Origin of the sequence: Paenibacillus dendritiformis (genome assembly GCF_015845845.1) — a bacterium.
GTDB classification, from domain to species: Bacteria; Bacillota; Bacilli; order Paenibacillales; family Paenibacillaceae; genus Paenibacillus_B; species Paenibacillus_B dendritiformis_C.
The window spans coordinates 57,672-104,648 of record NZ_LDIG01000050.1; the positions used below are offsets into that span (position 1 = coordinate 57,672).

Below are 46,977 nucleotides of genomic sequence, written 5' to 3' on the forward strand. Positions count from 1 at the left end.
ATGCCGGCAAGCAGGATCTCGATGTGGAGGCGATCCTGGCCCGCCATCCGGACGTGCTGCTCATTGACGGCCTGGCCCATCGCAACCGCCCGGAAGCGCGCCGCCGAACGAGGCTTGACGATATCCGCTGCCTGCTGGCCCGCGGCATCAGCGTCATTACGACGGTGAACGTCTATGAGCTGGACGGGGCGAATGAAGAAGCCCGCGCCTTGCCGTGCCTCGGGGGCGAAGCCGCGGTCAGCGCCGACGTGCTGGCGCTGGCCGATGAAGTGAGGCTCATCGACGTCACTCCCGAGACGATGATGGCCCGATTGTCCGCGGCTGCGAGCGCTGGTGAGGAAGGGGCGAAGGTTAGGGATGCCCCCGCGTTCCGGCGCGATCATGTGGCGCTGCTGCGGGAGCTTGCGCTCCGGCTGGTCGCCAAGGACGCGCACGCTTCGCTCGCGCAGCGCCGGGAAGCGAAGGGGATGGACGGCCCGGCCGGTTCGGCGGAGCGCATCCTCGTCGCCGTGCAGTATCACTGGAACGGCTCCCTTTATATTCGCCGCGGCCAGCAGATCGCCAAGCGGCTTAATGGCGATATGCTGGTCGCCGCGTTCATTCAGGCAGGAAAAAAGCTGTCCCGGGAGGAGATCGCCTTCCGGCGTTCGATGCGGAAGCTGACGGAGAAAGTAGGCGGACGCTTCGAGGAGCGTCCGCTGTCCTCGCGCCGTTCCTTCCCAGACGCGATTATCCGCTATGCGGCCGAGCGGCAGGCGACCCGGCTCGTCTTGGGCCATTCGAAGCGGACCCGGCTCCAGGAGCTCTGGCACGGCTCCGCGGTCAATGGCTTGCTGCGGAAAATGGATCGCATCGATCTGTTCTTCATGGCGGATCGTTCCCATTATGAAGGGGAACGCATGCTGTCGGCCAAAATGAGGGAGCCCTCCGCCGCCGGGAGCCGGGGACGGACGGATTCGCCGCGAGGAGAGGCCGCGGGCGCCGCGCCGAAGCGAGGCATCTTCAAAGTCTATGTCGGGGCCGCTCCGGGCGTGGGCAAGACGTACGCGATGCTGCGCGAGGGCAATGAACTGCAGCGCAAAGGGCTGCATGTCGCGATTGGACTGCTGGAGACGCACGGCCGCAGCGATACGCAGGCCCAAGTGGGGAGCCTCCCCACCGTGCCGCGCCGGATTGTCACATACCGGGGAGCGCGCCTCGAGGAGATGGATACGGAGGCGGTGCTGCGAACCCGGCCCGATGTCGTGCTCGTGGACGAACTGGCTCATACCAATGTCCCGGGAAGCGCGCGGAAGAAGCGGTATATGGACGTGCTTGAGCTGCTGAACGCAGGAATTTCCGTCATCTCGACCGTCAACGTGCAGCATCTGGAGAGCCTGAATGATGCCGTAGCGCAGTTGACCGGCATTCGCGTGCGCGAGACGGTGCCGGATCGCATGCTTCATGCGGCGGATGAAGTCCAGCTTATTGACTTGACTCCGCAGATGCTGCGGCAGCGGATGAGGGAGGGGAAAATCTATGCGAAGGAGAAGATAGAACAGGCATTAAGCCATTTTTTCAAGACGGTAAACCTGATCGCCCTGCGGGAATTGGCTCTGCGGGAGATCGCGGACGATGTCGACGATCGGCTGGAATCGTGGGAGCGGACCTCTTCCCTGCGCGGACCATGGCGCCGGCACGAGGCCATTATCGTCTGCGTCCCGAATGCCCGGCATGCGGAAACCTTGATTCGCCGCGGATTCCGCATCTCCTGGCGCCTCAAGGCCGAATGGCATGTGATCCATGTGCGGCCCGAAGGAAGGGAAGCCGCGGAGGAAGAGCTAAGCCGGATCGCCCGGCTGGAGGAGATGACCGTTCGCTTGGGCGGGACGTTCCAGGTTCATGGCGCGGCGAAGTCGGAGCGGATACACCAAGTCATTCTGCGCCAAGCGGCCGCATGCCGGGCGACGCAGCTCATTGTCGGGCAGCCCAGGAAGCGGACGCTCGCGGCAGAGCTTGTCCGCGGATCGACGGTCCGGTCGCTGCTGCGCCATGCCCGCGATATGGATGTGCTGGTCGTATCTTGCCATCGACATGGCGGCTGACGAATAAGAATACGATAGTTATAGCGAAATCTAAGCTTCATGTGTCGGACGCTGCTGGCGAAATGCCGATGAAACGCCGTCTGCCGCTGTCGCTTTGACTTAAGCGCAGGAAGCTTGTAAGGAAAGGAAGAGATCGAATGTTGACTATCGAAGCGTTGGATCATCTCGTTTTGACCGTAAAAGATATCGAAAAGACGATTCATTTCTATCATCATGTGCTGAACATGGAAGTCGTTACTTTCGGCGACAACCGGAAGGCGCTGCGGTTCGGCAGGCAGAAATTCAATCTGCATGAAGCAGGGCAGGACATCGAGCCGAGAGCGAGGAAGCCGGTTCCGGGCTCTGCCGACGTATGCCTCATTACGAAAACCTCAATCGAACAAATCATTGAGCATCTGGAATCTTGCGGCGTTCCGATAGAAGAGGGACCGGTGGTCCGCACCGGCGCCGTCGGCCGCATCATCTCGGTCTATGTGCGGGATCCGGATGAAAATCTGATCGAGATTTCCGTCTATGTGGATAAATGATAAATGATGCGTGATAACGGCCACGCCACGGGAGTATTCCATGTGTGTCTCTCCAATTTCCGGGTATAATCACTGCCGCCGCCTCATATGGTTTACTTTGTGCGGGGAAATAACCTACAGCTCCTCAATGGTTCATCCAGGAAGATGCCAGGCTACAACAAATTGAGGCGGAGGTGGTTAACGGGTGCAACACAATCCGAAGCAAGCGCAGCCGGAGTGCATCCCGCATCCGATTCGGAAAAGCGACGGCGCCGGTGCAACCGACTTTGGCCCGCGCGACGTGATGCGCGATCGGGAGAACCCGGATATGTTCGTGCCGCCGGTTACGGACGAGGGACTGGTGCCGAACTTGAAATTCTCGTTCTCCGACGCGCATATGCAGTTGAATCAGGGAGGCTGGTCCCGCGAGGTTACGGTGCGGGAGCTGCCGGTCGCGAAGACGCTGGCCGGGGTCAACATGCGTCTTACGCCGGGAGGGGTAAGAGAGCTTCATTGGCATCAGCAGGCCGAATGGGCCTTCATGATATTGGGCCGGGCGAGGATTACGGCGGTCGATCAGAATGGCCGCAATTTTATCGCCGATGTCGGTCCGGGCGATTTGTGGTACTTCCCGCCGGGCATTCCTCATTCCATTCAAGGGCTGGAGGAAGGCTGCGTGTTCCTGCTTGTCTTCGATGACGGCAATTTTTCCGATCTGAACACTCTGTCGATCTCCGATTGGTTCGCGCACACCCCGAAGGAAGTGCTGTCGGCCAATTTCGGAGTGCCGATCAGCGCATTTAAGCATGTGCCGGCCGAGCAATTGTATATTTTCCAGGACGAGGTTCCGGGTCCGATCTCGGAGGAGCAAGTGCCGGACCCGAACGGCACCGTCGAGCGGAGCTTCGTCCACCGTCTGCTCGCCCAGCCTCCGCTGACGACGCCGGGAGGCTCCGTCCGCATCGTCGATTCCTCCAACTTTCCCGTATCCGTTACGGTGGCCGCCGCCCTGGTGGAGATTAAGCCCGGCGCGATGAGGGAGTTGCACTGGCATCCGAATAATGACGAATGGCAGTACTATCTTAGCGGTCAAGGAAGAATGACGGTCTTCGCGGGCAACGGCTCGGCAAGGACGTTCAATTACCGGGCGGGCGACGTCGGATACGTTCCGTTCGCATTCGGCCACTACATTCAGAACACGGGGACGGACAGCTTGTGGTTCCTGGAAATGTTCAAGAGCGACCGCTTCGCCGACGTGTCTCTCAACCAATGGATGGCGCTGACTCCGCATGAACTGGTGAGAGACAATGTCTATGGCTCGCCGGAGCTGATGAAGGCGCTCCGCAAGACGAAATGGCCTGTCGTCAAGTATCCGGGAATTCCGCCCGTGATTGAGCAGGATTAGGCGGACGGGGGGTTCCTTGGGCCAGGGCCGGAGTGACGTGAAGGGAATCAGGCAGGGAACGCCGGAGCATGCGGGGTCCTCGCGGGCTAAGGCATATGGATGGCGCTCAAGACCGCGCGGACCCGGCACTTGCCGCGAACGGCGCCGCAGGCTTGCGGGCGTCTCCGCGCCGATGCGGCGGAGAGCCGCGGCCGGGATGTTACTCCTGCCGGGAGGGCGCTGCCGCCGCTCCGGTCACGGTCAGCTTCGGATCGAACTCCACCTCGGGATACGGAGACGACGGCCCGTCCAGCAGCGGCGCTTCCTTGCCGAGCAAGTAGCGGTCGGCAGCGCTTTTCTCGAAGACGGACTGCAGATCGGGAATATATTCCTCGTAGAACAGCTTCTCCCGCGTACCCTGGCCGATTCCGCCGTCTTCGGCGGCTTGCTTCCCTTCAAGCTGCTCCCGGATCATGTCCGCCGTATCGGATGTCAGCATATACATGAACGGCTGCTTCAGGCCCGTGTGCGCCACGCTGCCCCAGAAGCCGCCTTCCAGGCTTACCCCGGCCTTGAAGCGGCTGTCCTTGGCCATTGTCTCGGCCGTCGTCGCCCCGCCATAGGAATGTCCGAAAATGCCGGCCCGATCAAGGTCGATCTTGCCGCGCAGCAGATGGTCCGCATCGCCCGTGCCGGTGTTCCATCCGGTCAGCGTGTCCAGCACGAAGCGGGCATCCTCGGAACGAATGTCAATCCCGGTCACGTTCGCTTCATACTTCGCCGCGGAAGTAGGGTACTCCGGATCGGGGCGGTACAGCACGCTCCTCCCATCGGGATAATTCACCTCCGAGGACGTGTACGGGTGATCGATGCCGACGACGATATATCCGTTGCTGGCCAGCTCTTCGACGATCGTCATGTCGCGGCTCGGATCGGCCAGGTGATAGGATGCGGTGCCGATCGCATAGGAGCCTGTCGGTTCCGGCAGGGCGAAGACCGGGAACAGATACGTCAAATAGGCGGAAGCCCCGGACAAGGCCAGCACGAGCAGCGACAGCGCCGCGATCGTGATGCGGGCCGGGCGGAGCCGGCCATTCCCGCAGCGAATGAGTCGGGTGAGCAGCATCAGGCCTAGAAGCAAGGCCAGGATGTAGGCGGGAAGCATCTGCAGGCGAAGCGGGCCGATGCCGGCATGCAGCAGACAAGCGGCGGCCACAACGGACAGCGCCGCCGCATCCCGCCGCTTGTCCTTCCTGCCGAAGCAGATCCATGCGGCCGCCAGCAGGTTGGCGGCGATGACGGCAAGTTCCAATCCTGTCATGATACATACCTCCAGTGCAACGAACTCGCTCCCGGATTGAGGGAACGGGTTCTTCTGTTGTTGTCACCCGTAGTATAAAGTCTGTAGCATGCTACAATGTCAAGTCCTGTTCCCATCGTGCGGACGGAATGTCTGCAAATACTGCTCAATGTCCTCCTCCGCGGTCGCCAGCAGTTCGGTCAGCAGCCCCTTCATCTTCTGCAGCGCTTCGATTCTGGATTCAAGCTGGCCGATTTTGTCCCGCACCACCTCTCTCAGGTCATCGGCCTTCATTCGGGTTGACAGCAGCTGCAATGCTTCTTTGATTTCATTCAGCGAATAACCGAGCGACTTGGCGTCCCTGATGAATTTTAACCGGACCCGATCCTCGTCCGTGTAGACTCGGTAGCCGTTGGGCGCCCGTTCGGGGGCAGGCAGCACGCCTTGGAGTTCATAGTAGCGGATCGTCTCCTTATGGACTCCGGCAAGCTTGGCGAGCTGGCTTCTTGTCAACTTCATCGTTCCGATCCCTCCGTCGCAAGCAGATATAATGATTGAAATTGTACAAAGAAACGCTCTGGTTTGTCCATTGCCGGCCGGGAGCGGGCGGGATACAATGGCAAGCGAGTGAATGAGAATCAATATCAGCAGGCCGGATCATACATACGGGAGGAATGGAACGTGGAGGAAGCAATGGAACTGTATGACGTGACCATTATCGGCGGAGGCCCGGCAGGGATGTACGCCGCTTTTTACAGCGGAATGCGCGATCTGAAGACGAAGCCGGTTGAAGCGAAGCAGGAATTGGGGGCCGCATGCGGGGGTTCGAGCCGGATATGATCATCTTCGTTATCGTATCCGTTGCGGATGCGGGCCGCGCTTCCAGGCGCCAGCAAGCAGCATTTGTCAGCGACGAGATGGAAGGGACGGCCATCCACGGCGAAGCTTCCCGAGCCGCTTGTAAAAATAAGCAGAGAATGGCTGTTCTCCGTATGTATGTCGCCGGTCCATCCGACAGGACGTTCGATCAGCTCGATCTTCGATAGATGAAAGAGCAAAGAGCGGAGTTAGCGGAAGCCTTCTTCTCATCCACCATCAACATGCTGCTCCTCTCTAATTGATAATGATTATCACTGGTTATTGCAGTAGAAAAATGCAGGCTTTTCAATGGCGGGCGAAAAGAGGCGCATTTTATTTTGTGCAAAAGAAAAAGGGAAGAACGAAGGGGGGCGGGAAGCCGTTTGCATGGCCGATAGGCCGCGGTTGAGGGAGTTAGGCGGCAACCCCATCCACCGATGGGGCATGGAAAGCCTTTGATTTTGTGCAAAAAATCGCTTTCGTTTGTCCATTGTCACCACTGTGCGAACGACCTAGAATGATATTGATGAAAATGAGAATCAATATCACAACTATCATAAGGGTGACATGCATGAATCAAGCAGCAAACGCGTTGCGCAAGGAAACCGTCCCGGAGAAAGTCGAATTCCGGTCGCGTCCGCGGGCGGGCGTCATCATTATTATAGGCGGCCTGATTGCGTTGGCATTCGGCTTCGTCTTATCGGTATCGTTCGGCGCGGCGGATATCAAGTTCGCGACCGTATGGGAAGCGATCTTCCGCTTCAATCCCGATGTGACGCAGCATCAGATTATTCTAGAGCTCCGATTGCCGCGCGTCTTGGGCGGGGCGATGGTCGGAGCTTGCTTCGCTGTGGTCGGAGCCATCATGCAAGGCATGACCCGGAACCCGTTGGCGGATTCCGGACTGCTGGGGCTTAATGCCGGGGCCGGATTTATGCTGGCCATTTGCTTCGCTTTTTTCCCGGGCTTGCCGTTCATGTATTTGATTATGTACGGCTTCCTGGGCGCCGGACTCGGGGCCGGGCTCGTCTATGGCATCGGATCGCTGGCCAAGGGCGGACTGACGCCGGTGCGCCTTGTGCTGGCCGGAGCGGCGCTGAGCGCGCTGCTGTCGGCGCTGAGCGAAGGAATCGCGCTCTACTTCAAGATCGGGCAGGATCTGGCCTTCTGGTATGCGGGCGGCGTGGCCGGGACGAAGTGGTTCCAGCTCAAAATTATGTTCCCCTGGATAGCGGCCGCGCTGATCGGCGCGATCGCCATCTCGCGCTCGATTACGATGCTCAGTCTGGGCGACGAGATCGCGAAAGGGCTGGGGCAGCGCACCGGACTGGTGAAGCTGGCGGGGACGGCCATTGTCCTGATTCTGGCCGGGGCGGCCGTGTCCGTTGTCGGAGCGGTCGGCTTCGTCGGACTCATTATCCCTCATCTGGCGCGTTATCTGGTCGGCGTCGACTATCGCTGGATTATTCCTTGCTCGGCGGTATTCGGCAGCCTGCTCGTCGTATTCGCCGATCTGGCCGCGAGGATGATCAATCCGCCGTTCGAGACGCCTGTCGGCGCGCTGATTGCGCTTATCGGCGTTCCGTTCTTCCTCTTCCTGGCGCGTAAAGAAAGAAGGGAGCTGTAAGCAAAATGGCACAGATTACATCATTGACGCCCGAGCGCCGCAAGCGAAACCGGAGCCTTGCGATTATGGCCATATTGGGAGTATTGATTGTTGCGATGTTCATTGTCAGCATGAATACCGGATTCATCCGGCTGTCTCCGCTGGATCTGGCGCGCACCTTGTTCGGAGCGGGAACCGATAAGCAGCAGTTGATTCTATTTGAATTCCGCCTACCGCGCATCGTGCTTTCCCTGCTTATCGGAGCAGGCCTGGCCGTATCGGGCTGCGTCATGCAAGGCATCTCCCGCAATGCGCTGGCCGACCCGGGCATTCTCGGCATCAACGCCGGCGCCGGACTCATCGTGATGCTGTTCATCTCGTTCTATCCGACGACGGCTGCCGCTCCGGTGTTCCTGCTGCCGCTGCTGGCCTGGATTGGAGCGGGACTGACGGCCGCCCTCATCTGCGCGCTTGCCTATAAGCGCCATGAAGGGATGCGGCCGACGCGCCTGCTGCTGACGGGCGTAGCGGTGGCGGCGGGCATCAGCGCCGCCATGATCGTGCTGACGTTGCGGCTGAGTCCGGAGAAGTATCAATTCGTGGCAACTTGGCTGGCGGGCAGCATCTGGGGAACGAACTGGAAGTTCGTGCTGGCGCTGCTGCCGTTCATCGTCGTGCTGCTGCCTTACGTATTCTGCAAGGCGCGCATCATGAATGTGCTGAATCTGGGGGAGCAGATGGCGACCGGACTCGGCGCGAATGTGTCGCGCGAGCAGCTGAAGCTGCTCGGGGCGGCGGTCGGCCTTGCCGGCTCCAGCGTTGCCGTGAGCGGAGGCATCGGCTTCGTCGGTCTGATCGGCCCGCATCTGGCCCGGCGCCTTGTCGGACCGAAGCATCAACTCCTGCTGCCGGCATCCGCGCTGACCGGCGCGCTGCTTGTGCTGGCGGCAGATACGATCGGCCGCTGGATTTTGCAGCCGTCCGAGGTGCCGACAGGCATCGTCGTCGCCGTTATCGGCGCCCCTTATTTTCTCTATCTGCTTGCTCGCTCCAAAGCGTAAGCAAGCGGCGGACAGAGGTCCCGATCATGAAGGAAAAGAGAGGTTATCACTGTGCTGCGACGATTTTTTGCTTACTATCAGCCCTATAAATGGCTGTTCATTCTTGATTTCTCCTGCGCCATCCTGGCCGCTTTGCTGGAGCTGGCCTTTCCGGTCGCCGTCAACGGCGTCGTCGATCAACTGCTCCCGAGCGGCAACTGGCGCTGGATTCTATATGCCTGCCTCGGGCTGCTGGCCATTTATGTCGTCAGTGCCGGGCTGCACTTCGTCGTTACATACTGGGGGCACAAGCTGGGCATCAACATTGAGACGGACATGCGCAAAAAGCTGTTCGATCATGCGCAGAAGCTGTCCTTCCGCTTCTTCGACAACAATAAGACGGGCCATCTCGTGTCCCGCATGACGAACGATCTGATGGACATCGGCGAGATTGCGCATCACGGACCGGAGGATCTCTTCATCGCCGTCATGACGCTGGCGGGCGCCTTCGGCATTATGCTGAGCATCAACTGGGAGCTGGCCGTGCTGACATTCATCATCGTGCCGCTCATGATTTACCTGTCGCTCTACTTCAGCCGCAAAATGTCGCAAGCCTTCAAGCGAATGTTCGCCGATATCGCCGACTATAACGCGAGGGTAGAGAATAATGTGAGCGGCATCCGGGTCGTTCAGGCGTTCGCCAACGAAAAGCATGAAATTCGCCGCTTCGCCGAGAACAACGCCCGCTTCCGGTTGACGAAGCTCATCACGTACAAGATTATGGCCTGGAACTCCTCGATCAGCTTCATTCTGATGAAGCTCATCTCGCTGTTCGTGCTCGTATGCGGCACATGGTATGTCATTAACGAGCAGATGACGTACGGGGAATTCATTGCCTTCGTTATGCTGTCTAACGTATTTCTCGGCCCGACCAAGCAGATCAACGCGGTCATCGAAATGTATCCGAAGGGGATCGCCGGCTTCAAGCGTTACCTCGAGCTATTGGAGACGGCTCCCGATGCCCGGCCGATTGGCAAGCCGAAGGGGGATATTCGCTACAGCGGCGTCAGCTTCGGCTATGAGAACAAGGAGAAAATTCTGAACGGCATCGACTTGACCATTCGGGCGGGCGAAACCGTCGCGCTCGTCGGCCCTTCCGGCGCAGGCAAGACGACGCTGTGCAGCCTGCTGCCGCGCTTCTATGAGATCGACGCGGGCTCGATATCGATTGACGGGACAGATATTCGGGACATAACGCTCGAATCGCTTCGTTCCCATATCGGGATCGTGCAGCAGGACGTATTCCTGTTCGACGGCACGATTCGGGAAAACATCGCGTACGGCAAGCTCGGCGCGAGCGAGGAAGAAATTTGGAAAGCCGCGCGTCAGGCGCAACTGGAGGAGCTGATCCTGTCGCTGGAGCAAGGGATGGATACGCTTATCGGGGAGCGCGGCGTCAAGCTGTCGGGCGGTCAGAAGCAGCGCTTGTCGATTGCCCGCATGTTCCTGAAGAATCCGGCCATCCTCATTCTGGACGAAGCGACGTCGGCGCTGGATACGGAGACCGAGGCCGCGATTCAGGAGGCGCTGTCCGCGCTGTCGCAGGGAAGGACGACGCTCGTCATCGCGCATCGGCTGGCCACGATCAAGAATGCGGATCGGATCGTCGTCGTCACCGAGCAGGGCATTACGGAGCAAGGGAAGCATGAGGAGCTGTTCGCCGCCCGGGGCATCTACTACCGGCTGCATCAGGCTCAGTTCGGCGCTGGCATGCTGATTTCATAGATTATAGAGGTGCGAAAACCTGCCTTCTTAAACGCGTATTTCACGAATTGTATAATATAAAATACCGGAGCGAAGGGAGCAGAACGAAGATGAAGGGACGGCTTGAAACACAGAAGCTCGACATTGGTTACAGCGAGAGGGCGATTGTGCACAACTTGAATCTGTCCATTCCGCACGGCAAAATAACGGCCCTCGTCGGAGCGAACGGCTCCGGGAAATCCACGATTCTGAAAGCGATGGCCCGCATTATGGGGCCCAGCTCGGGGGGCGTGCTGCTGGACGGCCGCTCCATTCACTCGATGTCGACGAAGGAGGTGGCGAAGCAGCTTGCCATCCTGCCGCAGAATCCGTCGGCCCCGGACGGATTGACGGTCGCCGAGCTGGTCGGATACGGCCGCTTCCCGCATCAGAAGGGATTCGGCACGATGTCGGCGGAGGATCGGGATACCGTCGCTTGGGCTGTCGCGATGACGGGCATGAACGCCTTCCGCGAGCGTCCCGTCGATCAATTGTCCGGAGGCCAGCGGCAGCGCGCCTGGATTGCGATGGCGCTGGCCCAGCAGACGGACATTCTGTTCCTTGACGAGCCTACGACGTTTCTTGATATGGCCCATCAGCTTGAGGTGCTCCAACTGCTGCATAAGCTGAATCGGGAGGAAGGGCGGACGATCGTCATGGTCGTCCACGATTTGAATCATGCCTCCCGTTATGCCCAGCATATGGTCGCGATCAGAGCGGGGGCGGTCGTTAGCGAGGGAACGCCGGCAGAAGTGATGACACCGCAGGTGCTGCGGGAGGTATTCGGCATCGAGGCGGATATCGTGCCCGATCCAAGGACCGGCGTTCCGCTTTGCTTGCCTTATGAACTGGCGGGCTGCGCGGCTGCCGAGACCGATGCCGTGGAGCGAAGCCTCGACACCGCATGAATACAGAGGACGGCATGAATAAGAAGGGAAGACAAGCAAGGGGCTGTCCCATCAGCAGTTTTTTAGCTTCGACGAGACAGCCCCGCCTTGGTTCTGCCAGCTCGACTTGCCGGAAAACTGCATAAATACAGCTTTCCATTCTCACGTCGAGCGTAAATTCCTGCACAAATGCAGGATTGGCTGCCTCAACCATCTTTCACTGCCTGTCCCGATGGTCGTCCTGCTAGTCGCAGTGCTGGTCGCAGTCGTCCTGCTGAACGTCCCGCCGCCGCCATTTCCACGTCTACCTTCTCTGTTGTACAACTTTCCCTGCGTCACGATTCAAGGCCAATGAGACAGTCCCTAATCTATTGAGTTTTCAAATCCGCCGGCCGTATGTGCGCAAATAATCCTCCACGTCATTGTACGCTCCTGTCTGATTGGCGTATTTGACGTAGTTCTTCGCTTTGCGCAGCCATTCCAGCGCAGACGGGCGCGCGGTCTCCAGCAGCGCTTCGAAATCGGACATTCGAATCGGGCGCTCGCGGCCGGATTCGAGAATTTCGCCGAGCACCCGCTCGGCCGCGCTCTCGCATAAATGTTCAATGTCCGCCCCGGAGAAAAATTCGGTCCGGCTCGCCAGCCGCCTGGTATCGATGTTCTCGATATAACGGCCTTCCAGCTTCAAGCGGAACATATGCTCCCGCGCTTCCTCGTCCGGAGGCGCGACAAAGACGAGCCGATCGAAGCGGCCGGGACGCTTGAGCGCGTCATCGACGTCCCAAGGCATATTCGTCGCGCCGATGACGAGCAATTGATGCGTGCTCGTATCGATGCCCTCCATCTCGGCCAGGAACGTATCGATCATGCCGCGCATGCTGGACGAAGACTTCGAGCGGCTGAACCCGACCGTATCGATCTCGTCGAAAAACAGAATGCTCGGCTTGCGCGCGCGCTTTATCGAACAAATCCCGGAGATTTTGCTCGCTGACGCCGATGTATTTGTCCAAAATGTCCGCAATATGGACAGGGAAGAACGCGGCCCGGCATTCGCCCGCGGTCGCCTTGGCCATGAACGTTTTGCCGCAGCCCGGCGGACCGTACAAAAGCACGCCTCCGCCCGCCTTTTTGCGGAATTTGGAGAACAGCCCCTGATTCTGGAACGGGCTGATAATGCGCAGTTGTATCGTCTTCTTCAGATCCTGCAATCCGGCGACATCCGCAAACGTCACTTTGTGCGACGCATCCGCTGGCTGAGACGCCGCGGCTTTCCCGCCATCCAGCACCTGCAGGCCGATGCCCGAACGGGTGAAGACGGCCGCATGGCCGGCCTGAGCGGCTTCCCATTCCTCGTCCGCGGCATCCTCATCCTCGATTGTCTCGTCATCATCTTCTTCCGCTTCCGCGGGTTCCGGCGCATTCCTTCCCATGCCAGTCCGGGACTCAGCGCCAGATTCGCTGCTTGCCGCGCCGGCTTCCCTGCTTGCGCCGGCTGTCGCAGCGGGCGGTTCCGCCGGAACATCGCCTTGCCGCAGCCGGGCGGCCGCTTCCGTCAGACCCGCCAGCAATGCGGCGCGAAGCGGATCGCCGGCGCAGACGGCAAGCCCGGCGCTGTATTGCCCGATCGCGTCCACCCATTGTCCGCGGGCCGCGTATTCCGCCGCCAGCCAGTAGAGCGCTTCGGCATCGTCCGGATGCTGCCGTGCCATGCGCTGCAAAAATGATAGCCTGTCCATCCTCTTCATCTCCTTGCTTATGTTCGCTCTTTGTCCGGTTCGAACGATGCAACCCTTCGCGATCAGACAAAGCCGGCGGCTTCCGCTCCAATCCAGGCCGGCAACCCTTTTTTCCAGCAGCGGGTGCGTGCCCGATCCAGTTGGCCCGTGTCTGCGGCCCATTTCAGCTCCGAGTCGCCATACACGCCGCGCAGCATTCCGCCTTCCGCCACAATCCAGCGCTCCTCATCCGTATTCCGCACCGGAAGATTCCAGCGCGGCGCGTAAGAGGCGTCATAAGGAAAGCGAACCGGGTTGTCCGCCGCCGTCAGCGATTCGGCAAAATATGCGGGGATACCTGCTTCCCGAATAAATTATGGGATATCATATCGTTGACAAGCGGCGATCTGAACTTTTTAACGACGGCAGCGGCCATTTGGATCGCAAGATTTCGGTCTATGATTTTTCCATAAGGGATGGTAGACTTGATGTACTTTTGCAATGGGCAGGTTGAAAATTTTCCCGGAGGTGTTCGTATGTATCCGAAGCTGGAGGATCCAAGGAATCACCAGGAATGGGTTACGCCTCATTCCTTCGCTTGGTATGCTCAAATCGCGGAGTTATCCGGCGCATATGCGTATTCATGGAATTCGACGATAACGGAGCCGAATGCCGAGGTGCGGTTCGAGCAGGAAGTGAGGGACATGGTCCGCGATCGCATCGTGCTCGACATAGGCTGCGGTCACGGGGAATTCACGGCGCAAATGGTCACCGTTCGTGAAGCGAATCACCGGCTTGGATGTGACGAGCGGATTTATCGCGCCCGGAAGGAAGCAGCCTCCGCCCAATGTCTCCTTCGTCACCGCTAATACAAAGGAACGGCTTCCCTTCGTGGACGGGGAGTTCGACTGCGCCTACAATCGCAAGGGTCCGACCTCATGCTACCGACAGATTTGCCGGTCGTGAAGCCCGGCGGGCGCATTCTCGGGCTCCATCCGGGCGATCGGCTGTCGCGGGAGCTGCCACGTTGGTTTCCCGGATTTTTCGAGCCTGCTCCGGACGGAACCCCTATATTGGATCGCCTCGCGCATCGACTGGCGCAGGGAGGGCTGAAGCAGGTTGAGATCGAGACCGTCGCCAGCGTTCAATATTTGCATGATCCGCTGGATGTAATCCGCCTCCGCTGCTTCGGACAATCGCCTGTGCTCATCGCGAAAATAATCGATGAGTCTTTGCCCGGCATCGAGGCGATCTTCCGCCGCCATGCCACGGCTCAGGGCTTGCCGGCGACGTATGAACATTATCTGGTACGGGCCGTCAGCTAACGGCGGAAGGGGATGAAGATGAGCAGAGATACAATGGTCAGGTTCGCGTCTTATCCGGAAGCGGTGCAGGCGTATTGCAGGGGAGCGGCGGTCACGGTCGTCAAGGACAAGCCCCGCTCCGCCGTGTATCGCTTGGATCGCGCGGACGATTCATTTTATGTGAAGGTGACCGCTCTGGGGCAGATGGAGAAGGAAGCGCGGATGACGGCCTACCTGGCGAAGCTGGGCGCGTGCCCGAACGTCAGAATGTATGTCACCGATGCTTCCCGGCACGGACTGCCCGTTCATGAACGGATTGGAGGAGATGGTCAGCCGGGCGGAGGAGAATTACCGGAGCGGCAGGGCGGAGTGGAGCCTGCTCCGTTACGCGGGATATGCGAGCGCCGATGCCGCTTATCAGGATATGTTGGCTCTATACAGTGCCGTATCCGGCAGCGGGGAACGGACGCTCATTCATGGCGATTATTGCCTGCCGAATCTGATGCTGCATCAATTCGAGCGGAGCGGCTACATCGATGTGGGCTATGGCGGATTGGGCGATCCGCACTATGATCTGTTCTGGGCGCTGTGGTCGCTGCAATTCAATCTGGGGAGCGACCGCTATGCGGGGCGCTTCATCGATGCCTATGGAAGAGAACGGGTGGACGAAGAGCGGCTGCGGCTGTGCGGACTCGTATCCGCGTTCAACGGCTTCCGCGGGCAAGACTATTACGAACGGCAGGATCACCAGCCGAATGGAGGAGAGGAGCGGAATGGGGACCGTCGCGACGAAGTATTTTGACTATGGAGACCGGGAAATCAATTACTTGCGAAGCGCCGATGCGGCTCTGAGGCGGCAATGACCAGGCTCGGACGGGTGGAGCGGGTCATTATGCCCGATCCGTTCGCCGCGCTCGTCCATGCCATCGTGGGGCAGCTTGTCTCCGTGAAGGCGGCCAACACCGTATGGGAGCGGATGCAGGAGCGATTGGGGGAGATCTCTCCCCGGAATCTCGCAGCGCAGCCGGCTGAACGGATTCAAGGCTGCGGCATGCCGATGACGAAGGCGGAGCGCATCCGGGAGATTGCCCGGCTCGTCGCGAATGGCGAGTTCGTCCTGGAGGAGCTGCAGCGCTTTTCCGATGCGGAGGCCACCGCCCGCTTAATGACGCTGCCCGGAGTCGGGAAGTGGACGGCCGAGATGCTGCTTATCCACGCTTTGGAGCGTCCGGACATCGTGAGTTGGGGCGATATCGCCATTCGCCGCGGCATGATGGCTCTCTATGGGCTTGACGCGATGACGAAAGCGCAGTTCGACAGGTATCGGCAGGCGTATTCGCCGTATGGCTCGGTCGCTTCCATTTACTTGTGGGCTTTGGCTTATGAATAAGCGGTTGGCTCATGACCGGGCGGCGGTCAGGAAGATACGGACGGAATGAAAAGCAAGCGGGAGGAGATTCGACATGGAGACCACGATTCGGGCACAGATTATGGCGCTGGCGGAGGAGAAGTACCGGCAATTTTCCGCTTCCTTGATTCCGAATATCAATAATGTCGTCGGCGTGCGGCTGCCGGAGCTGCGCAAGCTAGCCCGGACTATTGCGAAGGGCGACTGGCGGACTTATTTGGCGCAGGCGGACAGCGATTATTTCGAGGAAGTGATGCTGCAGGGCATGGTCATTGGCTGCGCCAAGGCGGATGTGGAGGAGATTCTGCGCCACGTCGCCGCGTTCGTGCCCAAGATCGACAACTGGTCCGTATGCGACAGCTTTTGCTCGGGGTTAAAAATCGCTTCTTCGCATAAAGAGCGGACCTGGGAATTCATCCAGCCTTACCTCGCATCGGACAAGGAATACGAAATTCGCTTCGGCGTCGTGATGCTCCTGAATTATTATGCCGATGAGGATTATATACACCAGGTGCTGGAGAGGCTGGATCGGATCAAGCACGAGGGCTACTACGTCAAGATGGCGGTGGCCTGGGCCGTGTCTATCTGTTTCGTGAAGCTCCCAGACATTACAATGGGCTATTTGCGGGGCAATTCGCTCGATGATTTCACATACAACAAAGCGCTGCAAAAGATTACGGAGTCCTATCGCGTCGATCCGGGGACGAAAGCGCTGATTCGAAGCATGAAGCGGAAATAAGATGCTTACCTGCGCTGCCCTCCGCTCTACGCCGATAACTTGCAAAGGCAATGCGGCTCAATCCATCGGCGCGACATGCAAAGAAGCAGAGTCATTCCGGCACATTGCCGAAACGGCTCTGCTTCTTTTTAACTCCGGTCATGGCTCCCGCGCACAGATCGTCAAGGCTCGAATCCCGCCTGGCTGATGAACAGCTCTTCCTCGGTGAAATGACGCCGCAGCCGATCGTAGACGATGCGGTAGGCGGAGGGATGATACCATTCCTCCAGTCCGAGCTTCCGGTACAATGCCTGCATGTTCAACTGGCGGGTTCTCTTACCGCCGCTGCCGTCGCCCATAAAATAATCGTCGATGCAAACCCGGTTCACAAGCGGGCGAAGGACGGCCCCGAACGCCTCGCTGCTCGGCAGCACCGGCGCGATCGTGGCCTGAGCCGGCACCCTGGCTTCCGCCAGCAGCTCGAGTGTCTTAAGCCGTGCCGGAATGGGAGGAGCTTGGGGCGAAAAGTGCTTGCGTATCTCTTCGAGATCCGTCTCCACCGTCATGCTGACGCGTACGGCATCGCCAAGCCGGACGAGCAGATCGATATCTCTGCGCACGAGCGGGCTTCGCGTCTGCACGAGCAGGAAGTCGGGCGGACACTCGGCCATAATCTCCAGCAGCGAACGGGTAATGCGCTCCTTATGCTCGATCGGCTGATACGGATCGGTGCTGGACGACATGAAGATAGTCACAGGCCCTTTCTCCTTCGCCTTCCGGTATTCCTTCCGGAACAGCTCCGCCGCGTTCTGCTTGACATCGATCCAGCTTCCCCATTCCTCTTCGCGGAAAATCGACACCGGCATGCGCCGCACATAGCAGTAGGAGCAGCCGAACGCGCACCCTGTGTATGGATTAAGGGAGTGGCTGTAGCCCGACAGGAATCCGGTGCCTTTATTGAGAATGGTCTTCGGTGATTTGTAAGTGCAGCCCGGCCTCATGTCCGTCCTCCTTTACTTCGCATCATGGAAGATGATGCCTAAAGTGTATCTCGTGCCTTCCATAACGGTGCTGACGCCATGCCGAACCGCGGTCCGGTAATACCCGCGCACGCCTTGCACCGGGCGATGATTCGTCGGGAAGACGAGTCCTTCTCCTTGCGCCAGCGACAGGGCATGCCCCCGGCTCTGCGCCCGCGGCCGCTGCTCCACCAGCAGGAATTCGCCTCCCTTGTAATCTTCCCCCACGCGGTTGAGCGCGAATACTACCTGGAAGGGGAAGAACACATCGCCGTACATATCCTGGTGGAGGCAATTGTAGCCCTCCGCTTCGTATTTCAGGATGAGCGGGGTAGGGCGGGTCTGGCCGGCTTCGCGGCAGCGCTCCAGGAATTCGGCCAGCCGTTCCGGATATGCCGCGCCGCCGCGCCCGAGCCGCTGCAGCCAGTCATTGGCTATGCGGGCCAGCTCCGGATACAGCGTGTCTCTGAGCTGCTGCAGCAGCGGCGGAAGCGGCGCATCATAATATTTGTATTCTCCGATTCCGAAGCGGTATCTCCCCATGGAAATCGTCTTGCGGAAGTTCGCTTCCTCCGTATAGGTCCCGATAATATACTCGCAGGCGGCTGCATCGAGCAGCGGGGGAAGCTTCGCATAGCCGTGCTCGTCCAGCGAGCGCCGGACGTCGCTCCAGTCAAGCTGTGACATCCGTTGTGCCAGGCGGTTAAGCATGCATCCGCTCTCCTTCTGCCAACAGGACGTCCCGTTCCAGCCGCAGCAGCTTCGCTTTCATATCCAGGCCGCCGCGGTAGCCCGTCAGCGCTCCGTCCTTGCCTATGACGCGATGGCAAGGGACGGTGATGAGCACGGGATTGGCCCCGATGGCTGTTCCGACGGCACGTACAGCCGACGGACGCTGAAGCTGCTCGGCAAGCTCCGAATAGGACAGCGTCTGTCCATAGGGGATGCCGCAGAGCGCGCGCCAGACCGCCAACTGAAAAGGCGTGCCCTGCAAATCCAGCGGCATGGCGAAGCTGCGCTGCTTACCCTGCAAATAGCCGGCAAGCTCCTCCGCATATGGCTGCAGCTTCCCGTCATCCCGCTGCAGCAGTCTGCCCGGCCAGCATCGTCCTGCCCATTCGGCGATGGCATCGAGCGGCTGGCCCGGAGAGCCGACATAACAGAGTCCGGCTTCTATCGCCGCAATGATAAGATTCCACTCCTCGCATTCGACGACGGACCAATAGATAGACGCATCAGCTTTCTTTTCCATAGTCGATATCCTCCTCCGCATTCGCCTGCTGCCGCTTCCGGTATTCGGACGGAGTGCACCCGGCGGTCTGCTTGAACAATGCAATGAAGTAGGGGGGATGGGACAACCCGACGGACTGCCCGACCTCGGCGATGGCCAGCTTCGATGATCGAAGCAGTTCCTTGGCATGCCCAATCCGCCGCCGCTGGATATATTCGACCGGGGTCATGCCCATAATTTTTTTGAAAATCCGGTGCAAATGATAGGGACTTCCGTGGCTGATCTCGGCCAGGCGGCGGAGCGTCAGCTTCTCCGCATAATTCCGGTCGATATACGCGGTCACGATCGCAATCCATTCGTCATCCGGCAGCCTCTGTCCGGTCGGCTTGCAGCGCTTGCATGGGCGGTAGCGGGCGGACAGCGCCGCTTCCGGACTGCGGAAGAAGCCGACATTCTCGCGCTTGGGCGGCCTGGATTTGCAGGAAGGGCGGCAAAATATGCCCGTCGACTTCACGGCGTACCAGAATTGTCCGTCATAAGCGCTGTTATTGCTGACAATGGCCTGCCACATTTCATCGGTTACAGGTTCCGGCATGGGCGCTCACCTCCACCCCTAGTATATCCTTCGCCATAGTCGTTTGTACGGAAATAAGAATAGAATAGCAAGATAACGAAATTGTATATATCACATTATACTTCAGACCATGACCGGTACGGCAACGCCAGATGCTTCCGATTTCAAGAACGGTAGCGGTCAGGGAATATCCTGTGCTGCCATGTGACTAGATTGGGGTGGGATGATGAACAAGACCATTCGGAAAAAAGTCCCAAGATGAAATAAGTATATTTTCCGGAACCTACTTCGAAACAGGGTATCACGATGCCCTTATAACCAAACTCCCCATGGTTCAGGAAATCGCATATGCCAGTATCTCCTTTCAGCCAATCTCCCAATAGGTCATGGAATCGTATATATTCGGAGCTCCTTTTAACCCATCTCCCCATAGGTCAGGAAACTCGTATATGCTGGTATTCTTTTACAGAAACTCTCCCCAAGGTCAGGCAGAGAATATGCTCGGATCTATATAAGAAGGCCTCCTGACTTTCGGAGAAGAGCGAACTCAAAGAGATGAGATGGAGATGCCACCCCTGACTTGATGGGAGAGTGAAGAAAAATGAGCTGAAAGGGAAGACTGTTCTGACTTGATGGGAGAGTGAAGCAAAGAGCTGAAGCCCAAAATCGGCCTGACTCGACGGGAGAGTAGCGGGAGTAGGCGGAGGGCAGTCCGCCCCAGACCTGAAAGGTGGGGAAGGCGCCAATTATTTATTCGCGGCTTGTCTGTCGTTTATTTCCATGTTGAGCCTGCCTTAATGCTGACACATTCCCCCTGTATTGTATGGATTGCAGCCGCCGCAACGTATGACAAAGGGTTCTCGTGCAGATGCGGCAGGAAAAACAGGATTGCAGCAGCAATCACAATCAGGAGGAGATTCAATATGAAAAAGAGATTGACAGCAGGTATCGCATCGTTAGCTGTTCTGGCAATGGCCGGTTCGGCCTATGCGGCGGAAGTGCCGAGCGGCAGCATCGCCAGCAAAACCGTCAAGGTCTCGGCGGCAGAAGCGAATGGAAAGGCTGCCAATCACGGATTGCAGTCGCAGCTTCAGGTAATGCCCGCATCGTCTGCGCTCCGAGCAGAAGGCGTGTCCGGCGGCAAACTCAAGCGGCAGGTGATGAGCAAGAATATGGACCGTGGCGGCGCCGAGATCGCAGTTAGCGTCAAAAGCCTGGAAGGGGTGGCGAAGGCAAAGGGCATAACCGTAGAGGAACGGATTGCTCAGTTGAACCGGGAAGCGAAGACAAGCAAGAGTGAACAAGCGACGATGACGATATTGAAGAAGTAAGACTGATAAGCCTCTGGCCTTGATTGTGCCGGGGGCTTTTTTTCATAGGTGGCATAGAATTGTCTGATTTATTAGATATATGTTAAATAATTGCCTGTAGGAAACTATACTGCTATAATGATAGCAGATAACATCAATGAAATGGGGTAATGTCATGCAGCCTGAACAACCGGGATCGCTGGAAAACGCGCTGTCGCATCTGCAATGCGTATTGGTTGCGAGACGTGCGCGCATCAATCCGGAACAGCTTACATGGGCGCAGTACGATATCCTGGAGCTGCTCCGCATCATCGGACCGTTGATGCCTTCGGAGATCAGCGAGAGGCTGGGCATGTCGCGTTCGGCCATCTCCAAAGCTCTGCGAGTGTTGAAGGACAAGCAATTCATCGAACAGACGGCAGGCAAGCAGGATCGCCGCGAACAGACGACATCATTGACGGACGAGGGCAGAACGTTCCTGTCTATCGCCGCGAACAGCCGGCGCGAAGCCGCGGAGATCGCCGCTTCCGTTCTTACCCCCGGGGAACAGGGCATATTCGCGGAGCTGTGCCGAAAGGTAGCGGAGGCTTTGGATGACACCGCTTCGGAACAAGCGGATAGTTGCATATAGGAAATTAATTCTCGTATTTTATGCAAAAGGCAGGAGATAACATGACGGCCGAAAGTCAAAGCCCCGACCATCGGCACAATTGGATTCAGGTGGCAGGCGCCAGGGAGAATAATCTGAAAAATGTAACGTTGAGCATTCCGAAGAAGAAGATTACCGTTTTTACGGGCGTGTCCGGTTCCGGCAAGTCTTCGCTCGTCTTCGACACGATCGCGGCGGAATCGCAGCGGCAGCTCAATGATACGTTCACCAGCTTCGTGCGTCACAGACTTCCGCATTACGGGCAGCCGGATGTCGATTCGCTCGACAACCTCTCGGTCGCTATCGTCGTCGATCAGAAGCGCATCGGCGGCAACGCCCGATCGACGGTCGGAACCGCGACCGATATCTATTCGCTGCTGCGGCTGCTGTATTCCCGCACAGGGAAGCCGTTCGTCGGCTATTCCGACGTCTTCTCCTTCCACAACCCGCAAGGGATGTGCCCGAAATGCGAGGGCTTGGGAACCGTAGCCGCCATCCACATCGACCGTCTGCTCGACCGGAGCAAATCTTTGAATGAAGGCGCGATCCAATTCCCGACCTTCCGGCCCGGGGAGTGGCGCTGGAAACGTTATGTCTGCTCCGGTCTGTTCGACAATGACAAGAAACTTCGGGATTATACGGAGGAAGAGTGTTGACCGGTGTCGCCGGCTCCGGGAAAAGCTCGCTTGTGAACGGGGTGCTGCCTGAATTTTATCCCGAAGCGGTCTTCATCGACCAAGGCGCGCTTCGCGGCTCGAAGCGATCCAACCCGGCGACGTATACCGGAATCATGGATCCGATTCGCAGCCTTTTCGCCAAGGCGAACCGGGTGAGCGCCTCGCTGTTCAGCTTCAATTCGGAGGGGGCCTGCCCGGAATGCAAAGGCCTTGGGAAAACCTATACCGATCTGGCCTTCCTGGATCCGATAGTCAGCGTCTGCGAAGTATGCCAAGGGCGCAGATTTACCGACGACGTTTTGAGGCATACGCTGCGCGGCAAGCATATCGGCGACGTGTTGGAGATGAGCGTTGCGGAGGCCAAGGTATTTTTCATGGATGATGCGATTCGTCCTGTCCTGGAGCGGTTGAGTGATGTCGGGCTGGACTACATTGCGCTCGGGCAGCCGCTGAGCACGTTATCCGGAGGCGAAAGACAGCGAATCAAGCTTGCCGCCGAGATGGAGAGCGGCGGTCAAATCTATGTATTCGATGAGCCGACGACCGGATTGCATATGTCTGATGTCGCGCGGTTAATCGGGCTGATGAACCGGCGACAATGGCAGCACGGTGATTGTCATCGAGCATAACCTGGATGTCATCAGCCAGGCCGATTGGATTATCGATATGGGGCCAGGGGCCGGCCAGGAAGGCGGACGGGTTATTTTTGAAGGCACGCCGGAGCTCCTAATTGACTGTCCGCATTCTGTCACGGGGCAGTACGTTCGGAAGCATGTGCGAATGTAGCCGCGTTTCATGGAATAACAGCCAGACCTGCGAAGGAACTGGCTGTTATTTTTTGTTATCCGGTGCGAAGCTTTTTGCGAAGCTGCTTCAAGGATTGGTTTCTTCTTCCGTTCATGCGCATGCGCTGCTGCGTCAATCCGACGGCTGCCGCGCCGACGCCAATCGCCAATAAAGACCAGAGCGTTTTCCGATTATTCCAATTTTTCAAAAAACCAAACATTCCGTTCATCCCGATCCCACCCCCTTAATGACACTTGAATAATGGCATTCGCACACCGGTTTTATTGTGCTCCGGCATCGGCGGCGGCATGCAAGGAATGCTTTCCGTCTGCAGCGGCTTGTGGAATCAATGCATTGGGGGCAAGGATCGGCTGTCATAATTTTGGCATCTCGGGGAACGATAAATTGTACAGGATAATCGGATTCGGCAGGAGGAATTCCCATGAAAAATCGCTTGATCGCCCTTATCGTTTTCGCTTTATTATGCTCGTGCTTGCCGGCGATGAGCCGGGCAGAGCCCGATGCGGAACGGAAAGCGGCAGCCGCCTTTATCCGCGGCAATGATCTGTGGATGGCGATCGGCTCCGAGGAGAAGCGGCTGACCCGCGGAGAATATATCCGAAATCCGCACTGGTCCCATGACGGGAGCTGGCTTGCCTTCTCGAAGGGGAAAGAGGAAAAGGAAATATGGCTGTATCATGCCGCAACGGGCGAGATGCGTCAAGCCGGGCAGGGGGATAACGTACAGTGGTCGCCATCGCGCAACGTCTTGGCATTTCAATCGCAAGATGCTCGCCGCACCCTGTACGTCACAGATGCGGAAGGCAAGCGGGAGCCGGAGCGCATCGCGGACCATGTCGGCAACTTTTCCTGGAAGCCGGATGGCGCAAGTCTGCTATACTCTGTGGAAGCCCGCCTGCTGCCGGATGGAATATGGTCGGATATCGATTTATATACAGTTCGTCTGGACAAGGAGGCTCGCAGCCAGTTATTTTTTACCATCAAAAGCCAATCCCAGGACTTCTTCGCGGTCACGACAAGCCGCTTCAAATGGTCGGCGGACGGAAAATGGATCGCGTTCATCGCCGTTCCAACGGCGTCGCTGTCAGCAGACGGCAATACGTTATGCTTGTTGTCCGCGGACGCGGGGACCTTCTTGAAGGCGGGGCAAATGCTGAACTATGATGAGTGGTTCCAGTGGGGGCCGCAAGGCAGCACGCTCGCCTTTATCGAAGGATATGGACGGGAAGCGACCAGCAACAAGCGGCTGACCGTATTGACCGGCATGCCGTCGCTTCTGCAAAAATCCTATACGCCCGCGGGTTATGCCGATCGGGATCTCGCCTGGTTGGACCATGATACTCTGGTCGCCGCCCGGTCGAAAGAAGCCGCCTGGTCCGGCGAACCAAGCGAGCGCCCGCTTCCTTCTCTGGTGCTCGTGAATCTCGGAGGAGGGCGGCAGCCAGAGCTGACTCGTCCGCCTCGGAACGTGGGAGATTTTTTCCCGGTGCTGCTGAAGGATGCAGGATGCCTTGCCTGGATTCGTACCGACCGAAGCAAGGCGCACGTGATGCTGGCTCAGCCGGATGGAAAACGGGCGGTGCAGTGGATTCGCGACCTGACGGTGCCTGACGGTTATTACGAGCATTGGAGTTGGGGAGAGGTCATTGACTTTCCGAGATGAATAATTGCCTAAGCATTGTTGACTTGGTAACCAAGTCATCCGCTTACATAGCAAGGGGAATGAAAAAGCCGCAGATCTTATCTGACGGCTTTTTACTGCATGGAGGGGTAGTAATGCATATCATAATTGTTATATAATGGGCGGAAAAACTTATCTTTCGATGGGGGGAAAATCAAAAACGGCTCTTTTGAAGATCTGGTTTTTTATGGGATTGTGAATCCGATATGTGGTATTTTTATTCAAATAGGGGGTGTCCCATATCGCTGCAATGAGACAGGCCCCCTGATTCTCGAAGCTTGATTTTTCCGCAAAAATGCAAAAACCTCCATGAATGCAGTTTTCCCTGCCTCAACCATTATCCGCCGCTCTTCCCGCCGCCTAAATGAAAAAAGGGAGGAGAAACACATCCACGAAGCTGAAGAAAGGAATTCGGCGATGAAAGAAGCGCCGTCTCGGGAAAAAGCCCGGGTGAAAGCCGAATTGTCTGTAGTAGGAAGGCTGAGCCGGCATTCCGCTCATCTCCGTCATCATCTGTTCGGTCGGAATCGCCAGCGTGACGCCTTCCGGATCGACATGGGCGATAAATCCGTCATAACAGTGACCATCCTTCGTACGGATTCCGACATACTTGTTCATACAGCACCAGCTGAGCTGTTGGAAATCATGTGGGCTCATGGGTGACCTCCTGTTCGCATGTTCATCACAACATAAGTCTATCCGCTCCTCCCCATTTCGCTCACGGCATTTGCCCAGAGACGCATAATATCGGTATGATAGAAGGAGTCATACTTGATTCCTCAATAACGGGGCTCATATAAGGAGGATATGATCCTGTGCCGAATATCCACGATATCGCGAAGAAAGCCGGAGTATCGGTCTCCACCGTATCCAGAGTGATCAACAATTACAAATATGTGTCCGAAGAAAAGAGAAAAGCCGTGCAGCAGGTTATCGATGAATGGAACTTCGCTCCCAACCGCAATGCCATAGGCTTGATTCGAGGTGAGACCCGAATGATCGGGGTCATCATGCCGTACAATAACAATCAGCCCTTCGATCAGTTGCTGCACGGGGCATTGAACCGTTCGCGGGAACTGGATTACTCCGTGGCCGTGCTGCCGACGAAATATGATAAGAATAAAGAACTGGAATATCTCTATATGCTGAAAAATAAATGGCTGGACGGTGTGATTATTACCTCCCGCGCGAATGATTGGGAGCAGATATTGCCTTATGTCGAGTACGGATCGGTGATTGCTTGCGAATTCACCGAGCATCCCGAGATTGGCTGCGCTTATATCGATCGGTATGCCTCTTATGTAGACGCCTTTCAGTATTTGAAGGAGAAGGGACATACCGCAACGGCCTTCACGATCGCGAGGGGAGGGGAGAGCAGGAGCACGCAGCAGACGTTCGCGGCGTATGAAAACGTATTCGGCAGCGTGCCGGACGATTACGTCATCTCGAATTGCTATTCGTTCGAGGATGGGTACCGAGCGGCCGAGAAGCTGCTCAGCCTGGAGGACAGACCGACGGCCATATTCGCCAACGGGGACGAGGTGGCCGGCGGGATATACCGGTATGCGGTCTCGAACGGGCTGGCCATTCCGCATGATCTGGCGATTATGGGGCAGGAGAACCAGCCGGTCGGAGTAGCCCTCGACCTGTGCTCCATCGACCATCGGCTCGTGCAGGTCGGCGAGCAGGCCTTCGACCTGGCGGTGCGGCGTTCACGCGACAAGGTGAACATTCCTTACCGTATCCTTGCCAGATCTTCGGTATAAATTTTATTTTGAGGCTTGACTTGAAATCCATTTCATCCTGTACCATTGGTTGCGAATAAGGATAGGGGAGGATGAATGGGATGTATCAAGCTTTTCTCTTTGATCTGGATGGCACCATTATCGATTCGGAGCTTATCGGGCTTCATGCGCTGCAAGAGACGCTGGCCGAGCTCGGTCTCACGTATCATCTGGACGAGCTTCGCTTCTCGCTGGGGATTCCAAGCTACAAAACGATGGAAATGTTAAACGTGAAAGATATTCCAGCCGCCATAAAAAGATGTGCAGAGATAGAAAAACCGTATATGAGCAACGTTCCCATTTTCGAGGGGATGAAGGACGTCATTGCGAAGCTTCCGGCTTGCGGGATCGTAACGTCCAAGACGGCGGAAGAAATGAAGGACAGCTTCTATTTGCTCGGCATTGATCATTATTTTCAATCGGTTGTGTGCGCCAGTGATACGAGCAAGCACAAGCCCGATCCGGAACCGCTCGAATTGGGGCTGCGGCTTATGGATTGCCCGGCGGATAAAGCGATTTATATCGGGGACTCCCCCTATGATATGAAGTGCGCGATGGCGGCGGGAGTCGATTTCGGACTTGCGCTGTGGGGGGCGAAATCGGCATCCGGATTCGAGGAGGCCCGGTATATTTTCGAGACGCCGCTCGATATTTTGAAGCTGCTGCACCGGTAAACGGATGAAGCTTTCCACCGAAGCGGAATCCCGAAGCGACTCATCAATAACGAGGAAGACCAAGCAGGCATGATGCGCATGCATGATATTTCCGATCGGCGGAGGCCATCCTTAAGCGGGATGGCCTCGTACACGGGCGACGTCATCAAGAGCTGACATCCGGTCAAAATAAACGCTCCAAAAAAGGCTTTTCCAAGCTTGCTTTCACTGCTTGCCGGTGGCGGCCGATTTGCTCGATAATCGGACGCTTGTGGGCCAGCGCATAGGCGGCCGTGTCGCGTATCCGCTCGGCGAGCCGCGCCGCGTCCGTGGAGATAGCCAATTGAGGAAGACCGATGGAATGGGCGAAATCGAACGATCACACTCCCGTCATTGGGTTCGGGCTTGAACAGCCGTATAGATTTCATCCATCCGCGCCACGATTTTATGAATATCAAAGTGCCTCAAGGTCCATCTGCGGCCTTGCGCTCCAATTTCCTTGAGAGCGTCCCGATCGGCCAATGCTTTTATCAATGATTCGGCGACTGCGTCTTCCGTCGCCTTGCATTCGGAATCATGGTCGCCGAAATAACAGTCCCACGCTTGTCCGTATACCGCCGGCTCGACAAGACCGAAGAAGCCGTGGTTGCCTACGGCCAGCACGGGCTTCCCGCAAGCCATCGCTTCAAGAGCAACCCGGCCGGTGCCCACCACGATATCCCCAAGCGCGTAATATTCACGAATTTTCGTCTGATTCCCGGCCATATGAATAAAGGTGTGTCCGGTATGATCATGGATGGCATCGACTATCTCGCAAATTTCGGAAAATTGGATGCCGTCGCCGACCACGACCAGATGCAAATTAGGCACCTCTGTGCCGCGCAGCCGTTCCGCCGCCTTAATCAACATCGTGCAGACGATGGCTTTGTCCCAGGCGAGCCGGCTTGCATAGACGATAACGGTCGCATCATCCGGAATCTGGAGCGACTTCCGCAGTTCATGAGAGGGCGCCGGGTAGAACGCCTCCGGGTCGATCCCGTTCGGCACCAGCAGGGAAGTGAGCCCCATGTCTTGCAAATAGCGCTGCACTGGCTTGCTGACACAGATGACCGCGTCGCTGTATTGGGCCGTGTTGATAAGCTGTTCCTCGGGATAATAAGCTCCGTGAACCGTAAAGACGACAGGGATGCCCAATTCTTGGGCAGCCATGGCCGCATACATTCCCGACGGGGTTTGATGCACATGGACGACATCGATTTTGCGGTATCGCATGATCTGCTTCAAGGTGCGGATCGTTTGCTGAAGCGAGCTATCCAGCATAAAGGCGCCGGCTGTTAAATCGACGGCATGAATCGGGCATCCCGCCTGCGTGAAGGAATTGTACAATAAGCCGTTCGCTCCGCAGTATACCGGCTTCACTCCTAATTCTTGCAGCCCCTTGACCAGACTTAGCACATGGGTTTCCGTGCCGCCGACGGCCAAGCTGTCCAACACCATCAGCACACGGTAGCCTTTATTTCTCATTGCGCTTCATCCGATTTTTTCCAAAGTATTTCCGGGACCGCTGATTCGGATGGCTGCGGTAATAATACAGAACATCCGGTATATTGGCGATATTCAGGGGCTTTGCCTTCAGCGCCTTGGCAATAAACTCATAATCTTCCGCGCCTTCTATTCTCCTTGTATGCCCGCCGATCCGATCGAACAGCTTCCCTCGAAGCATGGTGGTCCCATGGCATACGCAGTGGCCGCCGTTGGCATACACTTTGCGTATTTGTTCCCCGTACCGGATCCAACCCGCTCTTGATCTCGGCTCCCAAAGATTGTGATGAAACACTTCATAGTTGGTTCCCACCACCTCGATTTCCGGACGGCCCAACAAAAAGGACACTTGCCGCTCCAGGCGTTCATGATGCGAAATATCATCCGAATCCTGGGCAGCGATATATTCCCCCGCAGCCAAAAATAAGCCGGTTGTCACCGCTCCGGCATACCCGATATTGCGGGGCAGAGGCACCGTAATAAACGTGCGGTCGGCCAATTGCTCCCGGTTGACTTGCAGCCATTTCTCCACTTGCAGCAAAGAATCGTCTGTCGAGGCATCATCGACGAGAATGATTTCCCAATTCGGGTAAGTTTGCCGTAAGATGCCATCCAAGCAATCAAGCAAAAAAGCTGATTTGTTATAGTTTGTTATCACAATGCTTACAAGACCGGGCACTCTTGGGTAGGTCATCATGTTCACCACCTTATTTCAGCTTGTTATGAAGTCACGCGGACATAGGACACCATATGGAGTTGAAAGATCGCATACTGTCCATTTTGATATCCCGTCAACCGGGAATTGCGGACAGTCAGCTTCATATCGTCGACGGGTACGAGAATGCCTGTTATCAAATCCAATGCGCTTGCCACCTGGACTTGTTTTCCAATCAATGATCGGAGCTTTTCTTTCATTTCATTCACCTTCCTTTTATTGAATTTGGAACGAGATGACTTGGTTCAAGTGCACAATCACGATCGATCCATCCGACTCTCTAATTTCTGCATAGTCCTCTCCGACCTCGGTGATAATGCCTTGAATCGTTCCCCCGAACGAGGTCAACTCAACCTGGCGATGAACATATCTTTCGAGCGATGGCTTGAGCGGCGAATCCGAGCCGCGATTCCCTCCGCCCCCCATCTCCTCCCGAATCGCTGTCCGAAACGCTTGAACGAGCTTGTCTCCTTGGAGCTCGTCCCCCGTAATAGACTCCTTCACGACTTGCTTCATGAGTTGAGCCATTCCCTCAAAATAACTTTGCAACTCCTTTTCGTTTGCTTTCAATTTCACAATATTTCACCCGCCTTTCATTTCCGTATTAATAGAGTATAAAAAAAGGAGAAGGCTTGACTAAACTTCTCTCTAACTTTTGGCAATTTTGTTCGTTTGAACAATCGCATGAAATGGGGAACGTGGCCGATCACCGGGGGAAACCGTCGCGGAAGGCGCATGTCGCCCAAGCGCTTGGCCGTGGTTCGCAAGGGAGCCGCCGCTTGCGGAACTGACGGGAAAGGCAGGGCCTGGCTCATTGAGCGGGAGGCTGCGTTCGAGAGTTGAGCCATACGTCTCTACTCTCTAGCAGGGTTAAAGGATAATAGAAAAAAAGAACATCCATCACAGATGTTCTTCGGTAAGGCCGGATCGCGCTCAGGCGCGCGTCCGCCCGAGCCACTGCTTCGCCGCGAGCGTGAGCAGCGCCAGGGCGACCAGCAGCGAGGCCAAGGCGAATGCGGCGGAGAATTGATACTCGTTATATAGGATTTCCACATGCAGGGGGAGCGTGTTCGTCTCGCCGCGGATATGGCCGGAGACGACCGATACGGCCCCGAATTCGCCCATGGCGCGGGCGTTGCAAATAATAATGCCGTAGAGGAGCCCCCATTTGATATTCGGAAGCGTAATGCGGCGGAACATCGTCCACCCCTTCGCGCCAAGCGTGGCGGCCGCTTCTTCTTCCAGCGTGCCCTGAGCTTGCATGATCGGGATGAGCTCCCGCGCCACGAACGGAAAGGTAACGAACAGCGTGGCGAGCACGATCCCCGGGAGCGCGAATACGATCTGCACATCATGCGCCGCCAGCCAAGAGCCGAACCAGCCGTGGGCGCCGAACAGCAGAATGAAGAGGAAGCCCGCAATGACCGGCGAAACGGAAAAGGGCAGGTCGATGAGGGTGATGAGCCATTGCTTGCCGCGAAAAGCGAACTTGGTCAGGCACCATGCGGCGGCGATGCCGAATATCGTATTCAGCGGCACGACGATGAGGGCCGTGATCAGCGTCAGCCGGATGGCCGACAGCGCGTCCGGCTCGGTCAATGCCGCGAAGTAGACCTCCGCGCCGCGCTTGAACGCCTGCGCGAAGACGGCCGCGAGCGGGAGCAGCAGGACGAGACCGATGAAGCCGAGCGCGACGGCGATGAGCAGCCGGCGGACGATCGTGGATTCGGTCGTGCAGCCGGCGCGGGGCTTGCGGGACGCTGGAGGCGGGGCAGGGGAGACGGCAGCGGACGGAGAAGCGTCCATTCGTGTAGTCCTCCTTCGGGATGAAGTAACGGAAATAAGCAGAGCGGTTGACCCCTTGAATGAACTCGGCAGGCGTTCATGCCTTCATAGCGAGCTCATGCGGCGCGCCGCCTTCCATTGCAGCGTATTGATAAGGAGCTGCATCAGAAAGGACAGGATAAGCATGACGAGCGCGACGGCGGTGGCGCCTGCGTAATCATACTGCTCGAGCTTGGTCATGATGAGCAGCGGCGCGATCTCGGTCTTGTACGGCATATTGCCGGAGATGAAGACGACCGAACCGTATTCCCCTATGCCGCGGGCGAAGGCAAGCGCGAATCCCGTCAGGAGCGACGGAAGGAGCTGCGGCACGATGATGCGGCGGAAGACGGTCAGCCGCTTCGCTCCGAGCGTCGCGGCCGCTTCTTCGACCTCGGTCTCCCATGACTCCAGCACCGGCTGAACGGTGCGGACGACAAAGGGGAGACCGATGAAGACGAGGGCGATCGCGATGCCGATCGCGGAGTAGGCGCTCGGGATGCCGATCGCGTACAGCCAGCGGCCAATCCAGCCATTCTCGGCGTAGATCGCCGTGAGCGCGATGCCCGCCACCGCGGTCGGGAGCGCGAACGGCAGATCGATCATGCCGTCGATCAGCCGCTTGCCTGGGAACGTGTAGCGCACGAGCACCCAGGCGACGATCAAGCCGAACACGACATTGACCAGTCCGGCCGCGAACGCTGTCGCGAAGCTGATGCGATAGGCCGCCAGCACGCGTTCATCGAAGACGGCGGCCCAGAAGCCGCTCCAGCTCAGCTCAAGCGACTTCAGCACGACGGCGGACAGCGGGATGAGCACGAGCAGCGACAAATAGCCGACGGTAAACCCGACCGTGATGCGAAATCCGGGCAGGACCGCATACGGTTTGCCCTTTTGCGGGGGCCGTTTTGGGGGTGGTGTGGCAGTCATGGGGCATTGCCGCCTCCTTTTGCAAAAGATTGAAATTTACCGTTTATAGATTTCGTCGAACAGCGCTCCGTCGGCGAAATGCTTCTTGTGGGCCTCGGCCCAGCCGCCGAACTGCTCCTGGATAGTCAGCAGCTTCACTTGCGGAAAGCGCTCCTCGTACTTGGCGGCAACGGATTCCAGCCTCGGCCGGTAGTAATGCTTGGCGGCGATTTCTTGCCCTTCCTCGCTATACAAATAGTCGAGGTAAGCTTCCGCCGCTTTGCGCGTTCCCCGCTTATCCACGATTTCGTCCACGACCGCGACCGGCGGCTCCGCCAGAATGCTTAGGCTCGGCACCACGATTTCGAATTTATCCTTGCCCAGCTCATTGGTGGCCAGGAACGCCTCGTTCTCCCACGAGATCAGCACGTCGCCGATGCCGCGCTCGACGAAGGTGGTCGTCGCTCCGCGTGCGCCGGAGTCGAGCACGGGCACGTTGCGGTAGAGGCTCCGCAGCCACTCCTTCGCCTGTTCCTCATGATTGCCGCTAGCCGCGAGCGCGTAGCCCCAGGCGGCAAGGTAGTTCCAGCGCGCGCCGCCCGAGGTCTTCGGATTCGGCGTGATGATCTGGACATCCGGCTTCACGAGATCGTTCCAATCGCGGATGCCTTTCGGGTTGCCCTTCCGCACGAGGAAGACGATGGTAGAATAATAGGGGGCGCTGTTGTCCTTCAACCGCTTCTCCCAGCCGTCCTTGATCAGGCCGGCCTGTTGGATGGCATCGATATCGTATGCCAGGGCGAGGGTGACGACATCGGCCTGCAGCCCGTCGATAACGGATCGCGCCTGCTTGCCGCTGCCGCCATGGGATTGCTTGACGGTAATGGATTGTCCCGTCTTCTTCTGCCAATAAGCCGCAAAAGCTTGGTTGTAGTCCGCGTACAGCTCGCGCGTCGGATCATAGGATACGTTCTGAAGCACGATTGGCTCCGTGCCGCTGCCGTCCGTTCCGCTTTGGTCGCCCGTCTTCGCGCCTCCGGATCCGTTTCCGCAGGCGGCCGTCAGGCCCAAGGCCGCGATAAGCGCCCATAGCATCGCTTTTTTTCGGTATGGTCTGCCCTTCATCTTGCATGCTCCTCTCTCGCGGCCGTTTCAGCTTCGCTGGGCCGCCTGCAGCCCGCACCGTATGAATTGTGCCGGCTCTTTTTCAATAACTCCGATGGGACAACTTGGTTATTTCGGTATATGCAAGTATGGTATCAGCCCTCTCGCGTGATAGTCAATAAAGATTTGCAGGAATGCAACTTATTCCCATATTCGTCGAAAGACCGTTCCTTCGCTTCGCGAAAACGTTTTATATTGATGCGGTTCCGGCAAATGGAGGTCCGGTTTTATCCAAATTGCGCATTAGGGAACAGGGGGGTAACCTCTCGGATTCGATGGAAGCAAATCTATGTTGGCGCAAGCAATTGAGAGATTGGCGGCATGAAGCAACCCGTAAGCAGGACAAATTGATTTCTTCCGTCGAAGTAGATAGGGGATGCAGTTCAAGCTCCGCGCCCTTCGAGGCGCTCATCGCCGATCTGGCGTCGCGACGGCCGAAGAGCGTTTTAACGGGCCGATAGGGTCATTCGCTTCCTGCCCAAGCTGTGGGTTACGTTGGAGGCGATGTGGGCGAGAACCCGGACATCGTGGAGAAACAGCACTCTGCTGCCGGCATGAAAGAGGATCTAGCCGCCATGAAAGGGAAGCTAACGGCAGGATCTTGCGGACAGAGAAGGTAAACAACTGTATATGAAAGTCATAAAAAATCTCTTTCCTGCGGGGCGAACGGTCAATTATTGTTATATTGAAGGCGCTTACATAAACGGCTTCGAAGGCTTCTTGACCTGTGCATCTCCGAGAAGGGAGGGAATTGATAGGTGTCGGGCGCGAGGCAGTCGCGCCTAGAGAAGCGGCATGGGGGATCGTAAACCACACTCAGGAGGGAAAATGATGCTATCTTTGAAAAAGAGAATATCCCTGGCCTTATGCATGATGATGCTGTTCACCTTCATCCCGGTTCCGAATGCGCATGCGGCCGAGAGCGAGGCGGAGCTTCGCAATCTGGCCAAGGACTCCACCTATGTATGGTCGGAGGCGCCGGATTACCGCTACCCGGATACCGGTAACAAGCTGACGGACGGCAAAACCGGCGGCACAAACGTGCTGGATCCGGCCTGGACCGGACATTTGCAGAAGCAAACGCGGGAGATCGTATTCGATCTGGGCGAGGCGAAGTCCATCTCCAGCATCAAGTCGCATTTCCTTCAGGATTGGCCCGGATCGGCCATCCTGTTCCCATTGACGGTATCGATATACGTCTCGAACGATAACGTGAATTGGGGTGAGGTATCCCACAAGGCGACCGAGCTGCTGTGGGTCGACGGTCCGCCAAAGGATCAATATTATGTGTGGGACGGAAGCAAGGACGGCATTCCTTCGGCGGGAGCAGACGCCAAAATGGCGTATGCCCGGTACGTCAAAGTGATGTTCTCGATGCATCCGAAAGCCTGGACCTTCCTCGACGAGATCGAGATTATCGGAGCGGACGGCAAGCTGGAGGGCGCCAGGGAGGTGCCAACCAAGTCGTTCGAATATTTGCGCCCGGGCGCGAATACGGCGGGAATCCGCAATCTGTCGCTCGTCTATAACGGGTACTACAGCGATATGCCGGAATGGACGAAGGAGAATCTGATTCCCGAGATTGGTTATGTCAACAAAAACGGGGAACTAACGGACTGGTTCTTCGACGGCGTGCTGATGCTCGGCTTGAAGTCGCCTGAAGGACGCGATTTGGGGTACGATTCGCTCTTGCCGGACTGGAAATGGTACCTCGACAAAACCTTCAAGCCGGAAGGCGATATGAGCCAGTTGAATGAAGCGGTGAAAGAAGTCGGGCAGAAGTTGAATCAGCCGGACTACAAAATGAAGGTGGTGGCGATGATCCCGCTTCCGGCCGAGCATGTGACGGACTTCGGCGATGTGGACGGGGACGGCGTGTCCGAGAACTTCAGTGAGGGAAGCGTCGGCCGGGAGCAGGCGTTGGCCAATCGGCAGAAGGCGGTCCGCTGGTGGATCCAGGAAGTCCTCAAGCGTTGGGAAGAGAACAAGTACTCCAACCTGGAGCTTGTCGGCCTGTATTGGCTGGATGAGTCGATCAGCACCAGCGAATCGGGTCCGGAGTTCGTCCGCAGGGTCAATGCCGATGTGCATGCGCAGGGCCTGACATCGTTCTGGATTCCGCACTCTATGGCATATAAAGCCTTTATGTGGAAAGATGTCGGATTCGATGCGGCAGCATACCAGCCGAACTACTTCTTCGAGCCGCTGCCGATCGATCGTCTGATTGACGGAGCCAAAACGGCGAAGCGGTTCGGCATGGGCGTAGAACTCGAGTTCGACAACCGCATGCTGACGGACGAGGCATTCCGCAAGCGGTTCCATGAATATCTCGATGCCGGCTATGAGTATGGCTTTGCCAGCCCGGACACGTTCAAGGCATACTACAAAGGAAGCGGTCCGGTGCTGCGCGACGCGGCGTACAACCAGGATCCGCAAATTCGCGAGCTGTACGACAGACTGTATCAATTCGCGAACGGCAAAAGCACGGGCGGCAATACGCCGCCCGCAGCGTCGGACGCCTCGTTCCGCACGGCGGCCAATACCCCGGTAACCGGCACGCTCACGGCTGCCGACAGCGACGGGGATGCGCTGACGTACAGCATTGTCGACAACGGCACAAAAGGCAAGGCCGTGGTTACGGATGCGTCGACAGGCGCCTTCACCTACACGCCGAATGAGGGAGAGACGGGCACGGACACGTTCACCTTCAAGGCGAATGACGGCCAATCCGATTCGAATATCGCCACCGTCACGGTAACCATCGATTCGGCCGCGGCCGGATGGCAGACCCAATTGAGCGGGGCAAGCAACGTCCAGCCGGGGGAGAAATTCACCGTAACGTACGGCTTGAACGGCGGCTCGCAGAACGTCTATGCGCAGGATATCCGAGTCGAGTATGATCCGGCTTTTATGGAACTGGTGTCCGTCAAATCGGTCAAGAAAGGCATCAGCCTGATCGATAGCGACAAAAAGACGCCCGGCAAGCTGCATCTGATTGTGGCCAGCCAAGGCGAGGGCAACGCGGTGAATGGCGCGGCGGATCTGCTGGAGCTGACGTTCCGCGTCAAGAAGGAGATCGGCTCGAATACCGGCGTCATCTCTATCTCCAGCGCGGTGCTCGGCGATGAGCAGGGACGGGAAGCGCAGGCGGCTCCCTCTTCGAAGACGATTCAAGCCGGGGCATCGCTTCCCGGGGACTACAACGGGGACGGCAAGGTAACCGTTGGCGATCTGGGTATCGTCGCGTCTCATTACGGCAAGACGAAGCACAGTCCGGATTGGGAGCAGGTGAAGCATATGGATGCGAACGGCAACGGGAAAATCGACGACCAGGATTTGGCCTTCGTCAGCCGCAAGCTGATGAACTAGAAGGGGCCGACACGCGCCAAGCGCTTGCGCTTCGCATGTGTCGGCTCTTGTGCCGGCATAACCTCTGAATGAGACGGGGACGCGGAGTGCTTCCCGATCCCGATTTTTATTGCTGTTCCTGTTCAAGCCTGCCGAGCATGAGCCGGTAACTTCCGTTGCCATAGTGCAGGATTCGCTTGACGCGCGAGATAATGGCCGTGCTTGCGCCGGTCTCCGCTTCGATTTCCATATACGTGCTGCCGTTCAACAGCATTTTGGCGACTTCCAGCCGTTGGGACAAGGCCTGCAATTCTTTCGGAGTCGTCAAGTCCTCGAAAAAATCATAACATTCCTCGACGCTTTGCAGCTTCATAATGACCTCCAACAATTGTTCGATGGCCGGGTCGCCGGAACGCTTGGCATACATATCGTCCTATCAACTCCAATTCGAAATGAATACCATAAATGCGCATACTCCTTATTTTTTGACAAGAAGCCGCCTATTTCCTTCTGTTTGTTCAAAAAACATTCACAATTTCGCGCCTTTCCGAAAAACAGCCTGATACTTGGTGATGCTTCAATGCGATAGCGTCCCGCTGCGGTTTATTCCTGCCGGATTTATGCGCCGGGGTGCAGCCGCGGTTCATCCGCCGCGCGTTGGAGCATGCTCGCGTTCGAGTACGCTTTTGCTAGATATTGGAATCCATCATATACTCTCAGTGGCAGCAATCAAGCGTAGGAGGGTGTTTATGAAAAAACAAGCGATTACCGAAAGAACGGAGCAAGAAATTTTCCCGATTCAGGACATCGACTACATTGAATTTTATACGGGGAACGCGAAGCAGGCGATGCACTATTTCGTCAAAGGGTACGGATTCCGGCCCATCGCCTATTCCGGCCTGGAGACCGGCAACCGGGAGCAAGTATCGTATGTTGTCGAGCAGAACAAAATTCGGTTCGTTCTCTCCGGCGCTCTCTCCGACAGCCACCCGATTGCCGAGTTCGTCAAACTGCACGGCGATGGGGTCAAAGATGTCGCATTGCGGGTCAGCAATGTTGAAAAGGCTTACAAGGATGCGGTCTCGCGCGGCGGCATCGCGATTATGGAGCCGGCCGAGTATTCGGATGAGCACGGCAAGGTCAAAAAAGCGATTATCGGCACGTATGGCGACACGATTCATACGCTGATAGAGCGGGACGATTATAATGGGCTGTTCTTGCCTGGCTATGAATCGATCGAGGACAGTCTGCCGCATCAGCCGGCCGGACTGATCGGCATTGATCATGTCGTCGGCAACGTGGAGCGAATGGATGAATGGGTGGCTTACTATGAAAAAGTGATGGGCTTCAAGCAAATGATTCATTTCGATGATGAGGACATCAGCACGGAATATTCGGCTCTCATGTCCAAAGTGATGCATAACGGGGGCAGAATCAAATTCCCGATCAACGAACCCGCGACCGCCAAACGCAAATCGCAGATCCAGGAGTATCTGGAATATTACAACGGACCGGGCGTGCAGCATCTCGCCCTGTTGACGAACGACATCGTCTCGACCGTGACGGCGCTGCGCGAGAACGGGGTGGAGTTCCTGAGCACGCCGGATACTTACTACGATATGCTGACGGAACGGGTAGGACGGATCGATGAGGATATCGCCAAGCTGAAGGAACTGAAAATTTTGGTCGATCGGGATGATGAAGGCTATTTGCTGCAGATATTCACGAAGCCGCTTGTCGACAGACCGACGCTGTTTTTTGAGATCATTCAACGCAAAGGAGCCGTCGGCTTCGGCGAAGGGAATTTCAAGGCCTTGTTCGAATCGATCGAACGGGAGCAGGAACGCCGCGGCAACTTGTAGCCCCGCGCCGCAGGAAGGAGTAGAAGCCGCATGCAAATTGCACCGCACGAGCTGCACTGGAGAGACGCTTATAAGCTGATGATAGGCTCCATCCTGCCGCGTCCGATTGCTTTTGTGTCCACGATCGATTCGGAAGGTACGGCGAATCTGGCTCCGTTCAGCTTTTTCACGGCCATCTGCGCGGAGCCGCTCCTAATCTGCTTCGCCCCGATGCGCCGGGGGACGGACGGCCGCAAGAAGGATACGCTTGTCAATATTGAAGCGACCGGCGAATTCGTGGTCAATATCGTCGGGGAACGGATCGTCGAACCGATGAATGAGACGGCCGCCGAATTCGATCCGGAGGTGGATGAGTTCCAGGCGGCGGGCTTGACCCCGATCCCGAGCCGGCTCATTCGTCCTTGCCGGGTGCAGGAAAGCGCCATCCATATGGAATGCGTGCTCCATGATATCCTTCATTTCGGCGATCAGCCGGGCGCTGGGAGTCTCGTCATCGGCAAGGTCGTGCTGATGCATATTAGCGACGAGTTGTATGCCGACGGCAAAATCGACATGGAGAAGCTGCTTCCGATTGGACGCATGGCCGGCCATGTCTATTCCCGGGCCGTCTCCGACACATTTATGCTGGAGAGAAAAAAGTAACGGCCACGGGATGCGGGAGGTTCTATGAAATTCGTGACATTTGACACCGGCACGGGCGCGCCGCGCTCCGGTTGGCTGAGGGATGGATGCGTCGTCGACATGCAGGCCGTCAGCGAGGGGCGGCTGCCGGGCGAATTGCTGGAATTAGTGCGCCATCATGAGGATTATATGGAAGAAGCAGGGCGAATCGACCGCCGTCTTGGCCCGGATGCGGAGTCGATGCTCGCGCATGCGGGCGTCTATCCTGCGGCCGATGTCGCCTTGCTCGCGCCGATTCCGAAGCCGCCGAGCGTCCGGGATTTCTATGCCTTCGAAGCGCATGTGATCGCGGCGCGGCGGCGGCGGGGGCTCGATATGGTTCCGGAATGGTACCGGTTCCCGGTGTTCTATTTCAGCAATCATCAGGCCATTGCCGGTCCGGACGCGCTCATCCGCAGACCGGCCGCCACCTCCGCTCTGGATTACGAGCTGGAGGTGGCCTGCGTCATCGGCAAGGAAGGACGGGATATCGGGGCAGAAGAGGCGAACGCTTATATTTTCGGCTATTGCATCATGAACGACTGGAGCGCGCGCGATCTCCAGCGGGAGGAAGTGAAGGTCGGCCTCGGCCCGGCCAAGGGCAAAGATTTCGCCACGTCGCTCGGTCCTTATCTGGTCACCAAGGACGAGCTGGAGCCCTATCGCGCCGGCGGGCGCCACGAACTGGAGATGGCGGCTCGCGTCAACGGCGTCGAGCTGTCGCGCGGCAATATGCGCGATCTGCATTATACATTCGGGGACATGATCGCGCGGGCTTCGGCGGACGCGACGCTGTATCCCGGCGATATTATCGGATCGGGCACGGTCGGGACGGGCTGCCTTCTTGAGCTGGGACCGGAAGCGCACCGTTGGCTGGAGTCCGGCGATGTCGTCGAATTGGAAGTCACGGGACTCGGTCTGCTGCGCAATACCATCGGTTGAACCGGCGAAGAAGCCCGCCGACCGGTGCTGAATTGAGAGAGGAGGATGCATGTCATGGCCTATTACCGCCGCATGGGAGACATTCCGGGCAAAAGGCATACGATGTTCCGCAAGCCGGACGGCACTCTGTACCGCGAGCAAGTCATGGGAACGAAGGGCTTCTCCGGAATTCAGTCGATCTTGTATCACCATTATCCGCCGACGGCTGTCGCCAAGGCGGAAGTGCACGCCGCCTTCGACATTGAATTCGAAGAGCAGGGCGCTCTGCGCCACCGTCATCTGCTGACCGGCGACTGCACGGATACGGGCGATGCCGTCGCCGGCAGACGGTATATGCTGGGCAACGAGGACTTGCTCATCGCCATTGCGAACGTCGATCGGCCGATGGATTATTTTTATCGGAACGGGGACGGGGACGAGCTGTTGTTCGTGCATGAAGGGGAGGGCGCCGTAGAGACGATGTTCGGCACCCTTCGTTACCGGCCGGGGGATTATATTGTGATCCCGATCGGAACGATCTATCGCGTCATTCCGGAACCGGGGCGTACGAAGCTCTTGGCCGTGGAGACGAACAGCTGGATTACGACGCCGAAGCGCTATCGCAACTCGCATGGCCAGCTTTTGGAGCACAGCCCATTCTGCGAGCGGGATTTCCGCGGTCCGGAGAAGCTGGAAACCTATGTCGAACTCGGCGAGTTCGAGGTAAGAACGAAGTCTAGGGGATATATCCATCAGCATATATTCAATCATCACCCGTTCGATGTCGTAGGCTGGGACGGGTACTTGTACCCATGGATTTTCAATATTGCCGATTTCGAGCCGATTACGGGCCGCATCCATATGCCGCCGCCGATTCATCAGACCTTCGAGGGGAACAACTTTGTCGTTTGCTCCTTCGTTCCCCGGTTATACGACTATCATCCCGAGGGGATTCCGGCCCCTTATTTCCACAGCAACGTAGACAGCGACGAGGTGCTCTATTATGTCCGGGGCAACTTCATGAGCCGCAAGGGCGTGAAGGAAGGCTCCATCACCTTGCATCCGTCGGGCATTCCGCACGGTCCGCATCCCGGCAAGATCGAAGACAGCATCGGCAAAAAAGAAACGACGGAGCTGGCGGTCATGATCGATACGTTCCGGCCGCTCCGCGTCGTCAAGCAGGCGTTGTCCTATGAAGACAGCGATTATATGTACAGCTGGTGTGCCAGCTCGCCGGAAGCGTCGCGCAGCGTGTAAGCGCGTGTATGAGGTTCAAGATATGCCGATGAAAGGAGCGCATGGCATGAAGAAAGGGAAAGTCGTGCATTCCGCCGCCGAGGCGATAGAGGGGATTCGGGACGGAGCCACCTTGATAGTGGGCGGATTCGGCCTGTGCGGTATCCCCGAGCTGACCATTGCGGCGCTGAGAGACAGCGGCGTGAAGAATCTGACCATCGTGAGCAATACTTGCGGCGTGGACGACTGGGGGCTCGGCCTTCTGCTCCCGAACCGCCAGATTAAGAAAATGATCGCCTCGTATGTCGGGGAGAACAAAACGTTCGAGCGCCAGCTTCTGAGCGGCGAGCTGGAGGTGGAGTTCGTGCCGCAGGGCACGCTGGCCGAGCGCATCCGCGCGGGCGGAGCCGGCATCCCGGCTTTCTACACGGCGACGGGCGTCGGCACGATGGTGGCGGAAGACAAGGAGCATAAACAGTTCAACGGCCGCACCTACTTGATGGAAAAGGCGATTGTCGGCGATTTTGCGCTCGTGAAGGCGTGGAAGGGGGATTCATTCGGCAACCTGGTCTACCGGAAGACGGCACGGAACTTCAATCCGCTGGCAGCGGCTGCGGGCAAGATTACGATTGCCGAGGTGGAGGAGCTGGTCGAGCCGGGACAATTGGATCCGAATGATATTCATACGCCAGGCATCTATGTGCAGCGGGTGCTCCACGGAACCGGGTACGAGAAGCGGATTGAACGGCGCGTCGTGCAGCCGGCGACGCTCGGAACGGAGGGATTCTCATGAGGGACGCACGCGAGGCCATCGTCCGGCGGGCCGTGCTGGAGATTAAGGACGGGATGGCGGTCAATCTCGGCATCGGCATACCGACCATGATTGCAGGAATCATTCCGCGGGAGTTCAATGTGATGCTCCATTCCGAGAACGGCTTGCTCGGACTCGGCCCCTATCCGTTGGAAGGGACCGAGGACCCGGATCTGATTAACGCGGGCAAGGAGACGGTGACCGTCGTGGAGGGAGCCTCCTATTTCGACAGCGCCGAATCGTTCGCCATGATCCGGGGCGGACATATCGATCTCGCCATTTTGGGCGGAATGGAAGTATCGGAGCAGGGCGATCTGGCGAATTGGATGATCCCCGGGAAAATGATCAAGGGCATGGGAGGCGCCATGGACCTGGTGAACGGCGCCCGGCGCATCGTCGTCATTATGGAGCATGTGAACAAGCACGGCGAACCCAAGATCAAGCGCGAGTGCAGCTTGCCGCTGACCGGCACGCGAGTGGTCGACCGGTTAATTACCGATTTGGCCGTGTTTGATTTTACCGAAGAAGGCATGGTCTTGATCGAGACGCAGCAGGGAGTTGACGTGGAAGAGATTCGGCACAAAACCGAGGCGCGGTTCCGGGTAAGCCCTGCCTTGAGCACGGAGAACGCGCCGCCGCGGGAATCGCAGTAAAGCGTGGCAGTAATGGGCGAAGGAGGATGGTCTATGCAAGTGTCTGTCAAAATTCCGACGAGAAAAGAAATCGAACCGTTAGGCGTGTACGTGCCGGGAAAACCGATTGAAGAGGTAAAAAGGGAGTTCGGTCTTACGGAGATCATCAAGCTCGCGTCCAATGAAAATCCGTACGGTTGCTCGGAATTGGCCGCTCAGGCCGTGATGCGCGAAATGGAAAAATGCGCTTTCTATCCGGAAGGCACCGCTCCCGAATTGGCGGCCAAGCTGGCCGCCAATCTTGGTGTTGATCCAGAAAATGTCATCGTCGGAAATGGCTCCGACGAGATTATCCGCTTATTGACGCGGAGCTATATCGCGGCAGGGGACGAAGCGATTATGGCCGATGTCACGTTCTCCCGCTACGAGACGAACGTCCGCATCGAGGGCGGCGTTCCGGTCACGGTGCCGCTCATCGACGGCGTTCATGATCTGGCCGGCATGCTGAAGGCCATCGGCAGCCGGACGAAGATGATCTTCGTCTGCAACCCGAACAATCCGACGGGGACGATCGTGGGGCGCAGCGAGCTGCTGGCCTTCATCGAGCAGGTGCCGCGCCATATTATGCTAGTCATCGACGAAGCTTATTACGAATATGTATCCGATCCGGATTACTTGCAGACCGTGCCGCTGCTCGCCGGCTATCCGAACCTGGTCATCCTGCGCACGTTCTCCAAAATCTACGGTCTGGCGGCGCTGCGGGCAGGTTACGGCATGATGCACCCAAGCATCGTGCAGGAACTGATCAAAGTGAAGGAGCCGTTCAACTCGAACCGGATGGCGCAAGCCGCAGCCATCGCCTCCTTGGACGATCCGGTGTTCGCCGCCGACTGCGCGCGCCGGAATGAGGCGGCCAGAACGAAGCTGGCCTCGGAGCTGAAGCAGCTCGGGCTGTCCTGCTATCCTTCGCATGCCAACTTCCTGATGGTGAAGCTGGGACGCTCCGGAGACGACGTATTCCGCTCCTTGCTGGCGCGGGGCGTGGTGGTGCGTGCGGGCAGCCTGCTCGGCTATCCGGACACGATCCGCGTCTCCGTCGGAACGGAGCAGGACAATCAGGTGTTCGTGGAGGCGCTGCGGCATATACTCCGACCTGACGGCCAGCCCGCGTGAACGTAGCGGGATGCGTCCTGGCTGCATAGTCGATTGGTGAGGACTTGATAGCGGAATGGAGGGGACGGATCTGACGGATGTCGTGATTGCAAGCGCCGTGCGGACGCCGATCGGCGCGTTCATGGGCGGATTGAGCGAAGTGCCGGCGGCCGAGCTGGGAGCGCTGGTTATTGCGGAAGCGCTGCAGCGCGCCGGGCTTCGCCCGGAAGCGGCGCAAGAAGTGATGATGGGAAATGTGCTGCAGGCGGGCAGCGGCCAAGGTCCCGCCCGTCTGGCCGCGATGAAGGCGGGCCTGCCCTGCGAGGTGCCGGCCGTAACGATCAATAAAATATGCGGATCGGGTCTGAAAGCGGTCATCATGGCCGCACAGGCCATCAAGGCGGGCGACGCGGATCTTATCGTCGCGGGCGGCATGGAAAATATGTCGATGGCGCCATATTTGCTGACGCAGGGAAGAGCCGGATACCGGCTGGGGGACGGAGTGCTTGTGGACAGCGTCCTCAAAGACGGGCTCACCTGCTCGATCGGCGGCATCCATATGGGACAGACCGCGGAAAATATCGCGGCGAAGTACCGGATTGCGCGGGAGGAGCAGGATGACTTTGCCTTGACGAGCCAGCAAAGAGCCCGCGAGGCATGGGAGCGCAATGAATTTTCTGCCGAAATCGCGCCGGTGGAGATTCGGACCAAGAAGGGGCCGACGAATATAGAAGCCGATGAGCATCTGCGCCCGGATGTGACGCTAGCCGCGCTGGTCCGGCTCAAGCCTGCCTTCCAGCCGGACGGCACGGTCACGGCCGGGAATGCCTCGGGGATTAACGACGGGGCGGCGGCGCTTGTCGTCTGCTCCGGGCGCATGGCGAAGCAGATGGGGCTGCCCGTGCTTGCGCGCATCCGCGGCTACGCCTGCACAGGCGTGGACCCCGCCTTGATGGGCATGGGCCCGGTATCGGCCGCGCAAGCGGCGGTGAAGAAGGCGGGGATGTCAATCGCGGATATCGACCTGGCGGAATTAAATGAAGCTTTCGCCGCCCAGGCGATCGCCGTCATCCGCGAACTCGGCCTCGATCCGGCGATCGTCAATGTGAACGGCGGCGCCATCGCACTCGGGCATCCGATCGGCGCCAGCGGGGCGCGCATCCTCGTGACGCTGCTGCATGCGATGAAGCGCAGGCAGGCGGCCACCGGGCTTGCCGCCTTGTGCGTCGGCGGCGGTCATGGCGTCGCTGTCGTCGTCGAGCAACAATAACGTATGGAATATGCAGAGGCAGCACCTCCGCTTCCGATTGGATCGGCGGTGCTGCCGTCTATTCGGACTGATCCTGTTTGCGTTCGAGATTTTTTCATAGGCAGGCTGATTTGCGTTTTGTCCGAATGTATACTTGGCTGACATTTCCTGAATGTTGATGCGGACAATGGAGGTGCATTTGATCTGACCCGAGACCGGATGGCCGGACAACTCCTCGGCAAGAACGTATGCTATCTTCAAACGCTCCTTGCTTTTGTCATTCATTTGTTTACGGCTATCTGCGCATAGCGTGCTCCATCACAACACCGACTGAATATCATCCAGCAGGTAGCGCTGGCTTAATTGCTTCAGGCGCGCGAACTCTTCCTCCAGCTGATTTCTCAGGCTGCTGTCGGGCACATATCGCGGCGTCAGTACCTGATGATACTGCAAACTCTGTAATCTGTACGAAGTCGGCGGATGGGTGGAATCCAGCTGCACATCGATGGAATCGCAAATCCGCTGGATTCGCTTCAGCTCGCTTGCGGGGACATGCTTCATCTTATGGCGGAACTCCCCGAACAAATCCGAAGCAAAGCGGTAGCGGGCGATTCGCTCAGCCGTCAGCCAGAATACGGGAGCGAAGTGACATTTGCTCAAGGCCGAGCAAGCGGCATCGGTTCCTGCTATCTCGCCCGCGACTCGGTCCGCCAAATACTCGGCGCGCTGGCTCTCATCCCAGACCGTAATACCGAGGCCGTAGTATAGGATGAAAATCAGATTCGCCAACTGCAGCCGGGCATAACGAATCGGTGTGGAGATCGGCCTGAGCACTTCGCCCTCTTCGCAGTATGGAAGCACGAAATCGTACCAAGAAGCCATAATATGTCTCGCTGACTCGATAAACCAGGAACGGGTCACATCCTTATGCGCATGATGCGCGGTCTTGTGGGCGAGGATCGCGATCTTCTCTTGCAGAGTCAATGCCGAAAATAGAGGTATTCCAATCCCGATGATCTTGGTGCGGCGCCAGCCAAACTTGGTAAAGTAGGCATTGTAGGCATTCGTCATCCAAATCTCGTCGATCGGCGGTGCTTGAACGGCTGCGGCAATGTCATCGGCAGACGATACAGTTCGGGATATTCCTCCCGCCGCAAAGGCTGGCCCGACAGCTTCCGCCTGTAAGGCAGCATCAAGCCGATGAATAGAAGAAACAGGACAAAGGCTAGCTGGGTAAGTAATAACGAATTGCTATAAAAAACCAATTCACCGCAATAATCGGCAGACTGAAGGTACCTGCATGGATACTGGCGGCTATCAGATAAGCGAGCGCTTTGCGCCAGGTCCAGGGATACGTAATCCGCTCGGTGTACATATTCTCCTCAAGCAATTGCTGTGATTTTTTAACCCCCATGCGATAATTGATCCGTTCCACAAGCCCCAGCGAAGAGATGGGGCACCCGTTCGGATCGATGTTCCAATTGCATTCCTCGCACCAGGTAACATACCCCGGCACGGCTTCCATTTTGTGCCCGCATTCCGGGCGTATTCTGTTGTATGATTTGTCATTTTCCCACTCCATCTTGATGAATTCATAAAAGTTCCTTTATTATGTATCGGAAAATGACACCAAATTCACTAGCGTTGCATCAATCTTTTTACGAAAATTTTCACCCTATAATTCTCTATATTTGTAACTTATTGAACTATATTCGTGGACAAAAATAAAGAAATCTCCTATTGTTGAGTTACCCTAAGCGTCATCCATAAAACGCCTCAACAAAGGAGATTCCTATGGATAACGTACCGAATCAAAACGTCATTTGTCAATGCCTAAAATGGTTACATGTGAATTCCACTCGAGATGAGTCATTGGACTACCGAGCCCAAAAGTTGTTTGTCGGCGCTTCGACACTCTTGTTTGTAGAGGCACAGCTCCAGCAACGAGACTCAT

The 46,977-nt window shown here is 57.4% G+C and carries 49 protein-coding genes and 3 pseudogenes (1 of these 52 cut by a window edge); 29 read left to right on the top strand and 23 right to left on the bottom strand.

The genetic code is table 11. The features are described 5' to 3' along the window. The 3 genes from ABD76_RS02000 to ABD76_RS02010 form a co-directional block, all read left to right on the top strand. On the top strand, positions 1–2,084 hold the 3' portion of the coding sequence (locus ABD76_RS02000) for a universal stress protein (RefSeq protein WP_197253857.1). The gene continues 256 nt to the left of window position 1, outside the view; the window shows 2,084 of its 2,340 coding nt (coding positions 257–2,340); its start codon lies off the left edge, out of view; it ends in the stop codon at positions 2,082–2,084. Between the two features lie 137 nt (positions 2,085–2,221). Beyond that, a complete protein-coding gene (locus ABD76_RS02005) occupies positions 2,222–2,611 on the top strand; it encodes a VOC family protein (protein WP_197253860.1) in 390 nt (129 codons plus the stop codon). 184 nt (positions 2,612–2,795) lie between these two features. Continuing rightward, positions 2,796–3,995 carry a cupin domain-containing protein gene (locus tag ABD76_RS02010; RefSeq protein WP_197253862.1) on the top strand — a complete coding sequence of 400 codons (1,200 nt, stop codon included), beginning with the start codon at positions 2,796–2,798 and terminating at the stop codon, positions 3,993–3,995. 199 nt (positions 3,996–4,194) lie between these two features. On the opposite strand, the gene ABD76_RS02015 is transcribed toward ABD76_RS02010, so the two are convergent. Both ABD76_RS02015 and ABD76_RS02020 read right to left on the bottom strand, forming a co-directional pair. Beyond that, on the bottom strand, positions 4,195–5,295 hold the full coding sequence (locus ABD76_RS02015) for an alpha/beta hydrolase (protein ID WP_197253865.1): 1,101 nt from the start codon (positions 5,293–5,295) through the stop codon (positions 4,195–4,197). A 99-nt stretch (positions 5,296–5,394) separates the two neighbouring features. Further along, positions 5,395–5,793, bottom strand: a complete 399-nt coding sequence (locus tag ABD76_RS02020) for a MerR family transcriptional regulator (RefSeq protein WP_197253867.1) — start codon at positions 5,791–5,793, stop codon at positions 5,395–5,397. 162 nt (positions 5,794–5,955) lie between these two features. Between ABD76_RS02020 and ABD76_RS02025 the strand changes: the two are divergent. After that, a pseudogene (locus tag ABD76_RS02025) lies at positions 5,956–6,084 on the top strand (thioredoxin reductase); the annotation flags it as partial. On the opposite strand, the gene ABD76_RS30805 reads toward ABD76_RS02025, so the two are convergent. Further along, positions 6,027–6,212, bottom strand: a complete 186-nt coding sequence (locus tag ABD76_RS30805) for a hypothetical protein (RefSeq protein WP_420901908.1) — start codon at positions 6,210–6,212, stop codon at positions 6,027–6,029. The pseudogene ABD76_RS02025 and the gene ABD76_RS30805 sit on opposite strands and share 58 nt — an antisense overlap. 491 nt (positions 6,213–6,703) lie before the next feature. On the opposite strand from ABD76_RS30805, the gene ABD76_RS02035 reads away from it, so the two are divergent. The 4 genes from ABD76_RS02035 to ABD76_RS02050 all read left to right on the top strand — a co-directional run bounded on the left by ABD76_RS02035 (position 6,704) and on the right by ABD76_RS02050 (position 11,489). Beyond that, the gene (locus ABD76_RS02035) at positions 6,704–7,759 is read left to right on the top strand and encodes a FecCD family ABC transporter permease (RefSeq protein ID WP_197253869.1); all 1,056 of its coding nucleotides are present in this window, start codon (positions 6,704–6,706) and stop codon (positions 7,757–7,759) included. 5 nt (positions 7,760–7,764) lie between these two features. Beyond that, positions 7,765–8,799 carry a FecCD family ABC transporter permease gene (locus ABD76_RS02040; RefSeq protein ID WP_197253871.1) on the top strand — a complete coding sequence of 345 codons (1,035 nt, stop codon included), beginning with the start codon at positions 7,765–7,767 and terminating at the stop codon, positions 8,797–8,799. A gap of 51 nt (positions 8,800–8,850) precedes the next feature. Further along, positions 8,851–10,563, top strand: a complete 1,713-nt coding sequence (locus tag ABD76_RS02045; protein ID WP_197253873.1) for an ABC transporter transmembrane domain-containing protein — start codon at positions 8,851–8,853, stop codon at positions 10,561–10,563. A gap of 89 nt (positions 10,564–10,652) precedes the next feature. Continuing rightward, on the top strand, positions 10,653–11,489 hold the full coding sequence (locus tag ABD76_RS02050; protein WP_197253875.1) for an ABC transporter ATP-binding protein: 837 nt from the start codon (positions 10,653–10,655) through the stop codon (positions 11,487–11,489). A 358-nt stretch (positions 11,490–11,847) separates the two neighbouring features. Here ABD76_RS02050 and ABD76_RS30810 read toward each other — a convergent pair whose 3' ends face one another. The 3 genes and pseudogenes from ABD76_RS30810 to ABD76_RS02060 all read right to left on the bottom strand — a co-directional run bounded on the left by ABD76_RS30810 (position 11,848) and on the right by ABD76_RS02060 (position 13,446). After that, the gene (locus ABD76_RS30810) at positions 11,848–12,258 is read right to left on the bottom strand and encodes an ATP-binding protein (RefSeq protein ID WP_420901909.1); all 411 of its coding nucleotides are present in this window, start codon (positions 12,256–12,258) and stop codon (positions 11,848–11,850) included. Then, a pseudogene (locus tag ABD76_RS30345) lies at positions 12,256–13,213 on the bottom strand (AAA family ATPase); the annotation flags it as partial. The pseudogene ABD76_RS30345 and the gene ABD76_RS30810, both read right to left, overlap by 3 nt. A 53-nt stretch (positions 13,214–13,266) precedes the next feature. Then, complete coding sequence (locus ABD76_RS02060; RefSeq protein WP_197253877.1) at positions 13,267–13,446, bottom strand: hypothetical protein; 180 nt, start codon at positions 13,444–13,446, stop codon at positions 13,267–13,269. A 273-nt stretch (positions 13,447–13,719) separates the two neighbouring features. Between ABD76_RS02060 and ABD76_RS30350 the strand changes: the two genes are divergently transcribed. The 6 genes from ABD76_RS30350 (at position 13,720) to ABD76_RS02080 (ending at position 16,634) form a co-directional block, all read left to right on the top strand. Further along, complete coding sequence (locus tag ABD76_RS30350) at positions 13,720–14,052, top strand: class I SAM-dependent methyltransferase (protein WP_338125006.1); 333 nt, start codon at positions 13,720–13,722, stop codon at positions 14,050–14,052. Beyond that, positions 13,985–14,149 (top strand): hypothetical protein, encoded by a 165-nt coding sequence (locus ABD76_RS30355; protein WP_338125005.1) that lies wholly within the window; start codon positions 13,985–13,987, stop codon positions 14,147–14,149. The genes ABD76_RS30350 and ABD76_RS30355 overlap by 68 nt, the downstream gene beginning before the upstream one ends. Beyond that, positions 14,122–14,508: a hypothetical protein gene (locus ABD76_RS30360; protein WP_338125004.1), complete on the top strand. Its 387-nt coding sequence runs from the start codon at positions 14,122–14,124 to the stop codon at positions 14,506–14,508. Before ABD76_RS30355 ends, ABD76_RS30360 begins: the two co-directional genes overlap by 28 nt. 259 nt (positions 14,509–14,767) lie before the next feature. After that, on the top strand, positions 14,768–15,289 hold the full coding sequence (locus ABD76_RS02070; protein WP_197253879.1) for a phosphotransferase: 522 nt from the start codon (positions 14,768–14,770) through the stop codon (positions 15,287–15,289). A 57-nt stretch (positions 15,290–15,346) separates the two neighbouring features. After that, positions 15,347–15,877, top strand: coding sequence for a DNA-3-methyladenine glycosylase family protein (locus ABD76_RS02075; RefSeq protein ID WP_242069300.1), 531 nt, complete (start codon positions 15,347–15,349; stop codon positions 15,875–15,877). A gap of 73 nt (positions 15,878–15,950) precedes the next feature. Then, positions 15,951–16,634, top strand: coding sequence for a DNA alkylation repair protein (locus ABD76_RS02080; RefSeq protein ID WP_197253880.1), 684 nt, complete (start codon positions 15,951–15,953; stop codon positions 16,632–16,634). A gap of 161 nt (positions 16,635–16,795) precedes the next feature. On the opposite strand, the gene ABD76_RS02085 is transcribed toward ABD76_RS02080, so the two are convergent. From ABD76_RS02085 to ABD76_RS02100, 4 genes are read right to left on the bottom strand one after another with little or no spacing between them, the layout of a single operon-like run. Next, entirely contained in the window at positions 16,796–17,614 is an 819-nt protein-coding gene (locus ABD76_RS02085) for an SPL family radical SAM protein (RefSeq protein WP_197253882.1), read from the bottom strand. Positions 17,615–17,626: 12 nt separating this feature from the next. Further along, positions 17,627–18,343 carry a 2OG-Fe(II) oxygenase gene (locus tag ABD76_RS02090; protein WP_197253884.1) on the bottom strand — a complete coding sequence of 239 codons (717 nt, stop codon included), beginning with the start codon at positions 18,341–18,343 and terminating at the stop codon, positions 17,627–17,629. Further along, the gene (locus tag ABD76_RS02095) at positions 18,336–18,884 is read right to left on the bottom strand and encodes a methylated-DNA--[protein]-cysteine S-methyltransferase (protein WP_197253887.1); all 549 of its coding nucleotides are present in this window, start codon (positions 18,882–18,884) and stop codon (positions 18,336–18,338) included. The genes ABD76_RS02090 and ABD76_RS02095 overlap by 8 nt, the downstream gene beginning before the upstream one ends. After that, positions 18,868–19,458: a bifunctional transcriptional activator/DNA repair enzyme AdaA gene (locus ABD76_RS02100; RefSeq protein WP_197253890.1), complete on the bottom strand. Its 591-nt coding sequence runs from the start codon at positions 19,456–19,458 to the stop codon at positions 18,868–18,870. The genes ABD76_RS02095 and ABD76_RS02100 overlap by 17 nt, the downstream gene beginning before the upstream one ends. 902 nt (positions 19,459–20,360) lie before the next feature. On the opposite strand from ABD76_RS02100, the gene ABD76_RS02105 reads away from it, so the two are divergent. From ABD76_RS02105 to ABD76_RS02115, 3 genes and pseudogenes are all read left to right on the top strand, one after another. After that, positions 20,361–20,768: a hypothetical protein gene (locus ABD76_RS02105; RefSeq protein WP_197253892.1), complete on the top strand. Its 408-nt coding sequence runs from the start codon at positions 20,361–20,363 to the stop codon at positions 20,766–20,768. A 136-nt stretch (positions 20,769–20,904) separates the two neighbouring features. Then, positions 20,905–21,378 (top strand): MarR family winged helix-turn-helix transcriptional regulator, encoded by a 474-nt coding sequence (locus ABD76_RS02110; protein ID WP_242069301.1) that lies wholly within the window; start codon positions 20,905–20,907, stop codon positions 21,376–21,378. A 41-nt stretch (positions 21,379–21,419) separates the two neighbouring features. After that, a pseudogene (locus ABD76_RS02115) lies at positions 21,420–22,859 on the top strand (ATP-binding cassette domain-containing protein). 55 nt (positions 22,860–22,914) lie between these two features. Here the strand turns inward: ABD76_RS02115 and ABD76_RS02120 are convergent. Next, positions 22,915–23,088: a DUF3918 family protein gene (locus ABD76_RS02120; RefSeq protein WP_197253894.1), complete on the bottom strand. Its 174-nt coding sequence runs from the start codon at positions 23,086–23,088 to the stop codon at positions 22,915–22,917. Between the two features lie 213 nt (positions 23,089–23,301). Here ABD76_RS02120 and ABD76_RS02125 point away from each other — a divergent pair, with 213 nt between their 5' ends. Beyond that, on the top strand, positions 23,302–24,543 hold the full coding sequence (locus tag ABD76_RS02125) for a TolB-like translocation protein (protein ID WP_197253896.1): 1,242 nt from the start codon (positions 23,302–23,304) through the stop codon (positions 24,541–24,543). Between the two features lie 378 nt (positions 24,544–24,921). On the opposite strand, the gene ABD76_RS02130 is transcribed toward ABD76_RS02125, so the two are convergent. After that, positions 24,922–25,218: a phosphatidylinositol kinase gene (locus tag ABD76_RS02130; RefSeq protein ID WP_197253898.1), complete on the bottom strand. Its 297-nt coding sequence runs from the start codon at positions 25,216–25,218 to the stop codon at positions 24,922–24,924. A gap of 158 nt (positions 25,219–25,376) precedes the next feature. On the opposite strand from ABD76_RS02130, the gene ABD76_RS02135 reads away from it, so the two are divergent. Together ABD76_RS02135 and ABD76_RS02140 are read left to right on the top strand one after the other, a co-directional pair. Next, positions 25,377–26,327, top strand: a complete 951-nt coding sequence (locus ABD76_RS02135) for a LacI family DNA-binding transcriptional regulator (RefSeq protein WP_197253900.1) — start codon at positions 25,377–25,379, stop codon at positions 26,325–26,327. An 80-nt stretch (positions 26,328–26,407) separates the two neighbouring features. Continuing rightward, entirely contained in the window at positions 26,408–27,019 is a 612-nt protein-coding gene (locus ABD76_RS02140; RefSeq protein ID WP_197253902.1) for an HAD family hydrolase, read from the top strand. A gap of 163 nt (positions 27,020–27,182) precedes the next feature. Here the strand turns inward: ABD76_RS02140 and ABD76_RS02145 are convergent, their stop codons facing one another. The 8 genes from ABD76_RS02145 to ABD76_RS02180 form a co-directional block, all read right to left on the bottom strand. Next, positions 27,183–27,341: a hypothetical protein gene (locus tag ABD76_RS02145; RefSeq protein WP_242069302.1), complete on the bottom strand. Its 159-nt coding sequence runs from the start codon at positions 27,339–27,341 to the stop codon at positions 27,183–27,185. Positions 27,342–27,388: 47 nt separating this feature from the next. Beyond that, a complete protein-coding gene (locus ABD76_RS02150; RefSeq protein WP_197253905.1) occupies positions 27,389–28,522 on the bottom strand; it encodes a glycosyltransferase family 4 protein in 1,134 nt (377 codons plus the stop codon). Further along, on the bottom strand, positions 28,512–29,234 hold the full coding sequence (locus ABD76_RS02155) for a glycosyltransferase family 2 protein (protein WP_197253906.1): 723 nt from the start codon (positions 29,232–29,234) through the stop codon (positions 28,512–28,514). The genes ABD76_RS02150 and ABD76_RS02155 overlap by 11 nt, the downstream gene beginning before the upstream one ends. Before the next feature lie 26 nt (positions 29,235–29,260). Then, complete coding sequence (locus ABD76_RS02160; protein ID WP_197253908.1) at positions 29,261–29,455, bottom strand: hypothetical protein; 195 nt, start codon at positions 29,453–29,455, stop codon at positions 29,261–29,263. A 16-nt stretch (positions 29,456–29,471) separates the two neighbouring features. Further along, positions 29,472–29,831 (bottom strand): hypothetical protein, encoded by a 360-nt coding sequence (locus tag ABD76_RS02165; RefSeq protein ID WP_197253910.1) that lies wholly within the window; start codon positions 29,829–29,831, stop codon positions 29,472–29,474. Positions 29,832–30,188: 357 nt separating this feature from the next. Continuing rightward, positions 30,189–31,061 carry a sulfate ABC transporter permease subunit CysW gene (cysW, locus tag ABD76_RS02170; RefSeq protein ID WP_197253912.1) on the bottom strand — a complete coding sequence of 291 codons (873 nt, stop codon included), beginning with the start codon at positions 31,059–31,061 and terminating at the stop codon, positions 30,189–30,191. Positions 31,062–31,145: 84 nt separating this feature from the next. After that, positions 31,146–32,009 (bottom strand): sulfate ABC transporter permease subunit CysT, encoded by an 864-nt coding sequence (gene cysT, locus ABD76_RS02175; protein WP_197253914.1) that lies wholly within the window; start codon positions 32,007–32,009, stop codon positions 31,146–31,148. A 36-nt stretch (positions 32,010–32,045) separates the two neighbouring features. Next, the gene (locus ABD76_RS02180) at positions 32,046–33,113 is read right to left on the bottom strand and encodes a sulfate ABC transporter substrate-binding protein (protein WP_197253916.1); all 1,068 of its coding nucleotides are present in this window, start codon (positions 33,111–33,113) and stop codon (positions 32,046–32,048) included. 870 nt (positions 33,114–33,983) lie between these two features. On the opposite strand from ABD76_RS02180, the gene ABD76_RS02185 reads away from it, so the two are divergent. Beyond that, positions 33,984–36,521 (top strand): DUF4855 domain-containing protein, encoded by a 2,538-nt coding sequence (locus ABD76_RS02185; protein WP_197253918.1) that lies wholly within the window; start codon positions 33,984–33,986, stop codon positions 36,519–36,521. A gap of 106 nt (positions 36,522–36,627) precedes the next feature. On the opposite strand, the gene ABD76_RS02190 is transcribed toward ABD76_RS02185, so the two are convergent. Beyond that, positions 36,628–36,927, bottom strand: coding sequence for a YerC/YecD family TrpR-related protein (locus ABD76_RS02190; RefSeq protein WP_197253920.1), 300 nt, complete (start codon positions 36,925–36,927; stop codon positions 36,628–36,630). 322 nt (positions 36,928–37,249) lie between these two features. On the opposite strand from ABD76_RS02190, the gene hppD reads away from it, so the two are divergent. From hppD to ABD76_RS02230, 8 genes are read left to right on the top strand one after another with little or no spacing between them, the layout of a single operon-like run. After that, a complete protein-coding gene (gene hppD, locus ABD76_RS02195) occupies positions 37,250–38,362 on the top strand; it encodes a 4-hydroxyphenylpyruvate dioxygenase (protein WP_197253922.1) in 1,113 nt (370 codons plus the stop codon). 30 nt (positions 38,363–38,392) lie between these two features. After that, complete coding sequence (locus ABD76_RS02200) at positions 38,393–39,004, top strand: flavin reductase family protein (RefSeq protein WP_197253924.1); 612 nt, start codon at positions 38,393–38,395, stop codon at positions 39,002–39,004. Positions 39,005–39,028: 24 nt separating this feature from the next. Further along, on the top strand, positions 39,029–39,964 hold the full coding sequence (locus tag ABD76_RS02205) for a fumarylacetoacetate hydrolase family protein (protein WP_197253926.1): 936 nt from the start codon (positions 39,029–39,031) through the stop codon (positions 39,962–39,964). A gap of 54 nt (positions 39,965–40,018) precedes the next feature. Further along, entirely contained in the window at positions 40,019–41,200 is a 1,182-nt protein-coding gene (locus ABD76_RS02210) for a homogentisate 1,2-dioxygenase (protein ID WP_197253928.1), read from the top strand. A gap of 46 nt (positions 41,201–41,246) precedes the next feature. Next, positions 41,247–41,972, top strand: coding sequence for a CoA transferase subunit A (locus tag ABD76_RS02215; RefSeq protein WP_197253930.1), 726 nt, complete (start codon positions 41,247–41,249; stop codon positions 41,970–41,972). Next, entirely contained in the window at positions 41,969–42,643 is a 675-nt protein-coding gene (locus ABD76_RS02220) for a 3-oxoacid CoA-transferase subunit B (protein ID WP_197253932.1), read from the top strand. Before ABD76_RS02215 ends, ABD76_RS02220 begins: the two co-directional genes overlap by 4 nt. A 33-nt stretch (positions 42,644–42,676) precedes the next feature. Beyond that, positions 42,677–43,795: a histidinol-phosphate transaminase gene (hisC, locus tag ABD76_RS02225; protein WP_197253933.1), complete on the top strand. Its 1,119-nt coding sequence runs from the start codon at positions 42,677–42,679 to the stop codon at positions 43,793–43,795. A 55-nt stretch (positions 43,796–43,850) separates the two neighbouring features. Beyond that, positions 43,851–45,044, top strand: a complete 1,194-nt coding sequence (locus tag ABD76_RS02230) for an acetyl-CoA C-acetyltransferase (RefSeq protein WP_275100744.1) — start codon at positions 43,851–43,853, stop codon at positions 45,042–45,044. A gap of 297 nt (positions 45,045–45,341) precedes the next feature. Here ABD76_RS02230 and ABD76_RS02235 read toward each other — a convergent pair whose 3' ends face one another. Both ABD76_RS02235 and ABD76_RS02240 read right to left on the bottom strand, forming a co-directional pair. Beyond that, positions 45,342–46,265 (bottom strand): M48 family metalloprotease, encoded by a 924-nt coding sequence (locus tag ABD76_RS02235; protein WP_197253948.1) that lies wholly within the window; start codon positions 46,263–46,265, stop codon positions 45,342–45,344. Continuing rightward, the gene (locus tag ABD76_RS02240; RefSeq protein WP_197253935.1) at positions 46,249–46,548 is read right to left on the bottom strand and encodes a hypothetical protein; all 300 of its coding nucleotides are present in this window, start codon (positions 46,546–46,548) and stop codon (positions 46,249–46,251) included. The genes ABD76_RS02235 and ABD76_RS02240 overlap by 17 nt, the downstream gene beginning before the upstream one ends. Positions 46,549–46,977: the final 429 nt, after the last annotated feature.

Bases quoted from the DNA above. Each gene is read 5' to 3' on its own strand.
- ABD76_RS02005 (WP_197253860.1), top strand. From the start codon at position 2,222: ATGTTGACTATCGAAGCGTTGGATCATCTCGTTTTGACCGTAAAAGAT.
- ABD76_RS02015 (WP_197253865.1), bottom strand. From the start codon at position 5,295: ATGACAGGATTGGAACTTGCCGTCATCGCCGCCAACCTGCTGGCGGCC.
- ABD76_RS02020 (WP_197253867.1), bottom strand. From the start codon at position 5,793: ATGAAGTTGACAAGAAGCCAGCTCGCCAAGCTTGCCGGAGTCCATAAG.
- ABD76_RS02035 (WP_197253869.1), top strand. From the start codon at position 6,704: ATGAATCAAGCAGCAAACGCGTTGCGCAAGGAAACCGTCCCGGAGAAA.
- ABD76_RS02040 (WP_197253871.1), top strand. From the start codon at position 7,765: ATGGCACAGATTACATCATTGACGCCCGAGCGCCGCAAGCGAAACCGG.
- ABD76_RS02050 (WP_197253875.1), top strand. From the start codon at position 10,653: ATGAAGGGACGGCTTGAAACACAGAAGCTCGACATTGGTTACAGCGAG.
- ABD76_RS30810 (WP_420901909.1), bottom strand. From the start codon at position 12,258: ATGCCTTGGGACGTCGATGACGCGCTCAAGCGTCCCGGCCGCTTCGAT.
- ABD76_RS30350 (WP_338125006.1), top strand. From the start codon at position 13,720: ATGTATCCGAAGCTGGAGGATCCAAGGAATCACCAGGAATGGGTTACG.
- ABD76_RS30360 (WP_338125004.1), top strand. From the start codon at position 14,122: ATGCTACCGACAGATTTGCCGGTCGTGAAGCCCGGCGGGCGCATTCTC.
- ABD76_RS02070 (WP_197253879.1), top strand. From the start codon at position 14,768: ATGCTTCCCGGCACGGACTGCCCGTTCATGAACGGATTGGAGGAGATG.
- ABD76_RS02075 (WP_242069300.1), top strand. From the start codon at position 15,347: ATGACCAGGCTCGGACGGGTGGAGCGGGTCATTATGCCCGATCCGTTC.
- ABD76_RS02080 (WP_197253880.1), top strand. From the start codon at position 15,951: ATGGAGACCACGATTCGGGCACAGATTATGGCGCTGGCGGAGGAGAAG.
- ABD76_RS02085 (WP_197253882.1), bottom strand. From the start codon at position 17,614: ATGAGGCCGGGCTGCACTTACAAATCACCGAAGACCATTCTCAATAAA.
- ABD76_RS02090 (WP_197253884.1), bottom strand. From the start codon at position 18,343: ATGCTTAACCGCCTGGCACAACGGATGTCACAGCTTGACTGGAGCGAC.
- ABD76_RS02095 (WP_197253887.1), bottom strand. From the start codon at position 18,884: ATGGAAAAGAAAGCTGATGCGTCTATCTATTGGTCCGTCGTCGAATGC.
- ABD76_RS02100 (WP_197253890.1), bottom strand. From the start codon at position 19,458: ATGCCGGAACCTGTAACCGATGAAATGTGGCAGGCCATTGTCAGCAAT.
- ABD76_RS02105 (WP_197253892.1), top strand. From the start codon at position 20,361: ATGAAAAAGAGATTGACAGCAGGTATCGCATCGTTAGCTGTTCTGGCA.
- ABD76_RS02110 (WP_242069301.1), top strand. From the start codon at position 20,905: ATGAAATGGGGTAATGTCATGCAGCCTGAACAACCGGGATCGCTGGAA.
- ABD76_RS02120 (WP_197253894.1), bottom strand. From the start codon at position 23,088: ATGAACGGAATGTTTGGTTTTTTGAAAAATTGGAATAATCGGAAAACG.
- ABD76_RS02125 (WP_197253896.1), top strand. From the start codon at position 23,302: ATGAAAAATCGCTTGATCGCCCTTATCGTTTTCGCTTTATTATGCTCG.
- ABD76_RS02130 (WP_197253898.1), bottom strand. From the start codon at position 25,218: ATGAGCCCACATGATTTCCAACAGCTCAGCTGGTGCTGTATGAACAAG.
- ABD76_RS02140 (WP_197253902.1), top strand. From the start codon at position 26,408: ATGTATCAAGCTTTTCTCTTTGATCTGGATGGCACCATTATCGATTCG.
- ABD76_RS02150 (WP_197253905.1), bottom strand. From the start codon at position 28,522: ATGAGAAATAAAGGCTACCGTGTGCTGATGGTGTTGGACAGCTTGGCC.
- ABD76_RS02155 (WP_197253906.1), bottom strand. From the start codon at position 29,234: ATGACCTACCCAAGAGTGCCCGGTCTTGTAAGCATTGTGATAACAAAC.
- ABD76_RS02160 (WP_197253908.1), bottom strand. From the start codon at position 29,455: ATGAAAGAAAAGCTCCGATCATTGATTGGAAAACAAGTCCAGGTGGCA.
- cysW (WP_197253912.1), bottom strand. From the start codon at position 31,061: ATGGACGCTTCTCCGTCCGCTGCCGTCTCCCCTGCCCCGCCTCCAGCG.
- cysT (WP_197253914.1), bottom strand. From the start codon at position 32,009: ATGACTGCCACACCACCCCCAAAACGGCCCCCGCAAAAGGGCAAACCG.
- ABD76_RS02180 (WP_197253916.1), bottom strand. From the start codon at position 33,113: ATGAAGGGCAGACCATACCGAAAAAAAGCGATGCTATGGGCGCTTATC.
- ABD76_RS02185 (WP_197253918.1), top strand. From the start codon at position 33,984: ATGCTATCTTTGAAAAAGAGAATATCCCTGGCCTTATGCATGATGATG.
- ABD76_RS02190 (WP_197253920.1), bottom strand. From the start codon at position 36,927: ATGTATGCCAAGCGTTCCGGCGACCCGGCCATCGAACAATTGTTGGAG.
- hppD (WP_197253922.1), top strand. From the start codon at position 37,250: ATGAAAAAACAAGCGATTACCGAAAGAACGGAGCAAGAAATTTTCCCG.
- ABD76_RS02200 (WP_197253924.1), top strand. From the start codon at position 38,393: ATGCAAATTGCACCGCACGAGCTGCACTGGAGAGACGCTTATAAGCTG.
- ABD76_RS02205 (WP_197253926.1), top strand. From the start codon at position 39,029: ATGAAATTCGTGACATTTGACACCGGCACGGGCGCGCCGCGCTCCGGT.
- ABD76_RS02210 (WP_197253928.1), top strand. From the start codon at position 40,019: ATGGCCTATTACCGCCGCATGGGAGACATTCCGGGCAAAAGGCATACG.
- ABD76_RS02215 (WP_197253930.1), top strand. From the start codon at position 41,247: ATGAAGAAAGGGAAAGTCGTGCATTCCGCCGCCGAGGCGATAGAGGGG.
- ABD76_RS02220 (WP_197253932.1), top strand. From the start codon at position 41,969: ATGAGGGACGCACGCGAGGCCATCGTCCGGCGGGCCGTGCTGGAGATT.
- hisC (WP_197253933.1), top strand. From the start codon at position 42,677: ATGCAAGTGTCTGTCAAAATTCCGACGAGAAAAGAAATCGAACCGTTA.
- ABD76_RS02230 (WP_275100744.1), top strand. From the start codon at position 43,851: ATGGAGGGGACGGATCTGACGGATGTCGTGATTGCAAGCGCCGTGCGG.
- ABD76_RS02240 (WP_197253935.1), bottom strand. From the start codon at position 46,548: ATGGAAGCCGTGCCGGGGTATGTTACCTGGTGCGAGGAATGCAATTGG.